The sequence below is a fragment of the Rhizobium sp. NLR22b genome, from assembly GCF_019685295.1.
Lineage (GTDB): Bacteria > Pseudomonadota > Alphaproteobacteria > Rhizobiales > Rhizobiaceae > Rhizobium.
The window spans coordinates 1-56,384 of sequence record NZ_JABDWM010000021.1 but is presented as its reverse complement, the minus strand read 5'-3'; the positions used below and the strand labels follow the sequence as shown (position 1 = coordinate 56,384).

At 59.6% G+C, this 56,384-nt stretch carries 54 protein-coding genes and 5 pseudogenes (1 of these 59 running past the window's edge); 31 read left to right on the top strand and 28 right to left on the bottom strand.

The window, feature by feature from the left end:
* From HJC00_RS27510 to HJC00_RS27500, 3 genes are all read left to right on the top strand, one after another.
* Window positions 1-633 carry the 3' portion of an O-methyltransferase gene (locus HJC00_RS27510; RefSeq protein WP_221164920.1) on the top strand. The gene continues 24 nt to the left of window position 1, outside the view, so 633 of the gene's 657 nt are visible here — the last part of the coding sequence; its start codon lies off the left edge, out of view; its stop codon occupies window positions 631-633.
* A 254-nt stretch (window positions 634-887) separates the two neighbouring features.
* Window positions 888-2,072 carry an MFS transporter gene (locus HJC00_RS27505; RefSeq protein WP_221164919.1) on the top strand — a complete coding sequence of 395 codons (1,185 nt, stop codon included), beginning with the start codon at window positions 888-890 and terminating at the stop codon, window positions 2,070-2,072.
* Window positions 2,073-2,336: 264 nt separating this feature from the next.
* The gene (locus HJC00_RS27500; protein ID WP_221164918.1) at window positions 2,337-3,332 is read left to right on the top strand and encodes a DUF3500 domain-containing protein; all 996 of its coding nucleotides are present in this window, start codon (window positions 2,337-2,339) and stop codon (window positions 3,330-3,332) included.
* Between the two features lie 650 nt (window positions 3,333-3,982).
* Here HJC00_RS27500 and HJC00_RS27495 read toward each other — a convergent pair.
* Together HJC00_RS27495 and HJC00_RS27490 are read right to left on the bottom strand one after the other, a co-directional pair.
* Window positions 3,983-4,188, bottom strand: a pseudogene (locus HJC00_RS27495) (IS630 family transposase); the annotation flags it as partial.
* Window positions 4,189-4,310: 122 nt separating this feature from the next.
* On the bottom strand, window positions 4,311-5,054 hold the full coding sequence (locus HJC00_RS27490) for a hypothetical protein (RefSeq protein WP_221164917.1): 744 nt from the start codon (window positions 5,052-5,054) through the stop codon (window positions 4,311-4,313).
* A gap of 175 nt (window positions 5,055-5,229) precedes the next feature.
* On the opposite strand from HJC00_RS27490, the pseudogene HJC00_RS32850 reads away from it, so the two are divergent.
* Window positions 5,230-5,445, top strand: a pseudogene (locus tag HJC00_RS32850) (IS66 family transposase); the annotation flags it as partial.
* Between the two features lie 363 nt (window positions 5,446-5,808).
* Here the strand turns inward: HJC00_RS32850 and HJC00_RS27485 are convergent.
* The 4 genes and pseudogenes from HJC00_RS27485 to HJC00_RS27470 form a co-directional block, all read right to left on the bottom strand.
* Window positions 5,809-6,462, bottom strand: a pseudogene (locus HJC00_RS27485) (SDR family oxidoreductase).
* Between the two features lie 847 nt (window positions 6,463-7,309).
* Window positions 7,310-7,891 carry a hypothetical protein gene (locus tag HJC00_RS27480; protein ID WP_221164916.1) on the bottom strand — a complete coding sequence of 194 codons (582 nt, stop codon included), beginning with the start codon at window positions 7,889-7,891 and terminating at the stop codon, window positions 7,310-7,312.
* Between the two features lie 33 nt (window positions 7,892-7,924).
* Window positions 7,925-8,512: a hypothetical protein gene (locus tag HJC00_RS27475; RefSeq protein WP_221164915.1), complete on the bottom strand. Its 588-nt coding sequence runs from the start codon at window positions 8,510-8,512 to the stop codon at window positions 7,925-7,927.
* A gap of 160 nt (window positions 8,513-8,672) precedes the next feature.
* The gene (locus tag HJC00_RS27470; protein ID WP_221164914.1) at window positions 8,673-9,104 is read right to left on the bottom strand and encodes a SyrB2 regulator; all 432 of its coding nucleotides are present in this window, start codon (window positions 9,102-9,104) and stop codon (window positions 8,673-8,675) included.
* Between the two features lie 198 nt (window positions 9,105-9,302).
* Here HJC00_RS27470 and HJC00_RS27465 point away from each other — a divergent pair, with 198 nt between their 5' ends.
* From HJC00_RS27465 to HJC00_RS27450, 4 genes and pseudogenes are all read left to right on the top strand, one after another.
* Window positions 9,303-10,028, top strand: coding sequence for a DUF2726 domain-containing protein (locus tag HJC00_RS27465; RefSeq protein ID WP_221164913.1), 726 nt, complete (start codon window positions 9,303-9,305; stop codon window positions 10,026-10,028).
* Between the two features lie 90 nt (window positions 10,029-10,118).
* Window positions 10,119-10,601, top strand: a pseudogene (locus HJC00_RS27460) (PGN_0703 family putative restriction endonuclease); the annotation flags it as partial.
* Window positions 10,602-10,752: 151 nt separating this feature from the next.
* Window positions 10,753-11,385 carry a hypothetical protein gene (locus HJC00_RS32845; protein WP_259672329.1) on the top strand — a complete coding sequence of 211 codons (633 nt, stop codon included), beginning with the start codon at window positions 10,753-10,755 and terminating at the stop codon, window positions 11,383-11,385.
* Between the two features lie 6 nt (window positions 11,386-11,391).
* On the top strand, window positions 11,392-12,471 hold the full coding sequence (locus HJC00_RS27450) for an XRE family transcriptional regulator (protein WP_221164911.1): 1,080 nt from the start codon (window positions 11,392-11,394) through the stop codon (window positions 12,469-12,471).
* 77 nt (window positions 12,472-12,548) lie between these two features.
* Here the strand turns inward: HJC00_RS27450 and qatD are convergent, their stop codons facing one another.
* The 8 genes from qatD to HJC00_RS27410 all read right to left on the bottom strand — a co-directional run bounded on the left by qatD (window position 12,549) and on the right by HJC00_RS27410 (window position 21,318).
* A complete protein-coding gene (gene qatD, locus HJC00_RS27445) occupies window positions 12,549-13,304 on the bottom strand; it encodes a Qat anti-phage system TatD family nuclease QatD (protein ID WP_221164910.1) in 756 nt (251 codons plus the stop codon).
* Window positions 13,301-14,671: a Qat anti-phage system QueC-like protein QatC gene (gene qatC / locus HJC00_RS27440; RefSeq protein ID WP_221164909.1), complete on the bottom strand. Its 1,371-nt coding sequence runs from the start codon at window positions 14,669-14,671 to the stop codon at window positions 13,301-13,303. The genes qatD and qatC overlap by 4 nt, the downstream gene beginning before the upstream one ends.
* A complete protein-coding gene (gene qatB / locus HJC00_RS32840) occupies window positions 14,668-15,567 on the bottom strand; it encodes a Qat anti-phage system associated protein QatB (RefSeq protein ID WP_259672328.1) in 900 nt (299 codons plus the stop codon). Before qatB ends, qatC begins: the two co-directional genes overlap by 4 nt.
* Entirely contained in the window at window positions 15,567-17,543 is a 1,977-nt protein-coding gene (qatA, locus tag HJC00_RS27430) for a Qat anti-phage system ATPase QatA (RefSeq protein WP_221164908.1), read from the bottom strand. The genes qatB and qatA overlap by 1 nt, the downstream gene beginning before the upstream one ends.
* A complete protein-coding gene (locus HJC00_RS32835) occupies window positions 17,540-18,427 on the bottom strand; it encodes a restriction endonuclease (RefSeq protein WP_259672327.1) in 888 nt (295 codons plus the stop codon). Before HJC00_RS32835 ends, qatA begins: the two co-directional genes overlap by 4 nt.
* Window positions 18,424-19,575 carry a PIN domain-containing protein gene (locus tag HJC00_RS27420; RefSeq protein ID WP_221164907.1) on the bottom strand — a complete coding sequence of 384 codons (1,152 nt, stop codon included), beginning with the start codon at window positions 19,573-19,575 and terminating at the stop codon, window positions 18,424-18,426. Before HJC00_RS27420 ends, HJC00_RS32835 begins: the two co-directional genes overlap by 4 nt.
* Window positions 19,562-19,948, bottom strand: a complete 387-nt coding sequence (locus HJC00_RS27415; RefSeq protein ID WP_221164906.1) for an ATP-binding protein — start codon at window positions 19,946-19,948, stop codon at window positions 19,562-19,564. Before HJC00_RS27415 ends, HJC00_RS27420 begins: the two co-directional genes overlap by 14 nt.
* A gap of 230 nt (window positions 19,949-20,178) precedes the next feature.
* On the bottom strand, window positions 20,179-21,318 hold the full coding sequence (locus HJC00_RS27410; protein ID WP_221164905.1) for an RHE_PE00001 family protein: 1,140 nt from the start codon (window positions 21,316-21,318) through the stop codon (window positions 20,179-20,181).
* Between the two features lie 197 nt (window positions 21,319-21,515).
* On the opposite strand from HJC00_RS27410, the gene HJC00_RS27405 reads away from it, so the two are divergent.
* From HJC00_RS27405 to dut, 4 genes are all read left to right on the top strand, one after another.
* On the top strand, window positions 21,516-21,755 hold the full coding sequence (locus HJC00_RS27405; RefSeq protein WP_221164904.1) for a type II toxin-antitoxin system Phd/YefM family antitoxin: 240 nt from the start codon (window positions 21,516-21,518) through the stop codon (window positions 21,753-21,755).
* On the top strand, window positions 21,755-22,174 hold the full coding sequence (locus HJC00_RS27400; RefSeq protein ID WP_221164903.1) for a type II toxin-antitoxin system VapC family toxin: 420 nt from the start codon (window positions 21,755-21,757) through the stop codon (window positions 22,172-22,174). Before HJC00_RS27405 ends, HJC00_RS27400 begins: the two co-directional genes overlap by 1 nt.
* Window positions 22,164-23,306: a site-specific integrase gene (locus HJC00_RS27395; protein WP_221164902.1), complete on the top strand. Its 1,143-nt coding sequence runs from the start codon at window positions 22,164-22,166 to the stop codon at window positions 23,304-23,306. The genes HJC00_RS27400 and HJC00_RS27395 overlap by 11 nt, the downstream gene beginning before the upstream one ends.
* A 70-nt stretch (window positions 23,307-23,376) precedes the next feature.
* A complete protein-coding gene (gene dut / locus HJC00_RS27390; RefSeq protein WP_221164901.1) occupies window positions 23,377-23,826 on the top strand; it encodes a dUTP diphosphatase in 450 nt (149 codons plus the stop codon).
* Between the two features lie 26 nt (window positions 23,827-23,852).
* Here the strand turns inward: dut and HJC00_RS27385 are convergent, their stop codons facing one another.
* The 6 genes and pseudogenes from HJC00_RS27385 to repA all read right to left on the bottom strand — a co-directional run bounded on the left by HJC00_RS27385 (window position 23,853) and on the right by repA (window position 31,352).
* Window positions 23,853-26,006 carry a hypothetical protein gene (locus tag HJC00_RS27385; protein WP_221164900.1) on the bottom strand — a complete coding sequence of 718 codons (2,154 nt, stop codon included), beginning with the start codon at window positions 26,004-26,006 and terminating at the stop codon, window positions 23,853-23,855.
* Window positions 26,006-27,196 carry a hypothetical protein gene (locus tag HJC00_RS27380; RefSeq protein WP_221164899.1) on the bottom strand — a complete coding sequence of 397 codons (1,191 nt, stop codon included), beginning with the start codon at window positions 27,194-27,196 and terminating at the stop codon, window positions 26,006-26,008. Before HJC00_RS27380 ends, HJC00_RS27385 begins: the two co-directional genes overlap by 1 nt.
* A 139-nt stretch (window positions 27,197-27,335) precedes the next feature.
* A pseudogene (repC, locus tag HJC00_RS33205) lies at window positions 27,336-27,557 on the bottom strand (replication initiation protein RepC); the annotation flags it as partial.
* Between the two features lie 128 nt (window positions 27,558-27,685).
* The gene (gene repC / locus HJC00_RS27370) at window positions 27,686-28,903 is read right to left on the bottom strand and encodes a plasmid replication protein RepC (protein WP_221164898.1); all 1,218 of its coding nucleotides are present in this window, start codon (window positions 28,901-28,903) and stop codon (window positions 27,686-27,688) included.
* 172 nt (window positions 28,904-29,075) lie between these two features.
* Window positions 29,076-30,032 carry a plasmid partitioning protein RepB gene (gene repB, locus HJC00_RS27365; protein WP_221164897.1) on the bottom strand — a complete coding sequence of 319 codons (957 nt, stop codon included), beginning with the start codon at window positions 30,030-30,032 and terminating at the stop codon, window positions 29,076-29,078.
* Between the two features lie 123 nt (window positions 30,033-30,155).
* Complete coding sequence (gene repA, locus HJC00_RS27360; RefSeq protein ID WP_221164896.1) at window positions 30,156-31,352, bottom strand: plasmid partitioning protein RepA; 1,197 nt, start codon at window positions 31,350-31,352, stop codon at window positions 30,156-30,158.
* A gap of 364 nt (window positions 31,353-31,716) precedes the next feature.
* Here repA and traI point away from each other — a divergent pair, with 364 nt between their 5' ends.
* From traI to HJC00_RS27295, 13 genes are all read left to right on the top strand, one after another.
* Window positions 31,717-32,343: an acyl-homoserine-lactone synthase TraI gene (gene traI / locus HJC00_RS27355; protein ID WP_221164895.1), complete on the top strand. Its 627-nt coding sequence runs from the start codon at window positions 31,717-31,719 to the stop codon at window positions 32,341-32,343.
* A gap of 3 nt (window positions 32,344-32,346) precedes the next feature.
* Entirely contained in the window at window positions 32,347-33,318 is a 972-nt protein-coding gene (gene trbB / locus HJC00_RS27350) for a P-type conjugative transfer ATPase TrbB (RefSeq protein ID WP_221164894.1), read from the top strand.
* A complete protein-coding gene (locus tag HJC00_RS27345; RefSeq protein ID WP_221164893.1) occupies window positions 33,308-33,688 on the top strand; it encodes a TrbC/VirB2 family protein in 381 nt (126 codons plus the stop codon). The genes trbB and HJC00_RS27345 overlap by 11 nt, the downstream gene beginning before the upstream one ends.
* Entirely contained in the window at window positions 33,681-33,980 is a 300-nt protein-coding gene (locus tag HJC00_RS27340) for a conjugal transfer protein TrbD (protein WP_221110729.1), read from the top strand. Before HJC00_RS27345 ends, HJC00_RS27340 begins: the two co-directional genes overlap by 8 nt.
* 10 nt (window positions 33,981-33,990) lie before the next feature.
* Window positions 33,991-36,447, top strand: coding sequence for a conjugal transfer protein TrbE (locus HJC00_RS27335; protein WP_221164892.1), 2,457 nt, complete (start codon window positions 33,991-33,993; stop codon window positions 36,445-36,447).
* Window positions 36,419-37,222: a P-type conjugative transfer protein TrbJ gene (gene trbJ, locus HJC00_RS27330; RefSeq protein WP_221164891.1), complete on the top strand. Its 804-nt coding sequence runs from the start codon at window positions 36,419-36,421 to the stop codon at window positions 37,220-37,222. Before HJC00_RS27335 ends, trbJ begins: the two co-directional genes overlap by 29 nt.
* Window positions 37,219-37,419, top strand: coding sequence for an entry exclusion protein TrbK (gene trbK, locus HJC00_RS27325; RefSeq protein ID WP_221164890.1), 201 nt, complete (start codon window positions 37,219-37,221; stop codon window positions 37,417-37,419). The genes trbJ and trbK overlap by 4 nt, the downstream gene beginning before the upstream one ends.
* On the top strand, window positions 37,413-38,585 hold the full coding sequence (trbL, locus tag HJC00_RS27320; protein WP_221164889.1) for a P-type conjugative transfer protein TrbL: 1,173 nt from the start codon (window positions 37,413-37,415) through the stop codon (window positions 38,583-38,585). The genes trbK and trbL overlap by 7 nt, the downstream gene beginning before the upstream one ends.
* Window positions 38,586-38,609: 24 nt before the next feature.
* Complete coding sequence (locus HJC00_RS27315; protein WP_221164888.1) at window positions 38,610-39,272, top strand: conjugal transfer protein TrbF; 663 nt, start codon at window positions 38,610-38,612, stop codon at window positions 39,270-39,272.
* 15 nt (window positions 39,273-39,287) lie between these two features.
* The gene (gene trbG, locus HJC00_RS27310) at window positions 39,288-40,100 is read left to right on the top strand and encodes a P-type conjugative transfer protein TrbG (RefSeq protein WP_221164887.1); all 813 of its coding nucleotides are present in this window, start codon (window positions 39,288-39,290) and stop codon (window positions 40,098-40,100) included.
* 3 nt (window positions 40,101-40,103) lie between these two features.
* The gene (gene trbH / locus HJC00_RS27305) at window positions 40,104-40,541 is read left to right on the top strand and encodes a conjugal transfer protein TrbH (RefSeq protein ID WP_221164886.1); all 438 of its coding nucleotides are present in this window, start codon (window positions 40,104-40,106) and stop codon (window positions 40,539-40,541) included.
* Between the two features lie 12 nt (window positions 40,542-40,553).
* Window positions 40,554-41,855 carry an IncP-type conjugal transfer protein TrbI gene (gene trbI / locus HJC00_RS27300; RefSeq protein WP_221164885.1) on the top strand — a complete coding sequence of 434 codons (1,302 nt, stop codon included), beginning with the start codon at window positions 40,554-40,556 and terminating at the stop codon, window positions 41,853-41,855.
* A gap of 185 nt (window positions 41,856-42,040) precedes the next feature.
* Entirely contained in the window at window positions 42,041-42,742 is a 702-nt protein-coding gene (locus tag HJC00_RS27295; protein WP_221164884.1) for an autoinducer binding domain-containing protein, read from the top strand.
* Between the two features lie 7 nt (window positions 42,743-42,749).
* On the opposite strand, the gene HJC00_RS27290 is transcribed toward HJC00_RS27295, so the two are convergent.
* On the bottom strand, window positions 42,750-43,154 hold the full coding sequence (locus HJC00_RS27290; RefSeq protein ID WP_221164883.1) for a transcriptional repressor TraM: 405 nt from the start codon (window positions 43,152-43,154) through the stop codon (window positions 42,750-42,752).
* Between the two features lie 128 nt (window positions 43,155-43,282).
* Here HJC00_RS27290 and HJC00_RS27285 point away from each other — a divergent pair, with 128 nt between their 5' ends.
* Window positions 43,283-43,501: a helix-turn-helix domain-containing protein gene (locus HJC00_RS27285; protein ID WP_221164882.1), complete on the top strand. Its 219-nt coding sequence runs from the start codon at window positions 43,283-43,285 to the stop codon at window positions 43,499-43,501.
* 50 nt (window positions 43,502-43,551) lie between these two features.
* Here HJC00_RS27285 and HJC00_RS27280 read toward each other — a convergent pair whose 3' ends face one another.
* The 5 genes from HJC00_RS27280 to traA all read right to left on the bottom strand — a co-directional run bounded on the left by HJC00_RS27280 (window position 43,552) and on the right by traA (window position 50,961).
* Window positions 43,552-45,096 (bottom strand): Fic family protein, encoded by a 1,545-nt coding sequence (locus tag HJC00_RS27280; RefSeq protein ID WP_221164881.1) that lies wholly within the window; start codon window positions 45,094-45,096, stop codon window positions 43,552-43,554.
* A 212-nt stretch (window positions 45,097-45,308) separates the two neighbouring features.
* Window positions 45,309-45,914, bottom strand: coding sequence for a TraH family protein (locus tag HJC00_RS27275; RefSeq protein ID WP_221164880.1), 606 nt, complete (start codon window positions 45,912-45,914; stop codon window positions 45,309-45,311).
* Window positions 45,915-45,930: 16 nt separating this feature from the next.
* Window positions 45,931-47,088, bottom strand: coding sequence for a conjugal transfer protein TraB (locus tag HJC00_RS27270; protein WP_221164879.1), 1,158 nt, complete (start codon window positions 47,086-47,088; stop codon window positions 45,931-45,933).
* Entirely contained in the window at window positions 47,078-47,644 is a 567-nt protein-coding gene (gene traF, locus HJC00_RS27265; protein WP_221164878.1) for a conjugative transfer signal peptidase TraF, read from the bottom strand. The genes HJC00_RS27270 and traF overlap by 11 nt, the downstream gene beginning before the upstream one ends.
* Window positions 47,641-50,961, bottom strand: coding sequence for a Ti-type conjugative transfer relaxase TraA (gene traA / locus HJC00_RS27260; protein WP_221164877.1), 3,321 nt, complete (start codon window positions 50,959-50,961; stop codon window positions 47,641-47,643). Before traA ends, traF begins: the two co-directional genes overlap by 4 nt.
* A 251-nt stretch (window positions 50,962-51,212) precedes the next feature.
* Here traA and traC point away from each other — a divergent pair, with 251 nt between their 5' ends.
* The 5 genes from traC (at window position 51,213) to HJC00_RS27235 (ending at window position 55,067) form a co-directional block, all read left to right on the top strand.
* Window positions 51,213-51,509: a conjugal transfer protein TraC gene (traC, locus tag HJC00_RS27255; protein ID WP_221164876.1), complete on the top strand. Its 297-nt coding sequence runs from the start codon at window positions 51,213-51,215 to the stop codon at window positions 51,507-51,509.
* 4 nt (window positions 51,510-51,513) lie between these two features.
* Window positions 51,514-51,729: a type IV conjugative transfer system coupling protein TraD gene (gene traD, locus HJC00_RS27250; RefSeq protein ID WP_221164951.1), complete on the top strand. Its 216-nt coding sequence runs from the start codon at window positions 51,514-51,516 to the stop codon at window positions 51,727-51,729.
* Entirely contained in the window at window positions 51,716-53,641 is a 1,926-nt protein-coding gene (gene traG / locus HJC00_RS27245; RefSeq protein WP_221164875.1) for a Ti-type conjugative transfer system protein TraG, read from the top strand. The genes traD and traG overlap by 14 nt, the downstream gene beginning before the upstream one ends.
* Before the next feature lie 429 nt (window positions 53,642-54,070).
* A complete protein-coding gene (locus HJC00_RS27240) occupies window positions 54,071-54,535 on the top strand; it encodes a thermonuclease family protein (protein WP_259672325.1) in 465 nt (154 codons plus the stop codon).
* Window positions 54,536-54,809: 274 nt separating this feature from the next.
* Window positions 54,810-55,067: a WGR domain-containing protein gene (locus HJC00_RS27235; protein WP_221164950.1), complete on the top strand. Its 258-nt coding sequence runs from the start codon at window positions 54,810-54,812 to the stop codon at window positions 55,065-55,067.
* A gap of 31 nt (window positions 55,068-55,098) precedes the next feature.
* On the opposite strand, the gene HJC00_RS27230 is transcribed toward HJC00_RS27235, so the two are convergent.
* Window positions 55,099-55,272: a hypothetical protein gene (locus HJC00_RS27230; RefSeq protein ID WP_221164873.1), complete on the bottom strand. Its 174-nt coding sequence runs from the start codon at window positions 55,270-55,272 to the stop codon at window positions 55,099-55,101.
* A gap of 342 nt (window positions 55,273-55,614) precedes the next feature.
* Window positions 55,615-56,106 carry a hypothetical protein gene (locus HJC00_RS27225; protein ID WP_221164872.1) on the bottom strand — a complete coding sequence of 164 codons (492 nt, stop codon included), beginning with the start codon at window positions 56,104-56,106 and terminating at the stop codon, window positions 55,615-55,617.
* Window positions 56,107-56,384 lie beyond the last annotated feature (278 nt).

The following is a 56,384-nucleotide window of genomic DNA, read 5'->3' as shown; positions in this document are numbered from 1 at the left end:
CTTGCACCTCTACTGGACCGCCTGTTCCAGGAGGCTGATGTGACGACAAGCTCCACCACGACGGAACTCTTAAGCGGAGAGGGCGAGCGGCTGATACGGAGCAAGACCGAATATCTCGATTTCTATCGACGCCTGAAGGACCTCTGGCTTCCCGTTTCGCGCGAAACTGGCAAGCTGCTCTACATGCTGGCTCGAGCTTGCCGCGCGCGGACGATCGTGGAATTCGGGACCTCGTTCGGCATCTCGACCCTGCATCTGGCCGCGGCACTTAAGGACAACGGCGGTGGCCGTCTGATCACCAGCGAGTTCGAGCCCTCCAAAGTGGCACGGGCGCGGGAACACTTGACCGCTGCAGGACTGATCGACCTGGTGGAGATGCGGGAAGGCGATGCGCTCGAGACCCTTGCCAACGATCTTCCTGAGACGATCGACCTGCTTTTGCTCGACGGCGCCAAGGCGCTTTATCCCGATATCCTGCACGTGGTTGAGAACCGGCTTCGCCCCGGCGCGCTGATCCTAGCGGACGATGCCGATTACTGCCCGGAATATCTGGGGCGCGTGCGCTCATCCGACAGTGGCTACATGTTCATACCGCTCACGGAGGAGGTCGAACTTTCCATGCGGCTCGGGTGACGCGCTCCGGTCCGCGGAAGCCCTCTACCAACCGGCAACAACATCATCCAGGGGCCCGAAGCCTGTTCACTGATATCGATCAGCCTGGTTACCACCAAATAAGCGCGCTTGCAGATTGCTATCGCCGGGCTGATGCGCGCCTCCCGGCCGTAAGCGTTCACGTCAGCCAACGCATTCATCGATCCTCGCTCGAACGACGCCGGCACGCACAGGCTGCCGCGCTCGGCGATGATCCACTTATGGAGTGCGCGAACATGCCTGACACCGAACGGCCTGATCTGGCCTATCGCCGCGTCGTCGCCCTGACGGCGGCGCTGTTTCTTTCCTATCTGACCGTAGCCATGTCGCTGCCCGCGGTCCCCGTGCACGTCGTACACGGGCTCGGCCTCGACAACGCCTATGGCGGGCTCGCCGTCGGCATCGCCTTCCTGTCGACGATCCTGACGCGCGGTCGGGCCGGCGCCTGGGCCGACCGGCTCGGCGGCAAGCTTTGCATGCAGCGCGGCCTCCTCATCTATGCGGCGGCCGGACTGATCTGCCTTCTGGCAAGTCGGCCCGTGCTCCCTGTCACCGGGAGCTATGCCGTGTTGATTGTCGGCCGACTCCTGCTCGGACTCGGTGAGAGCGTGGCCATGGTCGGCATGATCGGTTGGGCCATCGGCCTGATGGGCCAGGCCAGCTCCGGTCGAGTCATGTCGCTGGTCGGCATCGGCATGTACGGCGCGTTCGCAGTCGGCGGACCGCTTGGGCTGGCCTTGCTGAACCGGACCGGCTTTTCGGGACTGATGGTCGCCTGCACCGCGCTGCCGCTGGTCGGTCTGATTGCCATTCATCGGCTTCCGGCCGTGGCGCCCCATGCCGGTCAGCGCGAGTCATTCTGGCGTATCATTGGGCGCATCTGGCGCCCGGGTACGGCCGTTGGACTTCAAGGCGTCGGCTTCGCGGCGCTCGGCGCCTTCTTCTCTCTCTATTTCCTCAGCTGTGGCTGGCCTTATGCCGGCTTCGGCCTCACCGTCTTTGGGATCGGCTTCGTCGCTATGCGGTTCCTGGCCGGCAATCTGCCGGACCGGATCGGCGGAACGCCTGTCGCCATCGTTTCGCTCGCCGTGGAGGCTTGCGGGCAATATCTCCTATGGCTGGCGTCCGGACCATACGTGGCGTTGATTGGCGCCCTGTTGACCGGTCTTGGCTGCTCGATGGTGTTTCCGGCGATGGGCTCCGAGGTCGTAAAGCAGGTGCCGCCGCACCTTCGCGGCACGGCGGTCGGTGGATTCGCTGCCTTCCAGGACCTCGCTTATGGCGCGACCGGGCCGCTCGTCGGCGTGCTGGCCGATTACTCGGGCTACTCGTCCGTGTTCCTCATCGGCGGTCTTGCCGCGACACTTGGCCTGTCGATTGCGATTTCGGCGCACCGATTGGCACGCGGGGTCGCGGTGTGATTTTGATCTCGGATGGCACTTTATGGCGGCGACCGGCGGAGAGAGGCGGCGCCACACTCGTCTCCCCACTTCCACCTCATGCACCTGTGAAAGGATCGTGCGATGAACTGCAATTTTCGCCCCGGGAAACTTCAGCATTCCAACCCATTTCCGGAACGTTTCGGACCGCCGCGATGGCGGACGCCGTTCGCGGCAATAATTACCAGCGCAGCCCTGCTGAGTTGCGTTCCAACGATCGCCACATCAGCCGAGCGAGGTACACAGATGCGTCATTCCACGGAATCTGAATCGTTCGACGCGGCGCGGAGAGCTTTCGGGACGGTGCTCGATCGCGCGAATGCGTTCATCGCCACACTCGGCGACGAGCAGCGCTCGGCTCTGCTGCAGCCATATACTTTCGCCAACGCCTCGCGCTGGCATACCTACCCTCAATGGTATCTGGGCAGACGCGGCCGTATCGGGCTGCGCCTCGAGACGCTTTCCGAGACTCAGTGGAGCGCTCTGAATGCCTTGCTCGCCGCCGCGACAGGTACGGGCAGGAACCGAGGATACGACGAGATCCAGCAGCATCTGAATGCCGACGATTATCTCAGACAGATCGGCAAGGGAGACGGCTACGGCAGAGGCGACTTTTACGTCGCGTTTCTCGGAACGCCTTCGGAGATCGGCTTGTGGCAGTTGCAGTTCGGAGGACACCATCTTGCCCTCACGAACACCTATCGCCACGGCGCCTTAGTCGGCGCAACGCCGTCGTTCCGTGGTATAGAGCCAGCCTTTCCGTTCGAGTACAATGGCGTCACGTACGCGCCGCAACGGCAAGAGATGGACGCGTTCCTCGCGCTTCTGGCCTCACTCGACGAGTATCAACTGGCGCGCGCCAGGCTTTCACGCAAATTTTCGGACGTCTTGATGCGGCCTGGCAGAGACTGGTCTTTTCCCAAACGGGCCGAAGGTCTCCCCGCATCGTCATTGGACCGTCAGCAGCGCGCGCTCCTGCTCGCCGTGATCGCCACCTATGTCGGCGACATTGACGACGCGAATGCCGAATTGATTATGGCTCGCTATGAACATGAGTTGGGAGCAACGCACATCAGCTATTCCGGCTCGACGTCGCTGTCGCGCCAAGGAGACTATGTCCGGATCGATGGGCCATCCGTGTGGATCGAGTTCGTGATGGATGCCCCGTACAACTTCCCGCAGCCGCATCCACATGGCGTCTGGCGCGACAAGAATACAGACTATGGGGGGACTCGCCGGTAGAAATCTCAAGTTTGAGGAAGCAGGTGCGTCGTCTGCAGCCTTATTAAGTGACACATTTCTAGATGGCATAATGACGGAGGTTTCTGGACAAGGAGCTCTCGTCTCTCGTTGCCGCGCCGGCTGGAGCTTCCTGCTATCCAGACGAGAAGGGCCGCTGGATCGTTAAAGATGATTACGACAGCGACTTCCGTTGCGAGGGGCATTCGATTGCACCGCTGCAAGGCCGCGATAACCAATCGTGTCCTCTATACTGGTACATTCAGGAAGGCGCTGCTGCCGAGCTTGCGCTCGGCAATCTCGTCGTTCCGGTCGATCTAGCCCCGGTGTTTAGTAGCAATACGGCCGGCGCTTGTCGCTGCCGACGGAGGGCGGTGTCGACAGCTATCGCAAATCGCTTCATTACTTCCTCCGTGACCGGGTGCTAACCTGGAAGTCGGTGAAGATATAGCTATTGCAGAAGCCAGCTCTTGATTTCCCTCCCTTCCATTGCCGGGAGTAACGAGTTTCTGCTTCAATGATTCTGATTCTTGGCGTTGCGGAGGCCCTTGCCCCTGCACCGTCGCCTCGACGGCGTAGGCGGCAGATTCGAACCGCGCGCCGCTTTCGTGGTCGATACCATAAAGGCCGGCGGCTTGGAGCCAGGTGGCCCAGCTCAGACGTTCGACCATTTCATCAAGCGTCACGTCCTTGCGGCCTTCGATCATCTCGACGACAAACGCCTCGTGTGCATCAAGGACCGAGGGGCGCCGCCAACCTTGCGGCCTGGATGTGGGCTCGCCGTCTTTCGCTCTTGCGACCCAGCGAATTGCTGTGAAATCCCAATCCCGAACCGGGCTGCCGCCTGGCGTGCAGACATGCCCGCCAGGGAGGAGGCGCTTTGTTTGGCCCACAATAGCGCGCCAATCTCACCTAAAGGCAATTTCCGTTCAGCGCTGCTGCGTCTCACGAGACGAGTGGCGCCCGCACCTACGTCCTCAATCAACGGCTGCGTGCATCACGCGATCTTTCATAAAGCCCTCTGCGTGCGGCAGCGTCGCGAGGACCAACCGCAGTGATTTGCGGGGTGACTTCACGAGCCCCGACTTCAACGGGGCTATGTGGAGGACGTTGGGGGCCACTGGAATATGCCGGGGGGGCGGCATCTTGATAATCACGCGAATATGGCGGGGGCGGACCATGCCGAGCGTAATATTCAAGATTGCTGGCCTGGCTTTCTGCCGCATGCCGCCGGGGCTCACCTTCATGCATAGATCTTCGCTGATCATCCTGATGACCTATAAACTGTTCAAACGTCAGCTCATTGCGCCCCCATGGGGAATCATCTACCTCAGCACGCGTCCTCCGGTCGCGACGCGGGTCATCGGGAATTCTTGGCTGAGAGATCTGGTCGCTTACTTGCTCAAGGTGAACTGTCACTGTGCGGGCGGCTGCTCGCCGGATGCCTTGGAGCGGGACGTCTCGACCGCCTGAACGGTCGTTGCGGATGCCGAGCATCAATGCGCGACGAGCTGAATCTTGTTCTTTCTGTATACGCCAGTTCTCCAGTGCAAGATCGGCTGCATCGGCAAACCTCTCTACTTTATCGAAAGCTTTTTCCCCGATTACTCCTTTGATTTTTTCTCCTAGCCTTTCCGCTTTGTCCGGATCGTCGGGGACAACCCTTTCAATAACAGATCCAGCCTTCGCCAACGCACGTTCGACGAGCCTCTCTAATTTGCCCATTCGATCACTCCTCTTAACTGGCGTTGGCCAGTACATATCAATAACGGCTACGAATAATAAGCAATATCGCGTTACGTTAGAAACAGGGTCGAGCGCCGGTAGCTCGTGGCGGCGAGAAACGGACCGCCGCAAGGCGGCACCGCGATAAATCTTCTCGCCAGGGTGTTGTTCGCGCTTAAGGATTTTTGCCACTGGCCGGAAAAGTTGGCTGTTCAACGATACCGTCGACGGAGCCAGCGCCATCGTCTACAGCTTGGTGCTGACCTGCCGCACGTCACGCGCGGCGCACGTTAGTGTGGTCGCGCCAGTTCTCAGCGACCTGCCTCAACGCGCTGTCGCTGCTGATATCGACGACCTGTTGCCCTTCAACTTCGCCAAAAACGCTTGCACTTTGTTGCGATGTTGTCATCCACCGGCGAATGGTCCCAGCCTATACACGGTGGACAAACAACGAGGGTGCCGAGACACTCCCACCCCGTCTCGGATCGTGCGGGACATCGGCATCGCACCCTCGAATCCTGCCTTTGTCGTAGCGCATGTGACCGGTCGTTCGGCCATTGGTGTTTCAAGTGTGGACATTATCAGCCGAACTTTCTTTCTCGTGCTCCGGACCGACTTTAGGGGAGCCCGTGAACTTCACCCCGGTGATTCATCTCGTTGATATTGGGCCTGAGTGAACCCAGCGTTGCCGGAATGAGGTTCGAGATTCCGATGGGAGACGGTTGACCGGACGCAAGGTCGATCCCGAACAGGATCAAACCGCTACGAAACCGCCGTCGATGAACAGCTCCTCACCGCCGACATAGCTGCTTTCGTCCGATGCAAGGAACAGCACCGCCTTGGCGATGTCTTCTGTCTTGCCGATATGGCCGAACGAGATGGTCTGCTTCATCCAATCCCCGATGCCTGCATTGCTCTGCAAATACGTCTGCATCGCCGGTGTGAGAATCATGCCCGGCGAAACCACATTCACACGGATGCCCCGGCTCTTCAGATCGGCCGTCCATGTGCGGGCAAACAAGCGGATCGCAGCCTTCGTCGCGCTGTAGATGGAGAGGCTTGGGAAACCCTTGCTGCCGGCTCCCGAACCTGCCAAAACGATCGAAGCTCCGGCAGACATCAGCGGTAGCGCCTTCTGCACCGTGAATACCGTGCCTTTCACATTGATATCGAACACCCGCGCGAAATGATCTTCCTCGATCCCGCCGATAGGTGCAGATTCCGACACGCCTGCATTGGCGAACACGATATCGACCTGCCCGCGGTAAGCGCTTGGTCCAGCCGCTCTATCTGCGGCCTGTGATGTACACATGGGCGCCTTCGGCCGCGAACGCCTGAGCCGTCGTTAGCCCTATACCGTCGGTCCGCCCGTGACCACTACGATCTTGTTCTCGAACCTCTTCGCCATGTTCACGCGCACCCAACGCATAGAGGAGTTGATTGGACTCGATATGGTTGAGCCCAAGCAAACTGATATAACGAAGGAGTGGAACTATAGCCTTTGCGGAAAAAGGGGCGGCCGCCAAGGCGACATTCAAGCCGTACTTTTTCGGTGCTTTAATGGCAAACTCGACTCCGCTTGTTTCGTTTTGAACAAGTAGCCTTTTTGCATACATGGGACAGTCTTAACGATCTCCGTGACCGCGAAGCCAGCATTTGCTCCAGGGGAGATCACGATGGCATCTTCGCCGTCGTCGGCAAGCATCACCATCGCTTTAGCCTGTCGGCTGTCCCTCTCGCGAGAGGATTAAGCTGGTATCTCCACGGGAAGCCTCTGCCTCAGCGATTAACCATCGACCTCGTGTGTTCATCGCTCCGAAGTGCCGGACAATACACCACCTGCCTGTGCGATAGCGACAGAGTGATTGAGGCCTTTACCGCCTACACCCTGTGCGAATGCGGATGATGAAATCGTCTCTCCAGCCGCCGGAATGTGCGCGACGCGGTATACCCGATCGATATTGATAGAAACCAAAGTGAAATTGCCATGATGTTACCGCTCGATAGAGCTATGCCAGACGCATAGCACCGGTCCACTCTGTTAGTTTGTGAACGAATTTTGATTCGCCTCACGTCATCTTGCAAAGGAGGTGGACCTTAACGGGCACCAGGAGCCGAACTATTCACTCAGCTATTCTTCGTACTGGTGGCAAGAGGACGTCCGCGAACCGGAATTTCACGCTGAAGCATAGGCGCTCGGTGCGAAGGTGGCTCGGAGGCCATATTGGCGAACATGCCATGAGGTGGGACAGCTCTCAGAAGACGCAAAACCGCTCGAGCATCATTCGAAGCTGCAGGTTCTCCTCGCGGAGTTGCTTTATCAGCAGCGCCTTGAGGCGCCGGTTTTCGGCATCAAGCCCAGCCAGTTCATCAACTGGTGCTTCAACCAAAGCGGCGAAAGATCCTTTACGGCTCTCGGCGCTTTGGCGGTCGGCACGATTTCCTGAGCGGCTCTCGCCAGTGCGCGTCGTCGCTTTTCGAGCCGGTCTTTTGGCCGCCTGTCTTTTCGATTGCGTGAGGGGGCGGACGAGATCGTGATGGTTTTGCGATGGATCGATTGGCGCCGGCTCGACCAAAGAACTGGCGAACTGGGTTTTGTTGCCGGCGTCATTGCTCTGATCAAGCTGATTTGCTGGCTCCTGCTCCTGCGCAGTTGCGCCGGGTTCGCCGATAGCGTCCAGCTCCTGCTTGGATTCAAACAAGTGCGGCGCTTCCGTCTCTGCCTGACGGATGAAAGCCTTGATATCGGTGTTTCCCCAGATCGAATTTGCCTGGGTTGTCAATCGCCGGCGACCCGACTTGAATTCGACGACGAAGTTTCGCTGTGGTGTTTTCATATTTACATTAGACCTTTAGATTCCGTGCCAAGCTCAATTGACGTCGAACCGTTTCAGCATCGTCTTGAGCTGGGCGTTCTGCAGCTGGAGCTTCCGGGCGAGCTCTCTTTTCAGTTTTTTGATGTCCTCATCAAGGCTTGCCACATCGTCGAAGAACGCGTCGCGCGCAGACGACCGAGGCACGCCTTGACCTTCATGTCTCACGACACCGGCCCGCGCGCCAGTGTTAGCCTGGGCTCCCATCCTCCGCTCACCGCGACTGTGCGGAGACCTTGTCCGAGACTTCGAATTTGTCTCGCTTGGCTCATCGGCGCTTTCAACTGAACGACGCGCTTCGCTTGGTGAGAGTGTCAAAGCCTCGTCACCAACGACCGGCGGTGCCAATGCCTGCGCTGCATCGCGATCGCCTTCAATGTCGTCCGATGCCGATGCCACTCTCTCGACCAGAACAGCCTCGTTGTATTCCGCTGGGGCGTAGTCTTCAGTCGCAGGAGATGCCGGCGTCTGCTCTGCCTGATAATCGAGAGCGGGATTCGTATCATGCCCGATGGAACTCTCGAGCCCTTTTGACGCTCGACGCCGCGACGTCAAATCGACGAGGAATTTCCACGGTGTTTTCATCGGCATTTCACCTCGATCAAGCCGGGCTGAGATGCTGCGCAGCGCCCTGTCCCCAGTCGCAAGTCGGCCGGGCACGACGAGGCGCCCGGCGACTATTTTTCTGCTGAAGATGCGGTGGCTGAGGCCGCGATGGCGGCCGACCTACATGTCTGCGTGCTGATCAATCCAGTCCGAGCCGTTTGCGCAGATCGGTATTTTCCTGGCGCAGCTTGTCGGCCAGCAATTTGCGCAAGCGCTTGTTCTCTTCTTCAAGCTGGATCAGATCTTCCAGCTCATCAATCACCGGTGCGGATGCCTTTGCCGTTTGCGGGGCAGGCTTGGCGATCTTATTTCTTCCTCTCCCCTTGAGGGTGCCCTTGCCATCGGAAGGCTTTGCCTCGATCGACTTCGGCTTTCTTCCCCTGCCCCGTCCAACAGGTTTTGCCGCACCTGACGCCGGCGCCGGTTCGGTCACCGCCTCGGTCGCGGCAGAAGCCGGTTCGGCAGCTTGCTTTTGACGACGCGGCGCACGCTTCTTCTTAACGTCCGCATTTATTGGCGCACTGGTTTCCGCGGCCCCGGCAGCAGGGCTCGTATTATTCTCATCAGCCATCAGACATCTCCTCTATAGCCAAGTCACTTTTCGACTGGGTGAAAGAAGGAGTCAACAAAGGCGCTACGGTTATCGCCCGCCTAATATCATGAATTCGATAGCGTGTGACTCGACCGCCTACGACCCTAACTCTTTTGGCTAACTTTTCGCGGGTCAGGCGTGCGCTCTACTATGCTGGCGGGAAATCTGGAGAGGGGCATGCACTATCGTCAAAGGTCGGTGCTGTTCGTGGCGCCTTGGCTGATCATTGGAATTGCCGCAGTTACCGCGTCGGGCGGTATAACTGTGGCGGATCTCGATAAGCCAGAATTGCTGATTGCCGCGCTGTTTGTCGGATTCGCCATCGGCATCGCAGTCGAACAACTCTTAACGGCGAAAAGAAAACAGGCGTGGCAGGAGAGAAACAGGTCACGCTCCGAGGAACGACGCAGCAACGAGCGCATCCTCCTGGGACCCTGGCGTCCGATGCAAACTGCCGAGCTATTGAGACCAGTCGACCCGGCGGATCAACTGCGTATCGTGATGCGCTCCAACTTCACCATTCAGCCATTGCTGAACAAGAGCGAAGCCCGCGTGTTTCGCGAGCTCGACAGGATCGTGATCGGTTGCAATTCCTCTTGGCAGGTCATGGCGCAGGTGTCGTTGGGCGAAATCCTGCGAAGCGCTGATGCGGACGCCTACAGCTGCGTCAACTCCAAGCGCGTCGACTTGCTGCTCGTCGACAGCAATTGCCAACCGCGCCATGTCATCGAGTATCAGGGCGGAGGACACCATCAAGGCACCGCGGCCGCGCGCGATGCGGTAAAGAAGGAGGCATTGCGACGCGCCGGGATAGGCTACCACGAGGTGGTGGCTGGCCAGACCACCCCATCGGAACTCAGGCGATTAGTCGAAAAGCTGGTGGACAAACCGATTGCCAGCTAACGCGCTCCCGTTACTTATGCCGGCACGGCCGAGCCGCTTCCATCGGACGGAACCACCTCCTCGTCTTGATGGTGTGGAGGCGCAAACGGGATGATCTCCGATCTCCAGGCCGTTCGCGAAAATCTTTTTCCGGCCAGCCACGGAGCCATCCATGACTGGGAGCAATTCCCTTGGCATCGTGACCGAACCAACCGAATTGAGGCCCATAAGGGCCATTCGTCACAAGCCATCGCGATCGACGTGTTCGGCACAATCAAGATGAGCAGAGATCGCGACCGCATCTTCGATGCCATCGCGGCAAGAGTAGGCGTGGCGCCGGGCGGCCCATGGGCGATAACACTCGAGTGGACGGATAGTGATCGGCTTTTGGGGGAACCAAGGCCTACGCAAGTCGATGCCCTTGCGGTCGGCGCAATGGCTGCGCTCGTCATCGAGTGCAAATTCACCAAACCCGGTGGGCAATGCAGCCAAACGGCCTTGTCGCGCTCGGGCGAGCGCCAATGCAACGGAAGCTATGCCGACCAGATCAACCCCAGTAACGGCTTGCGCGCCCGCTGTGTAATCGTCCAGAAATGATGGCATCCGCTAATCATATGCGAAAATAAACATAATGATAGGGGTTTTGCATATGATTGACGACATACGCTGATGGAAGCCTGATGCTTGACCGCGTAACTTTTTTCCTTCACAAACGAGGCAGCAAAAAGTTACGTGGAGATTCGGCATGGCTGCGGTGATCTATCAGGAAGCTCGCGACTGCGATCGCCGACTCTCACAGTATTTCAATTCCAATCGCTCGCAATGGGTCGATATCGTCAAGGCGATGGTTGCCGCGCGAGGCTCTTGCACTCCGCACAATCCCAAATCTTCTGGCGGCTTCTTCGCCTGGGACGCCGGGATCACGCGCATGCGCCAGATGTTCTGCCGGGAAGGCTGGAATGCCCTGGATGAAAGTGGCGTCGAACTCATCGTAAATCATGATTTCCGCCGCAAGGTGACGGTCATGAATGCCGACAAAGGCGTGTGCGATCCCCTGCGCTCTCCCCGCAATCGGACCGAAAAGGGCCCGATGGCGGAAAAAATTACCGACCTGAACAACCAGCTTGATCTCTTCCGTCGAGACAATCCGCGAGAGGTCAGGCACGACATCTATGATCTCTGGCAGCTGTGTGTCTTCGACAATGGGAAAGACGTCCGGGCAGAGCTATCTCGCCCTATTGAATTTCGGGGCGGTTTCTATATCGGCTATAGCGAGCGCATATGGATCATTCGCCCGGGCGAATGGGAACGGATTGCTGTCGAGATGCCGGCAGAAGACGACGGACAAGATTTCGACATCACCGTGCGCAGGAAGTAAGCAGTCATGCTCACACCTGGTCGCCTCAGCCTCGCTCGGAAACGGAGGGGGCTGACGAAGAAGGGATTCGCAGAGCTCTTGGGCGTAACTCCGCACACGGTGTTGCGCTACGAGAGCGGTGAGATAGCGCCTTCCCCCGAGACTCTGGAGCGGATCGCTAAAATTCTGAACTTTCCTCCTCCCTTTTTCTGCGCGCCTGATGTTGATGAAATCGTAAGTGATGCGGCGAGCTTCCGCAGCCTTACGTCAATGACTGCCAAGGATCGTGACGCGGCGCTGGCGGCCGGCACTCTGGCCTACCTCTTCTCCGATTGGGTGGATGAGAACTTCAGCATGCCAGACGTATCGCTGATCGACTTGAAGGATGAAAGTCCGGAAGTTGCCGCTCGCTCTCTCCGACAGGAATGGGGCCTCGGCGAGCAACCGATCAAGAACATGGTCCATTTGCTCGAAGCCAAGGGTGTGCGGGTCTTTTCGCTCGTCGAGAACACGCGAACCGTCGACGCATTTTCAGTGTGGAGAGGCACCCGGCCCTTCGTTTTTCTTAATACGGTAAAGACGGCCGAGCATGGGCGCTTTGATGCCGCCCATGAATTGGGCCATTTGGTTTTGCACCGGCATGGAGGCCCGAGCGGCAGACGAGCCGAGGAGGAGGCAAATCGGTTTGCTTCCTCCTTCTTGATGCCGTCCGCGGACGTCATTGCGCGGCTGCCACGCATTCACACATTGAATCAAATCGTCGAAGCTAAAAAGCGATGGGCAGTGTCGGTCATGGCGATGATTTATCGCCTTCATACGTTGGAGATCATATCCGACTGGCAGTACCGCATGTTCTGCATCCAAGCTTCAGACCACGGATACCGGACATCGGAACCATTCGGGGTTCAACGGGAACAATCGGTCGTATGGCAAAAGGTGCTGACCGCCCTTTGGAACGAACGGATAACGAAAACGGAAATTGCTGAGCGGCTGTCAGTACCGACGGCCGAAATAGAGAACTTGCTTTTTGGGTTAGCGGGGGCCATTTCCATGACCGGCGAGAGGAACAAGCCTCCCGAACTGCGCCTCGTGCCTCGTTCGACTTGAGCATCTACGGATACCTTGCATCCAACGAAAGTGGCTTCAACGAGGGCACTACCGAACTAACTAAGCTGCAGCCGTCGTCAGTCGAGCAAGGCACGAAGATTCGATACGATGAGTTTGGTAGTCGCGTCAGCTGATAGCCCAAGAACGTCAGCCACAGCAATGGCGGCTAACGGCGCGTCGTGGGGTTCAGTGGGGCGGCCGTCCTGTTGTGTGAAGGGACCATCGGTTTCGGTGAGTATACGGTCCCGCGGCAAGCTTCCGATCAGTTCTCGGCCACGGTCAGTCCGCGTCATCTCGGCGTTGATCGAGAAATAGCACCCCAAAGCAGCAGCTCGACGGGCGTCGCTCTTGCTGCCGGTGAACCAATGAAGCACGACGCTTCCGCGTTCGCGGGGCAGATGCGCTTCGATCATGTCCAGGACCGCCAGCACGCTCCGTACGCTGTGGACCGTGAGGATCTTGCCACCGGCTTCGGCGCATCGTTCCAGGACGCGCTCGAACACATGCCTTTGTGCCTCCAACGACTTGTAGAAACGAGGACCGGCGTCGAGGCCCACCTCCCCGACATAGCGCGTCTCAGTGAGATGACGCTCCCAAAGCGGCAGCTCCGCGGCACGTTCCGCGACGAGCTGGGGATGCAGACCAAGGGCCGCGCGAACATAGCGCGTATGACGCGTGAGCTCATGATTGCGCGGCCACGCTTTAGGCGTCGTCGTCACGGTCAGCGTGTAAATTCTCGCGGCTTCAGCTCTGGCGATGGCCGCTGCGTGATCGGGGTAGAGATCGAGGTGGCAATGAAAGTCCACGCCACCAATTGACGGCGCCTCACTCATCCGGGTCGCGTCCGCACGCCGGTCAGGAGCGCACCCACCTCCTCAAGGCCGCGCCGATACACATCCGCGAGGGCGGCCTGGCGCTGTGGCGACTCGTCGAAGAGAGGTCCGGGCTTGTGGATCAGGATCGGCGCCAACTCCGGCCGCGCGCGAAGGCGCTCGATGGCGAGCTGGAATGACCGAACCTGCACACCTTCCGATTGGCGGGTGTCAAGCGCGTGCGCGGTGAGATCGGGCACGGTGTAGACGGTCGGGTCGAAATCTGGGCGCAGGCCCTTGAGCAGCGCCGCCCGCCGGATCAGGCAAGGCAAGCAATAGCCGCAGTGCTGCGTGCCAAGGCCTTGCCATCGGCCCTTAGTGGGCGACGCGCAAGAAAGCGACGCCGACGTGAGCTGGCGAAGCAGGGTGGGATTGGCGCATTCCTCGGCCATCTCACCTTTCGTCCGGTCCCAATAGGGGTTCTCGATCCGACCCGAGATGCCGAGCGTGTGCAGCGCGTCATTCCAACGGGCGATGTAGAAAGGGTGCGTGGTCCTGGTGCTCAATGCGCCGAGCCGAAGCGGGTCGAGGGGCACGTTGACGGCGATCAGGCCGTTCTCCGGCACCTTCAGCGTGAACGTCCCGTCCAGTCCGGTGCCAGCGAATACGCCGAGAGCGAAGAAGAGGAAGGATCGTCCCCGTGTGGTGTTCTCCCCCGCCGATCCGCGGACGAAGCCGTCAGGGAAGGCCATCCAGAGACGCAGCCGATCGAAGGCCCTGCCGCGATAGTTCGCTTTGAGCGCCTCGAAGATCGTCGCCTGCGCGTCGCTGGTCGCGCCTTCTCCGGCATGGCTGATGAGGAGCGGGGTACGGCCTGCCTCGAGGGCGTCAATCGCACCGATCAAGCTATCGAGCCCGCCAGAGAATAGAGCGAGATCATCGAAGGGAGGGCCTATGAGCCGCGCCGGCGGTGTCGGTGCCACGCGCGCGAAGCGCCTCGGTCGGGTGCGAAACCCCAGGGACCAGCGATCGCCGGTAAGAAAATTCAGCAATCGCACAAAGGTCGGGGCGGCGGCCTGCCAGCGGTCGGGATCCGAGACCGGGACGATGAGGCGCAGCTCGCGAGTCCAACCATCCTGCGATTCACTGTCGCGCGAGACGCGAGTGTCGGCAGCGTGCACGTGCGCGGCCAGCACCAGGACATCGACGCCCATTTCTGAGGGAAAGATACCGAGCCGCGAGAGATCGGCCAGCGCCCGCCCGATGCCATGGCCGAGCGACCGCTCGCCGCCGACGAGATCGAGTCGGGTTTCTACCTCGCCGTTACCGAGCGGCATTCGACTGCGATCGCCAGCGTCGTAGCGGCCAGTGATGAGATGTCGTCTCATGCGCCCTCTGCCTCCGCATCGCCCATGATCTGCAGGATTCCGAACGCCTGCTCGTAGATGCGTCCGACGAAGGTCAGCACGCGTTCGGGTGTCAGCGCGGCAGCCGCAGCGCGCGCAGTCGTGAGGGCATCCGCGACGCCGCGCCTGATGAAATCGTGGAGCTGCGCCTGGACGCGGGCTGCTTCTCGACTGTCGCTCGGCAGCGTCACGGTTTTCGCCCCGATGTCGTTGCACAGCCGGGCTTCGATCGCATTCGTCGCGTACAGCTCGAACACGGTCTGCATCTGCTCGGCGGTGAGACCGTCAAGGTCTGTGATACCCGCTCCGGCGAGGTCGGCGATGGTCTCGATGAACGCTTCGCGGGCGATGCCCTCATCGATCGAGCCGCCGTCGGGGCAGACATAGTCTGCGAGTCCGAGGAAGATTTCCTCGATTGGGCGGCCCGCCAAGCCGTCGAGGTTGAGCGCGCGCAGCGCTTCGGTGGCGCCCCGGGCGACCGCGTCGGACAGGAAGCCGAGCAAACGGCTTCCCGCACCGCGCGCCGACCCCATCCTGGCTGCCGCGGTACGCGCGCCGCCAGAGGAGGAACCCACATAGTGGGAGACGGCGCGGCCAAGGCTCCGGCGGTCATCGCCTCCGGATCCGGCGAAGCGCGAGAAATTGTTGCGCGCGGCCGAGAAGCGCGTGGGATCGGCGACGGGGGGCACGGGAGGTCTGGGCGGCGGCGCAGGCGGAGCATTGGGCGGGGCCCCGTCACCAGGCGCACCGTCCGGCGGCTGACCCGGATCGGGTGGGGCGCCGTCGGGCGCGGCCGGTGGCGCGCCGTCGTCGCCGAGCCAGCTTGGAACGAGGGGAGTGCCACCGGCCTGGCCACCGAACGCGCTGGAGGTGCCCATCAGCGTCCCCCCTGCCGGGTGCGCAGCACGCCGTTGGCCGCGGCCTTCAGCATGGGGCCGCCTTCCTTGCCCCAGGTTTGGAGCAGGCGATCGAAGCGCTGGACGGCTTCGCCGTCCTTGAGGACTCCCTCCCAGCCACCGCAGACCCACGGACCCAGCCGGTCGCGCGGCAATGCGTCGAGGAAGTTAACGAGTTCACCTTGGAGGGTGGGGTGCGCTTTGATGAGGACCGCCAGGCCGGCCGCGCCCGGCGGCTCGGTCTCGAAGGCGTCGGCGCCCACAATGCGCCCGCGCACCGCCTCGAAAACTTGAGCCGCTTCTGGCGGCGCCAGCCGCTTGAGATCGGGCTCGAGACCCTGGACGGCGAACTTGCCTCCGAAGAGTTGCTCGACCACGGCGGCCAGATGCCCCAGCACCGAGGCCGCACCGAAATAGTCCTTCCGGTCCTTGGCCACGAACAGATAGGGGCGGAGATCTTCGTCGCCGATCATCGTCGGGACCCTCGCCCACGCCTTGATCGCCGGGGAGGAGAGCCACTCGCCGAGCAGCGCGCTCTCGGTGGTCTTCACGGCTTCGAGTATGGGTGCAGGCTTTGCCACGTCGCCGTCCTTGCCGGCCGACTTCGCCGGCTTGGCCTTCGGCTTGTCATCCTCTTTGGCGGTCGCGGCGGCTTCGAGAGCGGCAAGGTCGGGACATTTGCCATCCGACGCCGCAGCGGCCGCGGCGGCGATCTGATCGAACAGGCGCGGGATGAAGCGCTCGGCAAGCATTAGCTTCGCCAAGACCGGGAGCTTCACGTCGTCGCCGAATCCGCGCGCCTCCGCCGTGCGTTGGCGCAGGACGAGGGTGTTGAGGAAGCGTTTGATCTGGCGGGGATTGCCTTTCGTGCCGCTGGCCAGGATCGGCCCGATCTGGTCGCTGAGGGCCAGCGCGTTGTTCGCCCGGGAGGCCTTCTCGCCGAGCGCGGTCCTCACGGCAGCCGAGTCCAATGCGCCTGAGGTCCACGGGCGTTTCAGACGCTCGCGTGCGACGCTGATCAAGGTGTTGAACTCCGGATCGTCGTCGCCGAGTTCGGCGCCCACGAGCAGCAGGGTCACATAGATCCGGGTCTCGGTGTCGCCCAGGGAAGGAATCCGGAACGGCACCTGGATCAGTTTCTCGAGGTAGTTGCGCGCATAGGTTTGCGAACCCGTCGTGTCCGGCAGGTCGGGGAAATGCTTGCGCACGGCGTATTCGATCATCGCCTCGTCGGCCGCGACGACGAACGCGGTCCGCGAGGTGAAGACGAAGAGACGGACCGCCTCAAGGGTTTCGATGGCGGTGTCCGGGAGGCAGCGGTCGAGGTCGTCGATGAGGACGACGAGCTGCTCGACGCCCGCCTTCTCCAAGAGGTCGTCGAACGCTTTCCGGAAGGCGTTGATCTCTTCGGGGACGTTCGCGCTTTCGCCGTCCTTCTCCTTCAGGAGACCCTTCACGCCATCGATAGCTGATTGAACTTTGTCCTTGGTGGCGAGCTTCGCGGGGTCCGCCAGCACGCCCTCCAACGTGCCAACGATCGCGTTGATCTGGTCGGGTGTCGGGATGCCCGTGAACGCGGTGAAGGCGAGGCCTCCTGCCTTCTTGGCGACCTTGAGCCAGTCGATGCGGCGGAAGACGTCCTTGACCGCTTCTCCCGCCCTCGTCAGCGCCGGCCGTTTCTCGATCAGTCCTGTGACAATGCCCTCGATCAGCGCGATCTTGGCATCTTCGAATCCCTGGAACCGCCATCCGTTGAATTTGAGGCACAGGACCTTCGCTTCCGATTCGAAGCCGGCTTCAATCATCTCCAGGACGCTCGATTTGCCCGCGCCCCAGTCGCCATGCACGCCGATCGTTACTGGTCGATCAGGCCGGTCCCCCAGGAGCTTGATGATCGTTGTTGCGATCGCCTCGTTGTTGAGGAGGTCGACCTTGGTTTCGTTGTCTGTCAGGATCATCGGCTCACCCCGTTCTGATCGAAAAGCTCCCTTACTGGGATGAAGGGGCGCCCCGTTTCAGCAGCCCTGCGCACCTTGCGTTCGAGAACCGCTTTGAGCGGGATCTGACGATCGAGCGCGTCGTAGATGTCGCGGCCATCCATGCAGATGAACCGCTTGCCCGAGCCGAATGCAGAGAGGCCGTCGGGTGTGAAGCCGTTGTAGCTGACGAAGAGCCCGCGGGCCCAGGCAGCCTTCTGTTCGAGCTTACCATGAAAAACATGGAGGTCGGCGACACCCGTCGGCGCCGAATGCCACTTCGCCTCGAACAGGTAAGTCTCCTCGCCGAGCAGAAAGCTGCCGTCGATCTGTTCGCCGGTGTTGCGGAACGGTTCGCGGGCCTTCAGGCCCGCCATGTCGAAGCTCCGCTTCAGGAAGCTCTCAAAGGCATAGCCTCGCTCATGCGACTGCAGCGATGCGACACGCACGAGTTCGTCCCGCAGCTCGGCGAGCAGTCGCCAATCGAAAGCTGGTCGCGGCGGCATGCCGCCGGCGTCCGTCGGCTGACCGGTTAGCCGGGCCAGTAGCCCTAGATACCGTCCTTCAGCGTTCACTACGGGATCCTCCCGGCCCGTGCGCGCCAGGAATTCCCTACGATGCTCCCAGAGGGCCTGCAAGGTTCGGGCGGCAGTGGCGTCGTCGACCTTCTGAAGGAAGCAGCGCAGCCGCTTGCCCTTAGAGCCACCATGGTCGGCATAGATCGAATTGTCGATGTCGACGTCCAGCTCCGCGGCGAAGAATTCCGAGAAGCTCGAATCCGAAAAATCGAGCACGTAGCCGCGGCCTCGAACGAAGTCGACGAGATCATCTACGAGACGGAGATCGATGGACCGTATCGCGCTCATTCCCACTCTGGCTCTGGTTCAGAGAAGGGCTCGATGTAGCCGAAGTCTACTTCTCGAAGCCGCGTCGCGGGATTGACTACGGCATCATCGATTTCGATGTCTTGGCCACCTTTGCCTGTCACAGTGAGCGTAATTTGATAGCGATGTTGAAGGGTCACGTCTTCGACAGTCCCTCCTAGGGACACATAATCCTTGTCGATGCTGTCATGGACTGAAAAGTTAAACGAAGCCTGGACCTTAATTCTTGCAGTGACTGGCACAAGAAACGTGACGCTGTCAGCATCCGATGAGACAATCCTCTGCTCGGCGTCATGGCCCGCGTATTCCATCTCTTCAACAACGGCTTCTTCGATCTCCGCGTCCCATTCCATAAACGCCGACGCATCCACGTCGAAATCGAGATCATCGAGATCCCTTTGGATTGCACCTACGATGGCGCTGGCGACAAATCCGTTGGGATCGGCGGTGATGGAAGCGATGCATTGTGCGACGACATCTTCATCCTCGTGAAACAGCGCTAAGGCCTTCCCGATATCGTCGGCGCAATAGAGATAGTCGCTCTCTTCGCAGAACGTCAGCCAACCGCGGTCTTTGCTGACGACGAGTACAGGGCCATTGTCTTCGGACCACCGTCGCAGTGCCGCCAATGCAATGGCATCTGGAAACTCGTGTTTCTTGTTTGCTCCCGCGAATGGGGGTAGTGCACCGAAATATCTGCTCAAAAGCTCAGCAGTCTCAACCGCGCCCTCTGACGAGACGACTTCCATACCGATGGTCGCGGTGAAGGTGTTGAATAACTCGTTTGCGTGATCGGCGACGCGGTCGCGGGGTGTCAAAGCTGCTTTGAAAGTTTCGATGGCGCCAGCATCAGCTTTCCAGATTTTCGTATGGGCCCTCAAGGCTGACATTAGTTGATCGTAGGCGGCATCGTGTGCAGTTGTCATGTGGCTTGTCACCTCGCCGGCGACGACGTCCGCAATGAGTGAGGCAACATTCTTTGTCCTCAGGTTGCCGATGCTGAGCAGGATACGATTGTCCAGGTTGCCGTTAGTGTTGAGACCGTCAACTATGTTGGTGTCGAGCGTAAATCCCCTGACCTCGCCCGCAGCGATCATGCCTCTTATTTCATCAGCATCATATTGCGGCACTCGCTTCCCCCTCTTTAATCTTACGCTGTCGCTTTGTTCTTTCAAAGCAATCAAGCCACAGAAGTCGACCTACGCCTTTCCCACCACGAGCAATCTTATTGTCGGTGTCGGTGGTCGTGAATGCCTCGTAGTTCTTTCGGTCCAGGCCTGTTCCATTGTCCTCAACGACAATCTTAACGTGGGCCTGCTTGCGTCCAGTAACAATGTTTACGATCACCCGGCCGCTGTTGGCAACGTCGTCTCGAAAACGGTCCTGCGTGCTGTAAATTGAGTTGCTGATGGCTTCAAACAGCGGCTGCATAGCATCCGCGGTATTCGCAGGTTTCGGTAGTCGCTCGATTCTTTTGACAAGATTGCTTTGAAGCGAAGCCATCTTTTCCCCCAGTTAGCGATACAGCTTATGCGTTTATTTGGTGATTGGGCAACGCCGTCGACTCGTCACTAACAGTATTCTTCTCATGGACTAACGATTGATGCATTGCTCCGGTAGGTTTTGTAGTCATGGTTTAGTCGGGACCAGTCGCATGATATCGATATTGGGACCGGAGTTAGTTCATCACCGATCAGCACGCGGTGTCGGAGCTGCAGCTGGTTTCGAACATCCTATATCACCCCCCACGCCCGAAACCTCCCCCTCCCCGTCATCTCCCGGAGCCCCAGCTCGCGGACAATCCGCCGCGCCGCCTGCGGCGTCACCTCGAGGGTGTTCGCCACCATGCCGGCCGACACCAACGGTTTTGCCATGACCAGCTCGACCAGGTCCGGCAGCTTCGATGAAGTTCGACGTCCTTCCAGTTTCCGATCCATCATCGTTTTCGCGAGCGCCAGCCGGTCATGCTCCTTCAGACCGACTTCGGCGGCCGCGAGCAGACCGTCGGCGATGGCCAGCAGCCGGATTTCGCGATCACGATGCCGGCGCCGATCGACAGGCACGGTCTTGAGGCCGAGATTCATGGCGGCGAGATGCGTGCCTGACGTGACGCCAGCCTGGCGCAGGATCGAGGCGCAAAACAGCCGGCCGATCCAGGGCGCATGCTGCAGCACCGAGATCTCGTTCCACGCATCCAGGGCGACGATCGACTGCAGCACCGCCGGCAGATCTTGCGCCTTCCGAAGGACGCCACGCCATTCCTCCAGGCGTTCGTCCTCGTCCCAGTCGAGATCGTAGACCAGTGGATCTCGTTTACGAGCGCCGGCGAGGCTGGGCGCTCTTGCTTGTTCGATGGCAGCTTCCGATCGGGCGAGGACCGCATCGATGGCGGCGAATTCTTCCGCAAGCGGACCGGTATCATCGTTCTCCTCCCCCTCCCCTCCTCCGACCGTGCCAACATCCGGCGCGACGGCGTCGATCGCGACAGTACCGGCGGCGCCATGCGACGCTGCAGGCGGCGCCTGCCCGCGGAGGCCGCGGAGGCCTTCGGGGCTGAGCGGCCAACTGGGTGGCTGCGCCGCAATGCGCCGGCGGGTTTTCAGGACATCGCGGGCGATAGTGAGTTCGTGGGTCGGGGTGCGGACATCCTTGGTGGCGTCGTGCAGGACCAAGTCCTCAAGATGGACCAGTTCACCGTCGATCCACAGCGAGGCGCAGGCGTCGGCGAAATGCATGCGCTCGATCCACCCTTCCCCGACCGGCGAGCGAGCGACTCGCTCGTCGAGGCGGGCAAGTGCAACGCCAGCCTCCGAAATCGGCCGCAACAGGCTCTGGATTGGCAAATTCGACAAGTCGTAAGACATTGAATTCATGGTAAATGATTTGCTAAACGAACTCTAGTTAAGAGTTATGGTTCGTCACTGGATGATCTTGCGGAGATAACGTGTCACTTCCGATAAGTACCTGTTATCGGAAGTGAGATAGCCAACCCGTTGACCAACAGCGCCTCACGCCTTATTATCCACCGAAGTGCGCTCAAATTCACTTCGCTCAAGGAATTGTCATTGTCATGACTGTCACGGTCAAGGTCGCCGAGGCCAAAACCCACCTGTCCGACCTGCTGGCCAGGGTCGAGGCTGGCGAGGACTTTATTATTGCCCGCGGCAATGATCCGATCGCCCGTTTGGTCGCCATCGACGAGCGCCGCCAGCGACTGGCCGCCATCGAGGCAGTCCGGGCGCTGCGCGCGCAAGCCCAGTCCGTCACCCACGAGGAAATCCAAGACTGGAAGCAGGAAGGCCGGCGCTGATGGCCTTTGTCGTCGATGCCTCGATCGCCGGCGCTTGGCTGTTGCCGGACGAGGACAATACACTCGCTGAACAGGCGATGCTGCGAATGGCCGATGAGGACGCCGTGGCGCCGGATCTCCTACGCCACGAAATTCGCGGCATCCTATTGAGCGCCGAGCGCCGCGGCCGGATTTCCGACGACCTTGTCCATTCCGCACTGTCGCGGCTTCGTGCCCTGCCGTTAAAGCTCGTCGGCCCTGGCGACGATACGGAGGTGGTGCGCCTGTCGCGCAAGTACCGTCTCAGCGCCTACGATGCCGCCTATCTCGCCCTCGCCCTGCTCGAACGTCTGCCATTGGCCACGCTCGACCGGCGACTGGCCGGGGCCGCAAGCGAGGAAGGCGTGGGCCTTTTGGGACCAATCGAGCATGAGCAATGACGTTCCGGCATCGATTTTGGCACGCGCGGCAACTCTGGACACGATCGCCGCGGTGCTGCCTATCGATCGGCGCGACAGGCTCGCCGAGCTTCTGACCGACGAGGACGTCGAGACACTCAAGCACCTCGTCAACCAGGGCATGGGCGACAATACGCTGCGGGCTCTTGCCTCCGACCTCGCCTATCTCGAAGCCTGGTCGCAAGCAGCGGCCGGCGCTCCCCTACCCTGGCCGGCGCCCGAGGCCCTGCTGTTGAAATTCGTGGCGCATCATCTCTGGGACCCGGCGAAGCGCGAAAGCGATCCAGATCATGGCATGCCTTCCGACGTCGATCAGGTCTTGCGCGATCGCGGCTTCCTGCGGACTGCCGGACCGCATGCGCCGGACACCGTGCGCCGACGTCTCGCCAGCTGGTCGACGCTGACCAAGTGGCGTGGCCTCAACGGCGCCTTCGCCTCCCCCGGCCTGAAATCCGCTATTCGGCTTGCCGTGCGCGCCGTGCCGCGGCCACGCCGCCGCAAGAGCGCCAAGGCGGTCACCGGCGACGTCCTGGCAAAGTTGCTGGCGACCTGTGGCGGCGACAGCCTGCGCGATTTCCGCGACCGCGCGATCCTAATGGTCGCCTTCGCCTCCGGCGGTCGCCGGCGCAGCGAAGTCGCCAATCTGCGGAAGGAGCAGCTGACGATCGAACAACCGGTAAAGGGTGAGGACGATATCCCCCTCCCCTCCCTTGCAATCCATCTCGGTCGCACCAAGAATTCGGGCGCCGGCCAGGACGAGGTCGTCTATCTCACTGGCCGGCCGGTGGACGCGCTGAATTCTTGGCTGGCGGCCGCGAAGATAGACAGCGGCAGTGTGTTTCGGGCGATCGACCGCTGGGGCAATGTCTCTCGACGGGCGCTTGATCCGAAGGCGGTCAGCGATATCGTCAAGCGGCGGGTGGCCGAGGCTGGGCTGGAGGTGGGGGAATTTTCAGCGCACGGTCTGCGAGCAGGCTATCTCACGGAGGCCGCAAATCGTGGTGTCCCCCTGCCCGAAGCTATGGAACAATCACGCCATCGGTCGCTTCAGCAGGCATCAAGCTACTACAACACCACCACACGGCGCACAGGTCGGGCAGCCCGCATGATTTAACCAAGATGTGGTACGATCAACGGAAAATTTCATCCAAGGCGTGGAGCCCTCGGAGAAAGGAGCAACAAGGTTGAATGACAGTCGGGCAGTTAAGGTGGTCCTCTTAAATGAACAGGCCACACTACCAGAGTACAAAACGAGCGGTTCAGCAGGAGCTGACCTCTTTGCCGCATTCAGCGGACCAGCCATAGTCTTAGAACCAGGCCAGCGCACAAACGTCCCTACCGGAATTTGCATCGAGCTTCCCGAATCGATGGAAGCACAGGTTCGTCCGCGTTCGGGCCTTGCGTCGCACCATGGAGTAACAGTCCTGAACTCCCCTGGTACGATCGACAGTGACTATCGCGGCGAGGTTATCGTCATTCTTCTAAACACGTCCGAGACCCCTTACACAATCAAATCGGGTGATCGCATAGCACAGATGGTGATCGCTCCAGTGGTTAAGGCAGTATTTGACACCGTCACCGAGCTTGGCAGCTCCGCCCGAGGCCATTCCGGTCTGGGAAGTACCGGAAGCTAGGCGAGATTTCGCACCCGCACACAACATCAGTGCGCCCATGGGATCTTCTTGATGATCCATCGATTCACTGCTGAAAGATCCTCAGCACTGGCGTCGAGCTTTGCCTTCAGGGACATTTCACTGGCGGGCGTCAATTTCAATCTTTGAAGCGCGAGGCTGAGTAAGAATTCGCTTAGCGCTTCGCCGTGCGGCAGATGTTGCAAATCCACCATTCTTCCGATCAGATCCGCCATGCGTTCACTTTCGATTGGGGCGTCGCGATAGTCGAGTTCGATCGGGAGTGACGCCCTGATAAAGGCCGCCTGTATTATCCCATCGTTGAAGCGGAAGAACGTCTCGGCTGCAATGACACAGTGGTTATACGCGTCATTAAGCAGCCGTTCGGATTGCAGTGTGTCCTGTCCGGAGCGGATGTTCGCCACGATAGCCGCTATTGTGGTAAACACGTCTGCTTGAGAAGACGTTGAGCAGTTTACGGTACGCGGCCAAAAAGCAAAATTATCCCTTAACTCAAGTTTACCGCCCCGCCCTTCCAGGAACAAATTGTCGATGAGACCAACGGAGTTATCTAATTCCCCCAAGCGCTTTTCGAGTTCATCCGGAAGATTGTCGTCCTCAACTAGCAGCGCTCGTTCAGCGTGCCAGCTCTCCGCTAGCCGTTCTCGATCAATTAAGATGTCAAACCATTTATGGAACCTATGCGTGGGCTGCTCCAGATTGCTCTTCAGTGCTGAGGAGAACGCAGGAGAGGAAGGCATCGCTGCGGTAGTGATATAGATTCTGTGCGAGGCGGGCGCGTATTTCCGGAGAGCTCGGCTCGCCATAAGGAACTCCCCGCCGTGGCCAGTTGCGCCTCCAACAACTACGACTGGGGCTTCACGGATTTCCCAATCCATTTCCCCGGACTCGATTTCCTTCAAAGTGAGGCTCCGGCACTCCACCAACTGCCCTCCCTGCGCGTTCACTTCAGCCGTGATAGCCGAAGCAAGGGTCTTGGACGAAGGGTCATCGGCAAAATGAACGACCGCACGTGTCGAAGCCGGAATACTCGTCGCCACAAGTGTTCTAACCCACTTCTTGAACGCCTCGGTAAATACCAATTTTTCGACATCAATCCAGATCGCTCTCCGTGAATTAGCGATAAGGCTTGACTTGTAGGCTCGAAAAACGTTCTGCCCGACTAGTTGGTGCAAAAATCCTTTGACAGCCTCAGGCCTGTCACCAAGCTTAGGAACGATCGCTCTGGGACCGTCCGGAACTGCATGGAAATGCTCACCTATTAGGTTGATGGGCCGGCTGTTTTTGGGGTTAATCCGCGTGGTCTGAGGTTGAATCCCATGTGGATTCAGCTCGGCATCGTACTCTAGATTTGCGAGGGTGGTCGTGTTCGGCGTGCTGACGGGCGCCGTGGAAAACAGCGTCACAACCATCTTCGGGTCGGCAACCACCTTCGAGATCCCCTTCGCCATTTCGCCCGACTGGGAGGCAGAGATAAGCACCAGCTCTTTCCTGTCCTTATGGAAGGGGTGCGTATCTTTACCATCGTACGACTTGAACGTTGTTATGACCGGAACGGTTTTTCGATCTTTCATGATTACGGCGGCGAAGGCCAAGCTGGCGATTGCCGATGTGTCGACATGGATCCTCTGGACATCATCGGTAAGCAACCCAAGAATCCAGAACGCGCAGAAGAATATTTCCGCCCCCTCCGCCAATGCGTGTGCTGCCCTCAGAAAGCGACTGTCTGGTCGGCCGGAAGGCTTCATAAAATGCGCGGTTGGGCCCGCCTCAAGTAATGCTCCGCGATCGCGAAAGAGCTTGGTGAGGCCCTGTCGCCGAATAGGCTCCAGGTTAAGCTTCTTGGGAGGGAAAGCTCGGAAGGCCCGCAGAAATCTCACCTGTCCGGAGCGATCGTAAACGTAAGCGCCGATAGGAACGTCGCGTGAAATTGGCGCAAAGATATCCGCCAACTCATTATCGAGATCGGTGAGATCGGTAGCCAGTATTTCCGGGAAAAGGACGATCACCAATTCGGGCGACAGATCATTTCTCGTATGGTCAGAAACTGCTGTCGTCAGATCGTTGGCATCGAATTCGCCCGGCCCCGAAAAGATTACGAGCGTTGAAGCTCCATTGGGCGCCTCAGCGCTCCGGCATCGAAACGAATAAAGGCTATTCATTAATTATGCTCTCGGTTCAAAGGCAACATTACAGTGATGAGGGTTCCATCTGCCCAAGCGCGAGCCTGATTAGGCCGGCCACCAGCAATCGAGTCCTCCAGGCCTTCGTCAGTCTCGGATTGGTGTCCAGGCACGCCGGCGACGTGGACAAGGGAAAGCCTCCCGGAACGAACGCGAATGAACCCACCATTTTCGCTGACAACGCGCATAATTCTGAAGAGCCCGTTACCGCTTGTCTCGCCGCCCTTTGTTGTTCCACCCTTGCGGAAGCAGGCAAGTACAGCTTCGAACTCGTCATCTACCGATATATGACCCTCAAGAATTCCCGCGGGAACTCCGGCCTTCTTTTGTAACCACGTTTGGGCCAACCCAGCACCGCTATCGAAGATAGACATCTCGACGAACTGCGCGTGTTGGGCGTCTGGATGATCAGGGCGCCAAGCCTGAAAGTAGTCCTCAATCGGTCTATGCCCTGATGCGCTCGGAACAAGCTGATCTCGTTTAATGTACCTAGAGCCTATCAGGACGCCTCGAGCGGACCTTCGATAAACATTCCCGGCGGCGTCTGCCTGTGCGTGTTCATGCGTGTTGAGAAAAGCCTCGTACACGAGACTAGCCGCAGCATTGATCAGTCTCGGATCGCTAATGGGCCGGGATCGAGGAAGGATTGCGTGGCCGGCCGCGTTTAACAAATCGGCAAAATCCCGACGGCTTCTAACTTGATCGCTGTTGGGGCTGTAGAGGCGATTTGGTCGAGCGAGCCGCTTGGCATTGTCGATACAAATTAAAGGGATGGTCGTTCTCGCAAACGTTCGGAGATCTTTGAGGTGGCCAAAATGCATAGCTTCGACAAAAGGCAATGCAGTTTCCATCGCCTTAGATCGCTCGATCGCCGCATCACCATATCCCCTAATTGCACGGGCAAAATTCAAAGCTACCAGGCCGACCGCTGTACGTGAAAAGTGTCCAATCGAGACCTCATCGTTTCCGTCGGCGTAAATCCGCAGTAGAGGGTCGTCGCTCGCTCGGCGAGCCCACGTTACAACAAGCTGCAATAGCGACGCCTGGCCACCAACTGCATCAGCTTTCAGTGCGTTTGGCAGTCTTAGCTCTTGCCTTGGATCCGCCCAGAGACTGTCCAGATAAGTTTCAAAATCACCGAGTGAGAAGCTCTTCTCGACATTAAGCAAAGCTTTCTTCCTTCAGCGTAGATTGCGGTACGGCTCATTTAGCAGCCAGCTGGTTTCAATTGTCTTATAGCGCGTACTACAACGGCTAATCGGTCACGTTCCCGTTTGAATCGGAAAATCGAACGAAAAGCTTTTTCTCTCAAATCTCGTAACTGACTATAAATAAGCCAGGATTGACAGAGACGGCTGACAATTGCTCGTTGGCCAGGCGAAAACTCGCCATGGAACGGTTTGTCAGGTCGCGCAGGTATCGACCGGCCGAGTTGATCATGTTCCATCTTTCCAAGATGCAGGCGATGGCAGCCGCAGCATTCTCAGGTGCCATCGCTCCACGCGCCTCCTCGTACGCAGACGGGCTGATGTCATTTTGCAGCTAAGTGAGACGGTTGAGCTCTTTCGTTATTGTCTAGAGTTGCCAGCCGGAAACTTTGCTTTATTTCCATGCGACATCAGGGGCTTAGCATTCATATTCTGCATCTTTTTAATGCGTTAAGCGCTGGTCCTCTCGAAATTGGAATTCGCTCTTAACTGCGCGAAAAGCATTGGCCCAAGCGAAAACTCGCCTCGTCGCGCCTTCGCGGTAAGATCTCGAAGGTAGCCGCCAGCCGAATTGATATGCCCTGCCCGCTCATGGATGCAAGCAACCGCTAACGCCGCTCCCGCCTGCCCCAAGACTTCGCACGCTTCCTCGTAAGCCGACGGGCTCACGCCCAACATGGACCGAACTGTCACTGCGGCTGACATCATTTCGCGCCAGTTCCCGATTGATCCACCCGGCCCAAACGGCACAATCTCAGGGCAGGCCCGCAGTACCATCGACAACGGGAAGACCTCCGGTTCGCCTTTCTGCTTTGCTTGTTTGTTTGGCTCGGACTTTTCGCCCGGCTTCATTTCGAAGCGAGGTTCAAGTTCATAGCAAGATTCGGTATTTGAATTCTGTATGTGGCATCCATTTCCGATGGCATTGCCATCACTTTTTCCGGCTTCTTCGTTTGTTTCCAACATTCTGGTTACTTCGTCGTGGAGGAGGCTCATTTCGTCGAGGCTGGCCATTAAGTCGTGCAGAGTTGGGCGCCGAGCGAACCTCCCAACGATCTCGATAAAACAGGCTTCCGCTGCTTCCCAATTACCCACAAGGTTCTCTTCGATCCCCACCGTGATCAACTTTCGGACATCGCGCCTGACAATCGTGAGACGATCCTTCATAACGCGGAAACGGCGCTGCTCGGCGGCGACTTCCTGGGCGAGGGCAGCGAATTCCCGGGCGCGTGCGAGAAGCGGCGCAAGGCTGAACCCGTACGCATCCTCGATGTCGCCCTCATCGCCCTTGCGAGCATAGCGCTTTCCATTTGGACTATCCTTACGAATGATAATGCCGGCCTCTACCAGAGTGCTGAGGCACTTGCGCAGAGTCGTCCCGGCAATCCCATTTGCCCGGGCCGACAGCTGAGCATTCGAGGGAAAGACGATAAGGTTCTTGTCGCCGCTTAGCTCCGCGAGAGGGTAGAATGATAGGAGAGCATTTAAGACGGCCAAGGCTCGATCCTGAAGCCCAAGTCGTGAGCGCGCATCGCTGACATCGCGAAATACGCGCCACTTATCGACAGGGCGTTCTGAAATCTCCTGATCAGTCTTCACCTGACGCTTCACCAAGGCAAGCGTCATCGGCCGCCGCCCGAAGGGCGTCGTGATATATCCCGTTTCCATGTCCTTCACCTTTCACAAGGCAAAGAAAAGGCTACGCCGGTGTGGCGTTGACTCTTGACTGTGATTCCCGGAAGTGCGATTCTCTAAGCGACCAAACTGAGAGAGGCCTTCTGGAACACCGTTTCGGAGGGCTTTTCTTTGCTCTATTGATCCTTTCCTCGTTTCGTTTGACCTACTGCTTCGTTTTCTTGAACGAAGCGTAGATTTCAGGGAGCACCGACAACAGGTAGTCCCCAAATTCCGGAGCAGCCTTTTTGTCGATCATCAAAGTCAGTGTGCGTTTGTCCTGGCGGAAAGCCGCAGCCTTGACACCATCGTCGGCCTGCCAAACCTCTGCCTGAACCTTTTCCTTCTTCGCCTTTTTCGGCGCTACCGCTTCGAAGACACGGGCAAAGCGTTCGTCCGAGGGGAGGGCTTTCACTTCGTCATCAGAAAGAACGACGCGCGCCTGCGCGACGGCCCCATCCGTGCCCAACCGTGCGGCAAGCTCGCCCCAACGGTCCCGACCAGTTTTAGGAGCCGCACCGATCCCGCGGATAATATCGGTGGGCAGCTGCGTCGCCGCCTGGATCAGGCGCGACAGATTGCTCTTGTCGACGGCGAGCGCGCTCATGATGACCGACCGTTGAAATCCTTTTGCTTCGAGTTCAGCGGCATAAAGCGCACGTTCGATGAACGACAAATCTTGTCGAGCGCTATTCTCCTGACCCTGAGCCAAAACCAGTTCGTCGTCAGTCATATTCCTGACGGCCGCTTTGATCTGAAGCCCTGCCGCCTTGACCGCGCGGAGCCGTCGACGACCATAGGCGATTTGATACCGCCCTTCGATGGATGGGTGAGGTCGAACGAGGATGGGAACCTGCTGTCCGTTTTCCCGAACGTTTCGAGCAAACTCCTCGAACTGCTCCCCGTCCTCATCGAGGCGATCGGTAACGGCCGGCGCATCGATGAGATCAGGATCAAGGTCCGTCAGCGACTGGGATTTCAACAATTCGATGGAGCGCGAAACCGCGCCAATTGCCCCCCGCGGGGCGTATTGCGGCGTGACGTTTTCCTGGGCGGAGACATCCGCGTCTCCGCCACGAAATTTGGGGCCGGCGAGATCGGAGAGAAGGTGTTTTCTAGCCATTTTCTGCTCCTCTTTTGGCAGCTAAAAGAGCGAAAGCAGTTAGCGTTTCCAGGCCGCTAGGCCCAAAGTTTCCGGCTGGCAACTTCTCAGCAATGCAGCAATTGATGGGCGTTACCGTCGAGATCATTTCCGGCCCCAAGATGTTTGTATGAGTTGCTCGATTTCGGTGTTCACATTGTCGAGCGATTCCATCGCCCGATCGTAGGTCGCTCTCGTGAATTGATCACGGCTCACCTCGTAGAGAGTCTGCTTGGTGATGCCTGCGTCGGAGATCGCGGTGCTCTTGAGCATCGGATGGTTGAGGACATGATCGCCGAACATTGTCCGCATGAACGATACCATCTGGTTCTGCGGGCCATCGCCAGGCTCGTAGCGGGTTACGAGATAGCGCATCCAGTCGTAGTTCATGCTGCCGCCAGCATCGGCAACAACACTCAGAAGCTCGGAGGTCATCAAGAGAAACTGACACATCGACATCACGTCCAACATCTGCGGGTGGACGGTCACAAGAACGGCTGTCGCAGCGCAAAGAGCCGAGATCGTCAGGAAGCCCAGCTGCGGTGGGCAATCCACGACCATGACATCGTACTCGTCGGCCACTGATGAGATCGCGTCATCCATGCGCGTGAAGAAGATGTTCTTCCGATCATTGGAACCGAGCACCTTAGCGGTATCGTGCTCGAACTCCATAAGCTCGAGATTTCCGGGGACAAGGTCGAGGTTGGTGAAATAGGTCTTCTTGATGACCTCCCTCAGGGGTCGACGCTCGCTGTCATACCTCACAGCCCCATAGAGCGTTTCGTTATCTCCCACATCGAATTCTGGTTGGAAGCCATGGAGCGCAGACATACTGGCTTGAGGATCGAGGTCAATGGCCAGAACCCGGTAGCCGTTGAGTGCGAGATATTGGGCGAGGTGTGCCGCGGTCGTCGTCTTCCCAGACCCGCCCTTAAAATTAACCGCGGTTATTACCTGCAAATGCTCTCGACTCGTACGCCTTGGCGAATAGCGACGGTCGCCTTTGCCGTTTTCGTCAAGATATTCCCGAAGAGCCTGGATGGTTTCAACGGAGTAAGAACGGCGGTTGTTATTGCCGATCTCTGGCTGCGGTCCTTTGCCCTCGAGGGAGAGATGACGGAGATAGCCATCGTTTACGCCAATTAGCTTCGCCGCCTCAGTGGAGGAAAACGACCGGAGCGTTTTGCGAGCTTCAGGCGGATAAAGCTTCACACGGTGCTCGTGTAACGCACCCGAGAGATCTCGCGCATGCGCCGCTATCAGTTTATGGATAGCCTTCTGAAGCTGAACAGAATTCTCCACGACGTCCTCTCGTACACACGGTAATTTTCGTAAACACTGCTTTTTGCCGTGGGTAGAACACCCGATTCCGATCAGCGTTGCAAGAAATTTTAGGTTAACAGAGACTTAACGGCAATTTCTGCTTCAGAGGATGTGAGCGGAAAATGCGCCCGATTTCGCTTTGATTCCTGTGGCTTAAGATCCCAGATCGGCCTCAAGTCTCATTGTGCTTACTAACACTTTTGTTAGTAAGCTCGTGACAACCACCGCGAGTCTGGTTTGCCCAATCGACCATTGAGCCGAATCGTTCCTAACATTTCTGCGAGTAGATCATCCGGCCGCCCACGTGCACACCTCCTGCGTTGATTCATGCAAGAGGCTCGTCATGCACGTAAAGGCAATCCGCAACGCAAAGTCACCTGAAGATCTGAACTTGCTGGACCAGATGCACCAGCTTCGTGCTACGGTGTTTGGAGGACGACTTTCCTGGAAAGTACATTGCATCGAGGGCAGGGAGTTCGATGAGTTCGACGCCCTCTCGCCCACCTACATACTGGCAACTACTCTTGAGCAGCAGGTCGTAGGCTGCGCCCGCTTGCTGCCGGCAACTGGCCCGACGATGCTGCAGACTGTTTTCCCGCAGTTGCTCGAAACCGGCAGACTTATTGCACATAGCCGGATGATCGAGAGCTCGCGATTTTGTGTCGATACCGCATTCACTGATCGTAGGGGAGCTGGCTCCCTTCATAACGCCACCCTGGCGATGTTCGCCGGAATCGTCGAATGGTCCATGTTGAATGGCTATTCCGAAATAGCCACCGCGACCGATGTGCGATTCGAACGAATTCTGAAGCGCGCCGGCTGGCCCATGCGCCGCCTCGGTTCCCCCACGTTGATCAATGAAACGCATAGCGTCGCCGGCGTCTTGCCCGCCGACCAGATGAGCTTTGAACGTCTCCGTCCTGAACGCTATCGCTCCTCCTTCATGCCCCTCCGACAGAAGGCCGCGTGAACAATGATGACCTCACAACATCGCTCTCTTCCCCGATTGGTGAGCAAACTCCAGAACGCCCTTGGCGATCATCTGTGCATGGCGCTCGATGATCCGAGCGTGGTGGAGATCATGCTCAATCCGGATGGCAAGCTCTTCATCGAAAGGTCGGGCCACGGTATTGCTGCCGCAGGGGAGATGCCGCGAGCAGCGGCTGAGACTGTGATCGGCAGCGTGGCCCATGTTCTCGACTCGGAGGTTGATGACGAAAGCCCCATTGTTTCGGGGGAGCTTCCGATCGGCGGCCATCGTTTCGAAGGTCTGTTGCCGCCCGTGGTCGCCGGTCCGTCGTTTACGATCCGCAGGCGCGCGTCACGGCTCATTCCGCTCGACGACTACGTTGCGACCAAGACGATGACGGCCGAGCAGGCAAAAGTCATTCGAAGCGCTGTCGCCTCAAAACTCAACATCGTGGTCGCCGGCGGGACGGGTTCGGGAAAGACGACACTGACGAATGCGATCCTGGGAGAGATCGTTCTTCAGGCGCCCGACGACAGGCTGGTCATTCTTGAGGATACGGCAGAAATCCAGTGTGCCGCCGACAACGCCGTCTGCCTGCACACGAGCGACACCATCGATATGTCTCGCCTGCTCAAGAGCACGATGCGGCTCCGGCCAGACCGCATAATCTTAGGTGAGGTGCGTGACGGCGCAGCGCTCACGCTCTTGAAGGCCTGGAACACCGGCCACCCCGGCGGGATCGCTACCATCCATTCAAACACGGCGCGCTCAGCCTTGCAGCGCCTCGAGCAGCTCACTGCCGAGGCAAGCCAGCAGCCGATGCAGACCGTGATCGGCGACGCGGTGGATCTCATCATTTTCATCGAAAGGGCGCCCAAGGGGCGGCGGGTCACGGAACTTCTCCATGTCAGCCGCTTTGCCGGCGGCCAATACCAGGTCGAACCCTATGCAGAGGACGCACGCGATGCAGCTTAACCGATCTCTTCAATATATCGGTCTCCTGGCCGTCGGCGCGGTGAAGATGGCATCGCCGGCCCTGGCCAGCTCCGGCGGCAGTCTTCCCTGGGAAAGACCGCTGCAGCAGATCCAGGAGTCGATCACTGGTCCGGTTGCAGGCGCGATTGCGTTGGCCGCGGTCGCCATCGCAGGCGGCATGCTGATCTTTGGCGGTGAACTGAACGATTTCGCGCGGCGGCTCGTCTATGTCGTGCTTGTTGCCGGCATTCTGCTCGGCGCGACCAATATCGTCGGCCTGTTCGGTGCCACAGGCGCCTCGATCGGGGTCTACGACGAGCGAGACACTTCCATCGATCAAAACGGAGAAGGGGAGGGGGCTTATGGCTGAGTCCTTGTCCGGCCTCCAGCGCAACCGCATTCACCGCGCGCTGTCGCGACCAAACCTCCTGATGGGAGCGGACCGGGAATTGGTGCTGCTGACGGGCCTCGCCGCCGTCATCCTGATTTTCGTGGTGCTGACCCTCTACTCGGCACTCTTCGGCGTCGCCGTCTGGATCGTCATTGTCGGGCTGCTGCGGATGATGGCGAAGTCCGATCCGATGATGCGACAGGTCTACATCAGGCACATCTCCTACAGGCATTACTACAAAGCGACCACGTCTCCGTGGCGGCGCTATTGAGGAGGCAGACATGGTCGCTCTCAAGCGCTTCCGGGCCACAGGCCCATCCTTCGCCGATCTCGTCCCTTATGCCGGCCTGGTCGACAACGGCGTGCTCCTTCTGAAGGACGGCAGCCTGATGGCCGGCTGGTATTTTGCCGGGCCGGATTCCGAAAGTGCCACAGAGCTCGAGCGCAACGAGTTGTCGCGCCAGATCAATGCAATCCTGTCGCGGCTCGGAAGCGGTTGGATGATTCAGGTCGAAGCCGTCCGTATTCCGACATTCGACTACCCTGCAGAAGACCGCTGCTATTTCCCCGATGCGGTGACGCGCGCAATCGACGCGGAGCGCCGGGCGCATTTCGAGCGCGAGCGGGGACATTTCGAGAGCAAGCATGCGCTGATCCTCACCCATCGGCCGCTCGAATCCAAGAAGACGGCTTTGAGCAAATACATCTATTCCGACGAGGAGAGCCGCAAGAAGACCTATGCGGACACGGTGCTCTTCATCTTCAGGAACGCGATCCGCGAGATCGAGCAATATTTCGCCAACACCGTTTCGATCCGCCGGATGGAAACGCGCGAGGTCCGCGAGAGGGGAGGGGAGCGCGTCGCCCGCTATGACGAACTGCTGCAGTTCGTCCGCTTCTGCATCACCGGCGAGAACCACCCGATCCGACTTCCCGATGCTCCCATGTATCTCGACTGGGTCGCGACCGCCGAACTCGAGCATGGCCTGACCCCAAAGGTCGAGAACCGTTTCCTGGCCGTGGTGGCAATTGACGGACTGCCGGCTGAGAGCTGGCCCGGGATCCTCAACAGCCTCGACCTGATGCCGCTCGCCTATCGTTGGTCCTCTCGCTTCATCTTCCTCGATGCGGAAGAGGCGCGGGCGTGGCTGGAGCGAACCCGCAAGAAGTGGCAGCAGAAGGTTCGACCGTTCTTCGACCAGATATTCCAGACACAAAGCCGCTCGGTTGATCAGGATGCGATGACGATGGTGGCCGAAACTGAAGATGCCATCGCGCAGGCCTCGTCGCAGCTGGTCGCCTATGGATATTACACGCCGGTCATTGTCCTATTCGATGGCGATCGGGAGGCACTGCAGGAAAAGGCCGAGGCAATTCGCCGGCTGATCCAGGCCGAAGGATTTGGGGCGAGGGTCGAAACGCTCAACGCGACCGATGCCTATCTCGGCAGCCTACCGGGCAACTGGTACGCAAACATCCGCGAGCCGCTGATCAACACCAGCAATCTCGCTGACCTGGTCCCGCTAAACTCGGTGTGGTCGGGCAATCCGATGGCGCCGTGCCCGTTCTATCCACCGAACTCACCACCACTGCTGCAGGTCGCAAGCGGCTCCACCCCATTTCGGCTGAACCTTCATGTCGATGACGTCGGACACACGCTGATCTTCGGTCCAACCGGCTCGGGGAAGTCGACACTTCTGACTCTGATCGCTGCCCAGTTCCGGCGCTATGAACGTGCCCAAATCTTCGCTTTCGACAAGGGAAGCTCACTGCTACCGCTGACGCTGGCTGCCGGCGGCGATCATTATGAAATCGGCGGCGAGAATGGGGAGGAGGGGAAATCCTTGGCTTTCTGCCCGCTCTCGGACCTTTCCGGTGACGCGGACCGGGCCTGGGCCGCGGAGTGGGTCGAGATGTTGGTGGCGCTGCAGGGCGTCACCATCGCGCCTGATCATCGTAACGCCATCTCCCGTCAAGTCAGCTTGATGGCGAGCGCGCCCGGACGGTCGCTGTCCGACTTTGTCAGCGGCGTGCAGATGCGTGAGATCAAGGACGCGCTTCATCACTATACCGTTGACGGACCCATGGGCCAGCTTCTCGATGCCGAGCGGGACGGCCTGACGCTCGGCGCCTTCCAGACCTTCGAGATCGAGCAGTTGATGAATATGGGCGAGCGCAATCTCGTGCCTGTGCTCACCTATCTGTTCCGCCGCATCGAAAAACGCCTCGACGGTTCGCCGAGCCTGATTGTGCTCGATGAAGCCTGGCTGATGCTCGGCCACCCGGTGTTCCGAGCCAAAATCCGCGAATGGCTGAAGGTGCTCCGCAAGGCCAATTGCGCCGTCGTACTTGCCACCCAATCGATCTCGGACGCCGAGCGCTCGGGGATCATCGACGTGCTGAAGGAATCCTGCCCAACCAAGATCTGCCTTCCGAACGGAGCTGCCCGCGAACCGGGAACCCGCGAGTTCTACGAGCGCATCGGATTCAATGCGCGGCAGATCGAGATCGTTTCGAACGCCATTCCCAAGCGCGAATATTATGTCGTCACCCCGGAAGGCCGGCGGCTGTTCGACATGGCGCTCGGCCCGCTGACACTCAGCTTCGTCGGCGTGTCCGGAAAGGAAGACTTGAAGCGCATCCAGACGCTTCGTTCCGAACACGGCCGCGACTGGCCGATCCACTGGCTTCAGATGAGAGGAGTTCACGATGCCGCATCGCTGCTTAACTTCGCATAGATTGCTCACCAGTCTTGTAGCCGTCACCGTGGCGATTGGCGGCTTCTCGCCGGCAAGGGCCGGTACCGCGACAGGTGCGGCGACCGAATGGACGCAGGTGCTGAACAATGGCGAGTTGGTCGCGCTCGTCGGAAAATCCGGCGAGCAGATCCAGAACCAGCTCACGCAGATCAATCAGCTGGCGCAGCAGATCGAGACGCAGCTGAACATCTATCAAAACCTGCTGCAGAACACCGCGACGCTCCCGTCGCATATGTGGGGCGAGGTCGAGAGCGACCTCAACCAGCTCCGCAGAATCGTCGATCAGGGACAAAGCATCGCGTTCTCCATGGGCAATGCCGACGACGTGTTGCAACAGCGGTTCCAGAGCTATGCCACCCTGAAGACCAGCCTGCCAACCAATGAGACCTTTTCCTCCACCTATCAAACCTGGTCGGACACCAACCGCGATACGATCGCCAGCACTCTGAAGGCGGCGAGCCTCACGACCGATCAGTTCGACAGCGAGGAAAGCACGATGTCCTCGCTCCGGTCGATGTCGGAAACGGCCGATGGCCAGATGAAAGCCCTGCAGGTGGGGCATGAGATTGCCGTGCAGCAGGTGGCCCAGACGCAGAAGCTCCGCGGTCTCGTCTCGCAGCAGATAACGATGATGGGGACCTGGCTCCAGACCGAGCAGACCGACAAGGACCTGGCGCAGGCGCGGCGGGAAACGTTCTTCAACTCCGGGGTCAAAACTATTCCGGAAGGTCAGAAAATGGAGCCCCGCTGGTGAACCGCGTCGTCCTCGTTGCCGTGCTTCTCACTGTCGCAGCTGCTTCGTCTGCCGCAACAATATTGATCGTCAATTCCAGAACCATGGGCAAGCCCGAGCTCACTGAGGAGCAGCGTTCTGCCCGGGAAAAGCTCTTCGGCTCCGGAAGCGAGCTGCCGTCGGTCAAGGACAGGCAGGAGATGCGCCCGAGATGGTGAAGATCACTGCACGTATTTTTCTGATCGCGGGACTCGTTTCCGTCGCCTTTGCTGCGCCCGCTCTCGCGCAGGAAGGACAGGTCTTGACCGAGCTGGAGAACCAAGTCTCGACGGCCGCGAAAGGATGGGAAACGACCATCATGGACGCGGCGAAATCGCTGTTCTGGATCCTGGCCACAATCGAAATTGGAATAGCCGCGGTCTGGCTCGCGATCCAAGCGGCCTCTCTCGACAGGTGGTTCGCGGAACTCGTTCGGCGGATCATGTTCATCGGGTTCTTTGCCTTCGTCCTCACGCAAGGTCCGACCTTCGCCCGCGCGGTGGTCGACAGTCTTTTCCAGATCGGCGCCGGCGGCGGTTCGGCGTCCCCGGCCGAGATTTTCGACGCCGGCATTCGAGTGGCATCGCAAATGTCGCAGCAGGCCCAGTTCGGGGTTTTCGAGGACAATGCGCTCGCGATCGCCGCAGTATTGGCGATGTGTGTCGTTGTCATATCCTTCTCACTCGTCGCCGCGATTTTCGTTTCGGTGATGGTGGAGATGTATGTCGGCTTGCTCGCCGGCATGATTATGCTCGGTCTCGGCGGCTCATCCTACACGAAAGACTTCGCCGTCCGGTATCTCGTCTACGCCTTTGGCGTCGGCATGAAACTGATGGCACTGGTGATGATCGCAAAGATTGGATCGCAGGTCCTCTTAGGCCTGGCGAATGCGCCGACCGCGTCCTCCGACCAGTTCGTCACGACCCTGGCGATCGCCGGCATCTCAGTGGTCGTGTTCATTATCGCCATGTATGTCCCGAACATCATTCAGGGTGTCGTGCAGGGCGCGTCGGTTTCTGGGGGCATGGAAACGATCCGCCATGGCGGCCAGGCAGCGTTATTCGCCGCCGGCGCAGAATTTCTGGCAGCGGGTGCGGCGAGGGCGGGTTTCACCGCCGGTCAATCCGCGAGGGCAACGGGTTCATCGCTCGCAGGGGCCGCGCTTCGAGGTTTGGGAGCGGGGATCGGAGCCGCCGGTGGCGCTGCCGGGTCAGCGGCACGAGACAAGGCGATCGGTTCGCCCGGAGCTTATGCCGGATCGCTCCTCGGCCTCGCCAACGCCAAGCTCGATGAGAGTCGCAGCGGTCACAGCGGGCCAAATCCGCCTCCTGAACGAAAAGACTAACAGCAATCAGAAAGTGATGGATCGATGGCAGCGAACGGCGTCCCCGAAAACCCCTATATTGCCGCACGCCAGGAGTGGAGTGAGCGATACGGATCTTATGTGCAGGCTGCAGTCGCCTGGCGGATCGTCGGCATTCTGGGGCTGACCATGGCGGTCATCGGCTTCGGTTATGCGATGTATCTCAGCACCCAGGTCAAGCTGGTGCCCTATGTCGTCCAGGTCGACAAACTGGGTACGGCGGTGACCGCCGGTTTCCCAGAACAGATCGAATATGCGGACGTGCGCGTGGTGCGCTCGACGCTCGGCAATTTCGTGACCAGCTTCCGTTCGATCACTCCTGACGCCGTCGTGCAAAAGCAGTACATCGATCGGACCTACGCCTTGTTGCGGATGTCCGACCCTTCCACCGAAAAAATCAATTCGTGGTTTCGCACCAGCTCGCCGTTCGAGAAGGCGAAAACCGCAACGGTCGCCATCGAGGTCAACAACATCGTGGCGCTCTCGAACCAGACATATCAGATCGACTGGACCGAATACGAACGGGACCGCAAGGGCAAGGAAACGGGCACGCGCCGGTTTCGGGGGATCGCGACGGTGACACTGACGGCACCCCAGGACGAGGCGACCATCCGCCTCAATCCCATCGGTCTTTATGTCCGTGATTTCGACTGGACAGCACAACTTTAAGGGCAGGAGTTTTCAATGCACATAACAGGATTGATGGCAGCCGCGAGCTGCATGGCCGGACTCGTCTTTGTGGGCGGCGCCCACGCGCAAAGCATGACGAGCAACGAGGTCAAGGGCACCAGGCTGTCAAGCAAATGGCGGGGCACGGCGGGGCTTGTGACCACGGGACCAGACGGAAAGGTCATCTTCCTGTTCGGCGAAACGCAGCCATCGGTCGTCTGCTCGCCATTGCAGGTCTGCGACATCGAGCTGCAGGGTGGCGAAATCGTCCGAGACGTTCTTGTCGGCGACACGGTGCGCTGGAAGGTCGAACCGGCAACATCGGGCGCCACCGGCGGCCAGGCCATCCATCTGATCGTCAAGCCATCGGAACCAGGCCTCGTCACTTCGATGGTGGTGACGACCTCGAGACGCACCTATCATATCCAGCTCAAATCTCATCCGAGCCAGTACATGGCAAGGGTCGGCTTTGAATATCCAGAGGATGTCTCGACAACGCTCGCCGACATCAATTCCCGGTTTGAAGTCGGCGGCATTCCCGGGACGGCGCCGGACAGGCTGAACTTCTCCTATTCGATCAGCGGCAGTGCGCCCTGGAGGCCAGAGCGCGTCTATTCCGACGGCACGAAAACCTACATCCAGTTTTCGAAATCGATCTCGGGGCAGAATGCGCCAGTGCTCTTCATCGTCTCCGGCGGCCAGAATCGCATCGTTAATTACCGGATGAAGGACGACATGATGATCGTCGACTATGCGGTCGACAAGGCGATTCTCGTGTCCGGCGTCGGTTGGCGCCAGCAGAAGATCACCATCCGGCGCGGAGGTTGAGCCATGCGCAAGCTTCTCCTCTTCATCAGCACTGCCGCCCTTCTTGCCGGCTGCAAAACGGCCGAAGATGGATTGACCACCAGTTCCACACCCGTCGCAGTCACCGCCCCGGCCGCCAGTGCGATAGCCGGCGATATGGCAAGCCGGCTCACCGAGCAGATCGGCCCCGCCAGTGCGACGACGCTCAAGATGGACAAGGACTCCTCCGACTTCGCGGCGGCACTCGAATCGGCTCTGAAGGGCTGGGGCTATACCGTCATCACCGACGGCAAGGTTAGCAAGGGCATCAAGCCAGTCGAGCTCGCCTATTCGATCGATCGCGCCGACGGTCAGGTGCTTGCAAGGCTCTCGACGCCATCAGTGGCACTCGGGCGCGCCTATTCGACTTCGGCGGCCGGCGCCACGCCGGCGAGCCCGCTCTCGATCCTGCACCGCAACTGAAGGAGGCTAGAAGTGGTCCAGTCTCTGCACCTCGGCGCCTCTAATCATGCCGACGATCAGCACGGCATGCGCCGCCTCAATCGGCTGCCGATCATCATTGCGATCATCTTCATCGCCCTGTTCGTCGGCGTGGTCGTGATCGGATTGTCATGGCGCGGCTTGGGGTTCAACCGCGGCAACGATATCGACAGCGCATCGAATACACCTGCCACCAACTTCGGCGATCAGCTCAAACGGGGAGTGACCGACGGCATCATTGGCGAACCAGTCGAGCGCGAGCCTTTCCAACCGACGCGTGTCACCGAGCAAACGGTCGAAAAACAGGAGCCCGCCGTCGAGCGCCGGCCGATCGAACCGCAAGATCGACGACCCAGGCTTGAGTCCGAAGAGGAATGGAGGGCCCGGCTGAAGCGCGAACACGACGAACAGTATATCCGCGAGGCCCAACGCCAGCGCATGGCCCGGCTGCAGGCGCGGGCGACCTCTTTGGACTCGCCGCTGAAGGTAGATATTTCCGATGCGGAGAGCGCCGCCAACAATTCAACCGACCCCAACCTGCAAGCGACGACTGCGACGGTCAACAACGCCTCGGATCTCTATGCCGCTGCCATCAAAAACGGCCTCATGGACCAGAACGTCGATCCGGACGCTCAAGCCTCCAAGGAGGATTTCTTCAATCAGGATATCAAGGACCTCGGCTATCTCCCGAACAAGGTCGTTCCCCAGTTTTCGCTTTACGAGCTGAAGCGCGGATCGGTCATTCCCGCAACCCTCATCACGGGTTTGAATTCCGATCTCCCCGGGCGGATCACGGCGCAGGTTAGCCAAAACGTCTACGACAGCGCGACCGGCCATCGTCTCCTCATTCCGCAGGGGGCCAAGCTCTTCGGCCGTTACGACTCCAAGATCTCTTTCGGCCAGGAGCGGGTGCTCGTCGTCTGGACGGACGTGATTTTCCCCAACGGCTCGACGCTTCAAATCGGCGGCATGGCCGGCACGGATGGGGAAGGGTATGGCGGCTTCAAGGATAAGGTTCATCGGCATCTCTGGCGCACCTGGAGTTCGGCGGCGCTTGTGGCGCTGATTGGCACGGGGATCGATATGTCGATGCCGGAAAGCTCGACGCTCGCGACACAAGATACGGCTTCGGATGCAGCCCGACGGAACTTCGCCGAGAGTTTCGGCCGCGTCGCCGAGCAGACGATCTCCAAGAACCTCTATGTGCAGCCGACGATCAATATTCGACCGGGCTATCGTTTCAATGTTCTGGTCGATCAGGACATCATTTTCCCGGCTGCCTACACATCGCGCTGAGCCGCCTGCAGAACGTCGATTTGCGTGTGTATATTTTATGTTGTGCAGCAACCACACATAGGGATATTCTTTCAAGCCGCAGTCGACTTTTAGTTCGGCTAGACTTGAATCGTCTGTCTTTCGCGCGCACCTAAGCGGCCGATCAGGAATTTGACGCATTGCGTCGGTTGCTTGGAGGCCTTCAATTGGATCAGTGGTTTGAGCGCTTGAACGAGCAGGTCGCAATCGCGCATGATGACCCCGCTGTCAGGTCGACACTTCAAAGGTTGACCCATGAAGCGGGCTTCGATGCTTACGCCTATCTCAGTTTCCAAGCCGAAACTCAGACGGCCGTCTCCAACTATCCGGAAGAATGGCAGCAGCGGTATTTCGAGCTTTGCTATGCGTCTATCGATCCCGTCATTCGAACAGCCAGAGATCGCCAGGAAGCCTTTGCCTGGTCGAATATCGTGACCGGCCGGACCAACAAGGAGCGCCGAAAGTTCTTCGGTGAAGCCGCCGAGTTCGGGATCCGCTCGGGAATTACTATTCCCATCAAGACCGGCTTTGGCCGGATGGCGATGTTCACTCTTGCATCGAGCGAAGTGAACTTTGCCGAAGCACAGGCCCTCAATCCGGTCGGCGCCGCAGCGGCCTTCGGTCAGGTGCATTCCCGATTGGAGCTGATGCGGCTGCGCCCCACGCGTCGCAGCAACATCCGCCTGAAAACCGACGAGCTGACCTGCCTGAGATGGTCAGCCGAAGGCAAATCGATGAGAGCCATCGCCATCATCGAAAACACGACCTACGCGAATGTCTGCTTCTTCCTGCGCAAAGCCAAGAGCGCGCTCGGAGCCTCGACCCTTCCGCAGGCGACCGCCTTGGCGAAAGAGTTCGGCTTGATCTGAAGCGGTGTCAGCGATGCGTCGTTTTTGGAATTTCGGGAATGTAGCCGAGGATATCGAGAAGCGTTGAGACGACCGTCTGCTGTGCGTGGACGGCGATCATCGCGGAAATGTACGCTCGTCTGTTACCGGTGAGCGCGGTTTGGTCAGCGTCGGAGTCCAGAAGGGTTTCGAGCCGGACCGCTTCGTCGCGCAAACGACGATGTTTCTCGATTTCTTCAACGACGAACCGCTCGATTTTGTCGGGATTCAGGCCGTTCATCAGGCCGATGAGCGGCCTCAACACCAACTTGTCACCCGAGGCGAGATCTTTGCGTTTCGCGTCCGCTCTATCCACCAACATTCGCCCCTTACGGTCTGTCTCCGCACTGATTGTGAAGACATTCGGAAGCCGAAGCACCCAAATTGCCGACATTCATCGGACACCCCGCGACTAACTAACCAATTTCGTCCTTCTCGCAAAGGGCAGGAGTCATGGCTCGGAGGTGCGTTTACATACTATAGTTGATAAACTTAAAGTGTGTAAACGACGATCTTCCGCGCATGGATATGCGCAAACTGGTCGGCTCGAATTTCGCCCGCCTACGTCGGGAGAAGGGCCTGACGCAGGAGGAAGTCGAGGCTCGATCTGGTTACAGCCAGCAGTACCTCTCGAGTCTCGAGCGCGGCCGACGTAATCCGACCGTCATTACGCTCTATGAGCTGGCTCAAGCCTTGGGAGTGAGCCACGTTGATCTCGTCATGCCCGTCGACGTCGATTGACGATTAAGCAATGAGTTAGTGGAATGAGAAGATAGTCATTCGCTCTGATTTCACGCAATCTCCGCAGGCGGTGGCGCGTTGACTAGCTCCGATACAAATATCGTCAGGGGCACGATGTTTTCGTGCTGACTGGCTGCTTCAAGGGCGTTCATGTACTCGTCTCGTCGTGCCACCGGGATGACCGTCCACGGGGCTCCGCTTTCAGCCAGGAGGGCATTCATCATGAAGCGCGCCGTCCTGCCGTTTCCGTCCGGGAACGGATGGATATAGGTGAATAGGAACGGGGCAAGGATTGCCTTCACGCGCGCATCGGGTTCGCCCGAAATGCTTTCGAAGAGCGCGTCCATTGCGTCGGCGATTGCATGCGGTGGCAAGGGGACGTGCGATGAGCCGCGTAGATAGACATTATGCGAGCGATAGCCAGCCAATTGATGCGCCTCGATGATGCCCGCGGCTACCGACGGGCTAAACATCGCCCGGAACCAATTCTGGTGCCGTGCCTCGAGCAACTCGCCGGTGGGCGCACCATTGAGGATCTTCGCAATGTCCTCGCGAACCTCCTCGAATGCCAGTCTGTATCCTTTGGCGGCAAGTGCGTTCCTGGTTTCATTGTCTCGGGCGTCCGCGTCCGGCTCCCACTTGCCGTCCTGCACCCTCCGTATCAGCTGTTCGGAAACTTCATATCCCTCGATCGAAAGGGAATTCAACGCGTCTGCTACATAGCGCTCGTTGATCTCAGCGATGTAGCCGTCTCGATCGTTGATGCGTACCTGCTCGAAACCAATGTGGCCGAGTGCGTCTTTTCCCATTTTCGCCCAAAGGTTTTTGATGCGCGTGGCGGACGGTGCCTGGGCTCGCCGTGCGTCTAGCGTGATAAGCTCGGCCGCCGGGTCAAAAGGGTCGTCCTCGTGGGGATTGTATCCAGCCGATTCCAGAGCTTTGAGGATCGTATCGGCGTCTTGCGGTCTGCCAAGGTGGCGGAGCGCTCCCGCGATCCGGCCACCGACATGGCTTCGGCCGCCGTCCAGCAGGTATCGCAGGAGCGTGCTTGTCCCACGGATTGAGCCGATAGCAGCGATGACATCAGTCGCGGACACTTTCCAAGATTCGGGCGACAGATTGCAGATCGCCTCCTCGATCGGCATCAGCCTCAGCCGGCCTCTTGTTTCAGCCGGTTCGGCTTCCCGCGTCCGCAGCAGATAAAGCGAAGTGTTGCTTGGCAGGTTCACAAGCTGGTTGTTTGCCTTCGAACTTCTGACAATCGCCTGTGCGGGGATGGAGTAGTTGTCGGTCCAGAGCGCAACGGATGCCTCTGCAGAGAGGCGCCAATCGTTAGGGAAGCGACCATCCAAATATCGTCCGATGAATTCCCAATAGACGGTGCTCCAGGCGGTATCGATTCTGTTGTTGGCGGACGGCCGAGAGTTCACCGCCAGCCACCCTTTCATTATTTCCTCCAGGAAGCCATTGGTCTGCAATCGCTCCCGGTGGACACGGCTGAGCTCTTCCGATTTCACGACTGATCGGGTGCCGTTCTGTGTCACGCCCCTCAGCTCGGCGAGCGATGTCGCGAGCAGTTCGTTGGGTTTCGCCACATGCGCCTCCTGGCGGGCCACTTATTTCCTGCTTCGAGGATGCACTAATTTGGCGCTTTTGACAAACACTAATATTATGCTTGGGATTCACACTAGTTTGTCGAGTCTGGGTCACACTAATTTTCTGCGTCTGACTCACACTATTATTATGTTGCGGAGTCCAGCCCGACCGTTAGCCGAAACTCGTCAGAAGAAGCCTGACGATCTCAATGCTATTTCTCTCCAATGCGAGAAAGATCGATCCGGATACCCGCGTCTTCCACCTTCGATTGAGCAGACGCGGTTGGCTCGACAGATTGATCGGCCGTCGTTGGCGCATCGCGCTGGACGGCACTGCTAGGCTGCTCGGCAACCGCTCCGCCGGGATCTTCTGCCTGAAACACGCTCTCCCCCTCAAACTCGCCCGTTTTCCAGGCGTAAACGGCGTCATCGAATATCTGAGGGAAGACCTCCTCGCTTTTGGGGTTTCCGTACCACTTGGTCACAATTCGCAGGATCTTGGCAAACATCGCCGTCCCCATGCGAAGATTGGCACACGGCTCGACAAGGTTGGGTTTCAGTTCGGCGGAGTCGCTGGCGCCGACTCCAGCCGGAAACTGTGTCAGTCCAACCCGAACGACCGCATGTCCGACATTCTGCCGAATGATCTCCATAGCCTCGTCCGCTGTTTTCGGCTTCGGAACGAGGATCAGACTCCCGCCCGATTTCACCGTGATGGCGAGCGGGTCGGGAGACCCGACAGCGTTGACGAATCGCTCGACGATCGCCGGCTTCAGGGAATGATCAGCGCATTCTTTGATCAGGGCAGCGTCCAGCATGACGTCTCCTCGGGTTTCAGGTGTTGAAGGAAAGAACGATCGGTTTTGCGAAGAGCTTTGCCCAGGCGGTTGCGCTCGCCCGCTGGATCGCGACGATCGATGTCCCACTGGTCCACCATCCATTTCCGACGGCAACGATTAGATCCGGGTCGGAGAGCATCGACTGTAGCACCGGCCAAATGACGAGCTGCTCGTAGCAAATCAATGGCGCAACCTTGTGATTACTGACGGCCGCCGTCGGATTGGCGAAGAAATGCGCACGGGCGCCACCGGTCTCACGACGCCAAGACCGCCATGGCTGCCACATCGAGCCCGGAACCGGCATCCGCTCGCGATAGAGGATCTCGCTGCCGGCGGCGGACAGGACGACGAGCACATTGTCATACCCGTCAGCATCGACGACGGCGGCGCCGGCGACCACGGAAGCATCCGTGCGCCAAAGGGCTCCGATCCAAAGCCGTTCGACCGTCGGCGTCCAGAAGCCCAGTGCGCTCTCGGGCAGCACGATCGTTTGGCCAGTTCCACGATCCTTCACCGTGGCAATCAGATCACGGTGGCGCTGCATGCTGGTGTCCCGACCCAGCGATGACCCCATTTGCAGATCGACGCCCCGCCAGCCCTCAGGTAGTTTCGGATCGGTCCAGAAGGCGGCGGACCAGAGCCAAAAGCCTGCGAAGGCGATTGCAACAGCCGGCCACATGCGGGTTACGAGGCCCATGAGGCCGGCTGTGATCGCCGCCAATCCCCACCATCCCCATCCAGGAAATAGGACGCCGGCACCCGTCACAGGATGTGCCCAGCCGGTGACGCCAAACGGCGGAACAGCCATGAGCGCGGCCGCCACGAAATAGCGCAACGGGCGAGTACCGGAGCCCTTCGTCCAGAGCAGCGCATGTACGCCAACGAAACTCGCTGACGCACACAGCCATAGCAGCAGACCCGGCCAGAGGTCCGAGGAATAAAAGGTGGCCACACCCTGCGGCAGACCTCGTGAAGCCGCCAGGAAATACCCGGCCGAGACGAGCGCCGCGACCGATCTCGTTTGCGCTCGCGCCCAAAGAATTGGGAACGTCAGTGCCACCGGAAGCAGCAGGACATGACCACTCCATCCGACCGTCCCGGCAAAGATGGCAGCGGCGATCAGCAGCGCTGGTTGGAAGTGATCACGGCGCATAGGTCAGCACCTGTTGCGCCAGGCCGAGGACGCCGGAAGCAGGGACAGGACCGAAATACCGCGAGTCATAGGACCCTGGGAATGACGAGTGCAGGAAGACGCTACCTGCCGGCACGATCCCCCCTCCGAACGGCGTCAACGACCGTCCCTCTCCGTCCCGGTCTGCAAGCTTCGATCGAGCAACGTCACGCCCGTCAACGCGAACGCTTACTGCGACCTCGACCCGCTGTCCGGCGACGGCAATCACCGTCTTGATCAGTGGCGCAACGCCGCCTGGGCAAAGGCCGGAGCGTAGATACCCGCGACTGCGCGCCTCCTGCATGGCTGCCGTTCGAGGCGGACAGATGAAGACGAGATCGCCGACATCGGCTGCGCGATCGAACTTAACGATACGCCAGAGACCGAGCGGTTCGCTCGGTGTTAGATTGATCCGATAGCCGCCGAACCAAGCGACCAAGATCGCACCGAGATGCACCGCCGCGGTTGTCGCAAAGACAACGCCCAGCCGCTTACCTGATCGCCTCATTCTTATTGCTTCAACGAGAGGGATGTTCATTTCAGCGACATCCCCTGACCCTTGGCCTGGCGCATCGTCTCAGCTTGTTTGACGGCCTCGACTGTCCGCTCATGGGCACCGAGCTTCTGCACTGCGCGCATCAGGCTCCAGGCCGACTGGACCTCCACCTTCTGAGCGGGGCTCATGCCGGCTGTGATCGTCTTGAAGGTCTCGCCATTCGTGTCCTTGGCGGCCAAAGGCAGGAACGTCCGCTCGCCGAAACGCTCGGCGACCGCTTTGGCAAATCCCTCCAGTTCCGCTTTCACCATCTTATCGGCAAGCGCGAACTCGAGTGCTGCGGGAAGGTCATTGCGGTCGATGGCGTCACGCACGCGCTCGAGCGTCTGGCGCGCATTCGGCGACAGCGCCGGAATGTCTATCGCGACCTTGCGGCGGACCGCCACTTCCTCCGCCTGATACCGCTGTTCAGCTTGGCTGCGCTGGCGCATGTAGTCGCCGAGACCTTGAGCAAGAGCGGGAATGTTGCGCTCCGCCCTTTCGCGATCCTGCTTGTCGGCTCGGCTCGCGAGCAAACCGGATTTGCCCTTGAGTGCGCCGAAACTTTCTGGCTGGCCGGCGATCTTAGCGAGCGTCGATTGCGCGACGGTCTCATCCTTCACCATGGCGTCGACATTGACAGTCTTGAAGGCGGCTTCCGGCTGCGCGTAGACAAGATGGAAGCGGGACGAGACGTCTTCCCATTGCTTCTTCAGACCGGGATCGGATTCGAGCTTGTCGGCGACCGCCTGCTCGATCGTTTTCGGGAATGTCGAGATACGGGCAACCATCGGCCTGGTCTCCTTGCTGCTTTGCGAGTGGGTTGGTTTGGTGCTCGCACCGAAGCCGAGTTTGGCGCTGATGGAGAGGAGCCGGTGGGCAAGGTCGGCCAATTTCTGTTTCTGGCGGATCGTCCATTCGAGCCGGTCGCGGGCAACCGTTCGGGCGACGTTGACGATATGCAGGCCGCGGGCCTCGGCGAAACGGAGGGCCTGTCGATAGAAGGTGGCCTTCTCGTAATCGAGCGTGGTCTCCTTGGCATTCCTTCGCGACAGGATCTTGATCAGGCCGCCGGCGAACGCGAAGGATCGGGTGCCATAATAGACGCGGAGATCCTCGCGATGACGGGTCATCGCCACATAGGTCAGATGCCGATCAAGGGAGAGGGAAGCGAGGACCTTGACCCGATCGACGGTGGCGCCCTGACTCTTATGGATCGTGGTGGCATAGCCATGGTCGAGATTGCTGTAGAACCGCTGTTCGACGGTGACCTGACGGCGATGCTCGCCTTCGCCGATCTCTGCGACAATGCGGTTTTGCGCGGCTTCGACGACCTTGCCGAGCATGCCGTTCTTGACGCCGAGCGAGCCCTCATTCTTCAGGAAAACGATGTGGTCGCCGGGCGCGAAGTTGCGATGTCCGTCCTCTGTCCGGAACGCAAATCCTTCGCCGAGGATTCCACGCTCGACGAGCTCAGCCCGCGCCATGTCGTTGAGCATGCGCACATCACGCCGGAGATGGGCGAGGATCAATGTCGTCTTGCTCGGATCGTAGTCGCGGTTCCATTCGGCGATGAGGGTATCGACGGCCTCGTCCTTCAGCCTCAAATCGATCATTCGACCTTGCGCGGTATAGGCATCGACTGCCTTGCGGATGTTGCCGCGAGCGAGATCGAGCGAAGCGTCGCGCATCCATTGCTCATGCTGACGATAGATGGTTTCGAGTTCGGCATAGCCAATGCGATCGGCAATCGCGCGGAACGCGGCGCCGGCGTCGATCGGCTGAAGCTGTTCCGGGTCGCCGACCAGGACGAGCTTGGCGCCGGCCTTGGTTACGGTCTCGACCAAGCGCGCCATCTGCCGCGACGACACCATGCCGGCTTCGTCGAGAACGAAGATAGTCTTTGCGTCGAGCTGGTTTCGGCCTCCGCTCCAGCGAAGCTCCCAGGACGAAAGCGTGCGGGAGGCGATCCCCGCTTCTTTCTCCAGACCTTCGGCAGCCTTGCCGGCGAGCGCGCCACCGACGACACGGTATCCGGCGGATTCCCAAGCCTCACGCGCAGCTTTCATCATGGTGGTCTTGCCGGCGCCGGCGCGGCCGATGACGGCCGCAATCCCCTCGGGTCCCGCAACATGCGCGATCGCGGTCCTCTGCTCCTCCGACAAGCGCGAATGGCGCGCAAACGTCGCCTCGATCACCGCTTCTCGAACGCCATGCGAAGATCGCCCCGCGAGCCAGATCGCGCGGTTGGCCATCTCCGCTTCGAGCCGGATCAGCTCGCGCGTCGTGTATTTGGCCGGCACACGGGTTCCGGTCGCAAATGCGATCCGCTCACGCTCGAGGCGGAGCGCGTCGGGGCTCTGCAGAACGCGAACCATCAGGCTTTGGAACAGGGCGGCATCATCGATGTAACGATGCAGGATCTTGGCAACGTCCCGCTCATCGAAGACGCTCTTCTCCCGCGTGATCAGGTCGAGGACGATCTCCGGCCGGCGCTGGATGCGACGCGCGTTCTCGCTCCGCCGTGCCTCCTGCAGCTCAATCCGTTCGAGCTTTGGTGATCCTGCAGACGACTGCGTCTTCGCCTGTTCCGCCTTCCGGTCGATGGCTGTCGCACCGACACCGATATGGATGGTCGGCTCCACGTCGATGCCCTGCTTTTCGAAGGACCGACCGTCGATGCGGATATCGAGACCAGCCATTGCCAGATGCCGGTTCTGGCAGGCGAACCAGCCGTCGCGCAAGGCGTTGAAGTCATCGGGACTTCCGGCCCAAAGCTCGTAGACGATCTTGCCGGCATCGTTGCGGAGCGGATTGCCGTCCGCCCCGAGGACCGCGACCTTCTTCGCGCCGAACCCATCCTCCGTGAGTGGCCGCAAGGTCGTCATCATGTGGACATGCGGGTTGCCCGGCGCGTCATGATAAACCCAGTCCGCTATCATGCCCTTGGCGGTGATGTGCCGTTCGACGAAGTCTCGGACCAGCGCGATGTTCTGATCGGCGGTCAGTTCGATCGGCAGGGCAATGGTAAAGTCCTTGGCGAGCTGGGCATCGGAGCGCTTCTCGAAATCCTCGACCTTGTTCCAGAACGCTTCCGACGCGCCGGACACCGAGCGATCAATCATCGAGCGCAGCCACTCCGGTGTGTCGGGAGGAATCACGAACTCTTCGTGCAGGAGGCCCTGCTTGCGGGTGTAGTCGATGGTCCGCGCCTCCCGCTCATACTCCATCTTGGCGCAGTGCCGGTAGGCCGCCGACAGCACAGCGCTGCGGCCGGAGCCGCGGGCGACGACGCTGACGGAGAAATGAGGGACGGCCACAGCGAAATTCTTTCCCGATTGCGAACGAAACCAACGCGTTCGTCGGAAGCCGCCCCGCCAGGGGACAAAATCAGAGCGTCGCATCAGCGACGTATAATTGCGCCCTTGGAAGCCGCTCCTTCGGAACGGCCGGGATCATGCTCAAAGGCGTTGGCTGCGCCAACTCGCATTTCTGTTAGTAGATCGGCACGCCGATCTCATGGAATCTCATGCCGTTCAAAACGTGAAACGGCATGAAAGGACGACCGGGAATGAAGAAGCCTTCCTCCAAGATTCGCGACGAAATCGCCAGACTGCAGGAACAGCTCAAGGCCGCGGAAACGCGGGAAGCCGAGCGGATCGGCCGGATCGCGCTCAAGGCAGGCATTGGCGAAATCGAGATCGAGGAAGCCGTGCTCCAGGCGGCCTTCGAGGATCTGGCGAAACGGTTTCGCGGAGGTCAAGGTCTTCCAATGGGAGGGAAGAAGGGCAACGCAGACGCCAGCGCCGGCGCATCGACCGCGACGGTCCCGCCTGGCGCGGCTGAGAGCGGCAATGGCGAGGCTTGAGCGGATGGCGAGGACGACGACATCCGAAGCCCGCAAGAAGGACACGCGCGAGAAGATCGAACTCGGCGGCCTGATCGTCAAAGCGGGTTTGCGATACGAGAAGCGCGCGCTTCTGCTCGGGGCGCTGGTCGAGCTCAGTTCACGACTGAGGGCGGACGAGGCCGAGCGGGCGAGGCTGATCGCGATCGGCGCCGAGGCCTTCAGTGATGACGGCGAATAGAATTGCTCTAGTCGTCGCCCCGGTCGCACTGATGATGCTCGCCGCCATCGGTATGACCGGAATCGAGCAATGGCTGTCGGCCTTCGGCAGGACGGAGGCCGCGAGGCTGTCTTTGGGCCGGGCGGGCATCGCCGCGCCCTATGTCACCGCCTCGGCCATCGGCGTGATCTTCCTGTTCGCGAGCGCTGGTGCGACGAGCATCAAGTTCGCAGGTTGGGGCGCCGCCGTGGGAAGCATCGCCACAATTCTGATCGCGGTGACGCGCGAGACGATACGTCTTGCCACTTTCGCCAGTCAGCTGCCGACAGGCAGATCCATCGCCTCATATCTCGACCCTGCGACGATGATCGGCGCGGCAACGGCTCTTATGGCCGGATGCTTCGCGCTGCGCGTGGCAATGATCGGCAACGCCGCCTTCGCGCGCGCCGAGCCGAGACGCGTCCGAGGACAAAGGGCGCTCCATGGTGAGGCCGACTGGATGAAGATGCAGGACGCAGCAAAGCTCTTTGCTGATACCGGCGGCATCGTCATCGGCGAGCGCTACCGGGTCGACAAGGACAGCACGGCAGCCCGCTCTTTTCGTGTCGATGATCACGAGACCTGGGGCGCCGGCGGCAAGTCGCCGCTGCTCTGCTTCGACGGTTCCTTCGGATCGTCGCATGGGATTGTGTTCGCGGGTTCCGGGGGGTTCAAGACGACGTCGGTGACGATCCCGACAGCCCTCAAATGGGGCGGTGGCCTTGTCGTGCTGGACCCTTCGAACGAGGTGGCGCCGATGGTGCTCAAGCAGCGCAAAGGTGCTGCGCGCTTCATCCGCATTCTCGATCCGAAGGAGCCGGAAACGGGATTCAATGCGCTCGACTGGATCGGTCGCTTCGGCGGAACCAGGGAGGAGGATATCGCCTCCGTCGCATCGTGGATCATGAGCGACAGCGGCGGCGCGCGCGGTGTCCGCGACGACTTCTTCCGCGCATCGGCGCTGCAGTTGTTGACCGCCCTGATCTCAGACGTCTGCCTGTCCGGCCACACCGACCAGGAAAACCAGACCTTGCGTCAGGTTCGTTCCTATCTGGCGGAACCGGAGCCGAAACTGCGCGAGCGACTGCAGGAGATTTACGACAATTCGAACTCGGACTTTGTGAAGGAAAACGTCGCCGCCTTCGTCAACATGACGCCGGAAACCTTCTCAGGCGTTTACGCGAACGCGGTCAAGGAAACGCACTGGCTGTCCTACACCAACTATGCCGCACTCGTATCCGGTTCGACCTTCTCGACCGACGCACTTGCGGACGGCAAGACCGATGTGTTCATCAACATCGACCTGAAAACGCTGGAGACGCATTCGGGCCTGGCGCGGGTGATCATCGGCTCGTTCCTCAACGCAATCTATAATCGCGACGGCGCGGTGAAGGGTAGGACGCTTTTCCTCCTCGACGAGGTGGCACGCCTCGGCTACATGCGGATTCTGGAGACCGCGCGCGATGCCGGCCGCAAGTACGGCATCACGCTCACCATGATCTACCAGTCGATCGGCCAGATGCGCGAAACCTATGGCGGCCGCGATGCGGCGAGCAAATGGTTCGAGAGCGCGAGCTGGATATCCTTCGCCGCGATCAACGATTCGGACACGGCCGATTACATCTCGAAGCGCTGCGGCATGACGACCGTCGAGATAGATCAGGTCAGCCGCAGTTCCCAATCCAGGGGATCGTCACGAACCCGATCGAAGCAGCTTGCAGCCAGACCGTTGATTCAGGCGCATGAAGTCCTGCGGATGCGCGCCGACGAGCAGATCGTATTCACGGCCGGCAACGAGCCGCTTCGATGCGGCCGAGCGATCTGGTTCCGGCGGGATGACATGAAGGCTTGCGTCGGCACGAACCGGTTTCACAAGAACGGAAAAAACGCTTGACGCTTGACGGATTCAGCCGCCGCGCAGTGCAACGAGCAAGGCTGATCCAGCAAAATGAAGAGTATCGGAGAAATCAGCATAGCGACCGCCCAACGGGCGGGATTTCGGGAATTCTCGTCGTGCGAGGGCGGGAGACAGCGCAGCCGCAGGAGCCTCAACATAGTGGCCCGAAGGGGAGGCGGGACCGACTGCGCCCCGCACCTCGCACACCGCTTGATCGTCCGCACTGCTGGCCGCAGCCGCGGGGCTTTCCATAAACGCAACAGAAACCTGGGCTGACGTAGGTTGAGGCAGATCGAAGAGGAACGGACAGTGGCGAAATCGAATGTGGTTCCGTTTCGACGGAAGCCGAAGTCCGGCGGCAGGCATGATCAAAAGCGCACACAGCGAATGTCGCCGCGATGGGGACGGAGCGGCCTGCGCAAACCCATGACTGCGATCCTCTGGAGTATCATTATTGCTGTCGGCGGCTGGCTTGCCTATGGTGGCGTCGGCACGCTCTCCGGTCTCACCACGCTGGCGAAGACACAACGAGCAGATTCATTGTCGGCGTCATTTTCGTTCTGCGGCAGCGATCGGCATGTGAACTGCGTCGTCGACGGCGATACGTTCTGGTTTCAGGGCGAGAAAATCCGCATCGCGGACATCGATACGCCGGAGCTCAGCCCACCACGCTGCGAGGCGGAAAGAATTAAAGGCGAGGCTGCGAAAGCGCGCCTTCTGGCACTTCTGAATGCCGGCACCTTCTCGCTGTCGGCCGGCTTGCGCGACGAGGACAAATACGGCCGCAAGCTCCGAACCGTTACGCGGTCCGGGCGCTCGCTCGGAGAAACGCTCATCGACGAGAAGCTCGCAAGGCGCTGGGACGGTGGGAGACACCCATGGTGTGACTGAGACCGCGAGAGGATCGTCACCGAATGGCCGAAACCGCCAAGTGGGTTCGGGGAGCGTGAGCGAGTAGAGCCGTACGCCGAAGGCGTCTTGTCCAAGAGCGTAGGCGCGCGAAAGAATGACCCAGCATCAAAGGCCGTTAGACCGGGCCTCACGCCGAAGGCGTCTCGCCCATCCCTCCACGACTTTTCCTATCATCAGCGGTATGAATCGATCCCTGACGACTGATTCATAAGTGTCGTTGGACGCGATCGCCGCGATCGGCGATCGTTCTCTCATGATCGCCCAACCCTACCACCTCTATGTCGAACGCTCCGATGCTTCGAGGAACATGGCCCGCTACTATGTCATGTCGATCGAGCCGAACTTGTTCGGCGACATCTGCCTACTTCGGAAATGGGGCCGCATCGGAACCAAGGGACAGATGATGGTCCATCATTTTGGCCGGGAAGAGGAGGCGGTCCGATTGTTCCTGGATCTGCTCCGGCAGAAACGAAAGCGCGGCTATCGGCCGCGTCCCTCGATGTCGATGTGAAAAGGCCCGCCGAAGTGGGCCAGGAAAACTTTCATCGGCGTCGGTTCCAGTCCGTCTCGAAGGTCACCTCGATCTCGACGAAGAATGGGATCTTGATGGCAAGTTTCAAGCCGAGCTTTCCCTTGCGGAAGAAGTGGCTGATCACTTTGCCGAGGGTGCGGAGCCGGCGGCCGGTGGCGGCGAGGAATTGAGCGAGCTGTTGCATGATGGATCTCCTTTTCGATTGCGGTTATCGCGGGGATAGAGCTCAGACCGGAAAGGAGGGACGCACGCGAGGGCCGGAACGGAGTGGAGGACCTGGCACCACCTGAATTTTGGTGCGCGAGGAGCCGCGGCGCGGCCGGGAAAATTCTGGCGGCGCCAGGTTGCGTCGTGGCGAACGGGCTGCAACATCCCCAATGAGAGATGACGGCAGCGTCGAAAAGGGAGCCGCAACAGATCGCTATCGCAGCGACCAGTAAATGACTCGCCCTGGCCCGTCGGTCAGGCCGATCCGTCAATGCTGAGCGCAAAACGCTTCCGCCCGAGGCTGCGCCGAGGATCCTGATCAGGATCCTCCGCATCGTGGGCGGCCGGCACGTGCCGCTTGAACGGGGATGCCTGTTTCCCGTGCGATATCCTTGATGATCGACGCCAGCGCGCCGAGCTCATGCTCTGCCAACGACACCATCTCGGGATAGTCGATATGCACCCCGGTGGAATCCGCTGCCAAAGCCGTTATCCAATTACCGCCGTTGACGCGGTATTCGTGCGTGTCGAAATCGATTTCGAGCTCGTCGAAAAGATTGATAGTGAAGCGCCGGAACATCTCAGCCTCGCCCCCCAACCTATATTCGGCAAATTCGTCGTCTCCGACGAGAAGGCTGCGTTCCAATTCCATGAGGATGTGAATCCGATCGATTGCCGCCTCTAGCCCCTCGATCAGGCGATCGTGCAGTTCTCGCAAGAAATCGCTGTCACAGCCAAAGCGGCTTGCCAAGACGACGAGCCGGAAGCCAGCAAGCTTAGTGTAGAGCATGAGGTTCTCATCGGTTGTCATAGTGTGATCTCCTTCATCTTGATGACGGGGATCGGCCACTCTGTGGCAAAGAGGAGTCAGGGGACCGCGGAACGCGGCTCGCAAGCGGGGGAACCGATTTTTCCAGAGCGCAGTGAAACGCAGCGACGGAAAAATTGGGGGAGACCGCGCCGTCCTTGACGCCGGAGTGCGACCTGAAAGTCGCATGAATCTCTGTTTCGAGAGGAGAACACGTGATGTGAACTTTACGAAACCGACCGTTCCATCGGTCGTTCCCTACCCGAACATGCGAAGTTGGC

Excerpts from the sequence above, each read along its gene's own strand:
- HJC00_RS27505 (WP_221164919.1), top strand. The coding sequence starts at position 888 with ATGCCTGACACCGAACGGCCTGATCTGGCCTATCGCCGCGTCGTCGCC.
- HJC00_RS27500 (WP_221164918.1), top strand. The coding sequence starts at position 2,337 with ATGCGTCATTCCACGGAATCTGAATCGTTCGACGCGGCGCGGAGAGCT.
- HJC00_RS27490 (WP_221164917.1), bottom strand. The coding sequence starts at position 5,054 with ATGGGCAAATTAGAGAGGCTCGTCGAACGTGCGTTGGCGAAGGCTGGA.
- HJC00_RS27480 (WP_221164916.1), bottom strand. The coding sequence starts at position 7,891 with ATGAAAACACCACAGCGAAACTTCGTCGTCGAATTCAAGTCGGGTCGC.
- HJC00_RS27475 (WP_221164915.1), bottom strand. The coding sequence starts at position 8,512 with ATGAAAACACCGTGGAAATTCCTCGTCGATTTGACGTCGCGGCGTCGA.
- HJC00_RS27470 (WP_221164914.1), bottom strand. The coding sequence starts at position 9,104 with ATGGCTGATGAGAATAATACGAGCCCTGCTGCCGGGGCCGCGGAAACC.
- HJC00_RS27465 (WP_221164913.1), top strand. The coding sequence starts at position 9,303 with ATGCACTATCGTCAAAGGTCGGTGCTGTTCGTGGCGCCTTGGCTGATC.
- HJC00_RS32845 (WP_259672329.1), top strand. The coding sequence starts at position 10,753 with ATGGCTGCGGTGATCTATCAGGAAGCTCGCGACTGCGATCGCCGACTC.
- HJC00_RS27450 (WP_221164911.1), top strand. The coding sequence starts at position 11,392 with ATGCTCACACCTGGTCGCCTCAGCCTCGCTCGGAAACGGAGGGGGCTG.
- qatD (WP_221164910.1), bottom strand. The coding sequence starts at position 13,304 with ATGAGTGAGGCGCCGTCAATTGGTGGCGTGGACTTTCATTGCCACCTC.
- qatC (WP_221164909.1), bottom strand. The coding sequence starts at position 14,671 with ATGAGACGACATCTCATCACTGGCCGCTACGACGCTGGCGATCGCAGT.
- qatB (WP_259672328.1), bottom strand. The coding sequence starts at position 15,567 with ATGGGCACCTCCAGCGCGTTCGGTGGCCAGGCCGGTGGCACTCCCCTC.
- qatA (WP_221164908.1), bottom strand. The coding sequence starts at position 17,543 with ATGATCCTGACAGACAACGAAACCAAGGTCGACCTCCTCAACAACGAG.
- HJC00_RS32835 (WP_259672327.1), bottom strand. The coding sequence starts at position 18,427 with ATGAGCGCGATACGGTCCATCGATCTCCGTCTCGTAGATGATCTCGTC.
- HJC00_RS27415 (WP_221164906.1), bottom strand. The coding sequence starts at position 19,948 with ATGGCTTCGCTTCAAAGCAATCTTGTCAAAAGAATCGAGCGACTACCG.
- HJC00_RS27410 (WP_221164905.1), bottom strand. The coding sequence starts at position 21,318 with ATGAATTCAATGTCTTACGACTTGTCGAATTTGCCAATCCAGAGCCTG.
- HJC00_RS27405 (WP_221164904.1), top strand. The coding sequence starts at position 21,516 with ATGACTGTCACGGTCAAGGTCGCCGAGGCCAAAACCCACCTGTCCGAC.
- HJC00_RS27400 (WP_221164903.1), top strand. The coding sequence starts at position 21,755 with ATGGCCTTTGTCGTCGATGCCTCGATCGCCGGCGCTTGGCTGTTGCCG.
- HJC00_RS27395 (WP_221164902.1), top strand. The coding sequence starts at position 22,164 with ATGAGCAATGACGTTCCGGCATCGATTTTGGCACGCGCGGCAACTCTG.
- HJC00_RS27385 (WP_221164900.1), bottom strand. The coding sequence starts at position 26,006 with ATGAATAGCCTTTATTCGTTTCGATGCCGGAGCGCTGAGGCGCCCAAT.
- repC (WP_221164898.1), bottom strand. The coding sequence starts at position 28,903 with ATGGAAACGGGATATATCACGACGCCCTTCGGGCGGCGGCCGATGACG.
- repB (WP_221164897.1), bottom strand. The coding sequence starts at position 30,032 with ATGGCTAGAAAACACCTTCTCTCCGATCTCGCCGGCCCCAAATTTCGT.
- traI (WP_221164895.1), top strand. The coding sequence starts at position 31,717 with ATGCACGTAAAGGCAATCCGCAACGCAAAGTCACCTGAAGATCTGAAC.
- trbB (WP_221164894.1), top strand. The coding sequence starts at position 32,347 with ATGATGACCTCACAACATCGCTCTCTTCCCCGATTGGTGAGCAAACTC.
- HJC00_RS27345 (WP_221164893.1), top strand. The coding sequence starts at position 33,308 with ATGCAGCTTAACCGATCTCTTCAATATATCGGTCTCCTGGCCGTCGGC.
- HJC00_RS27340 (WP_221110729.1), top strand. The coding sequence starts at position 33,681 with ATGGCTGAGTCCTTGTCCGGCCTCCAGCGCAACCGCATTCACCGCGCG.
- HJC00_RS27335 (WP_221164892.1), top strand. The coding sequence starts at position 33,991 with ATGGTCGCTCTCAAGCGCTTCCGGGCCACAGGCCCATCCTTCGCCGAT.
- trbJ (WP_221164891.1), top strand. The coding sequence starts at position 36,419 with ATGCCGCATCGCTGCTTAACTTCGCATAGATTGCTCACCAGTCTTGTA.
- trbL (WP_221164889.1), top strand. The coding sequence starts at position 37,413 with ATGGTGAAGATCACTGCACGTATTTTTCTGATCGCGGGACTCGTTTCC.
- HJC00_RS27315 (WP_221164888.1), top strand. The coding sequence starts at position 38,610 with ATGGCAGCGAACGGCGTCCCCGAAAACCCCTATATTGCCGCACGCCAG.
- trbG (WP_221164887.1), top strand. The coding sequence starts at position 39,288 with ATGCACATAACAGGATTGATGGCAGCCGCGAGCTGCATGGCCGGACTC.
- trbH (WP_221164886.1), top strand. The coding sequence starts at position 40,104 with ATGCGCAAGCTTCTCCTCTTCATCAGCACTGCCGCCCTTCTTGCCGGC.
- HJC00_RS27290 (WP_221164883.1), bottom strand. The coding sequence starts at position 43,154 with ATGTCGGCAATTTGGGTGCTTCGGCTTCCGAATGTCTTCACAATCAGT.
- HJC00_RS27285 (WP_221164882.1), top strand. The coding sequence starts at position 43,283 with ATGGATATGCGCAAACTGGTCGGCTCGAATTTCGCCCGCCTACGTCGG.
- HJC00_RS27275 (WP_221164880.1), bottom strand. The coding sequence starts at position 45,914 with ATGCTGGACGCTGCCCTGATCAAAGAATGCGCTGATCATTCCCTGAAG.
- HJC00_RS27270 (WP_221164879.1), bottom strand. The coding sequence starts at position 47,088 with ATGCGCCGTGATCACTTCCAACCAGCGCTGCTGATCGCCGCTGCCATC.
- traF (WP_221164878.1), bottom strand. The coding sequence starts at position 47,644 with ATGAACATCCCTCTCGTTGAAGCAATAAGAATGAGGCGATCAGGTAAG.
- traC (WP_221164876.1), top strand. The coding sequence starts at position 51,213 with ATGAAGAAGCCTTCCTCCAAGATTCGCGACGAAATCGCCAGACTGCAG.
- traD (WP_221164951.1), top strand. The coding sequence starts at position 51,514 with ATGGCGAGGACGACGACATCCGAAGCCCGCAAGAAGGACACGCGCGAG.
- traG (WP_221164875.1), top strand. The coding sequence starts at position 51,716 with ATGACGGCGAATAGAATTGCTCTAGTCGTCGCCCCGGTCGCACTGATG.
- HJC00_RS27240 (WP_259672325.1), top strand. The coding sequence starts at position 54,071 with ATGACTGCGATCCTCTGGAGTATCATTATTGCTGTCGGCGGCTGGCTT.
- HJC00_RS27235 (WP_221164950.1), top strand. The coding sequence starts at position 54,810 with ATGATCGCCCAACCCTACCACCTCTATGTCGAACGCTCCGATGCTTCG.
- HJC00_RS27230 (WP_221164873.1), bottom strand. The coding sequence starts at position 55,272 with ATGCAACAGCTCGCTCAATTCCTCGCCGCCACCGGCCGCCGGCTCCGC.
- HJC00_RS27225 (WP_221164872.1), bottom strand. The coding sequence starts at position 56,106 with ATGACAACCGATGAGAACCTCATGCTCTACACTAAGCTTGCTGGCTTC.